At 50.7% G+C, this 57,671-nt stretch carries 47 protein-coding genes (2 of these 47 cut by a window edge); 20 read left to right on the forward strand and 27 right to left on the reverse strand.

Features of this window, described 5'->3' with window-relative positions; translation table 11 throughout:
• Positions 1 to 1,674, reverse strand: partial view of a DUF1553 domain-containing protein gene (locus CRP01_RS30005; RefSeq protein ID WP_099153761.1) — the 5' portion only. Its footprint begins 1,584 nt before the window's first position; the window shows 1,674 of its 3,258 coding nt (coding positions 1-1,674); its start codon is at positions 1,672 to 1,674; its stop codon lies off the left edge, out of view.
• A 149-nt stretch (positions 1,675 to 1,823) separates the two neighbouring features.
• On the opposite strand from CRP01_RS30005, the gene CRP01_RS30010 reads away from it, so the two are divergent.
• Positions 1,824 to 3,167 carry a hypothetical protein gene (locus CRP01_RS30010; protein ID WP_099153762.1) on the forward strand — a complete coding sequence of 448 codons (1,344 nt, stop codon included), beginning with the start codon at positions 1,824 to 1,826 and terminating at the stop codon, positions 3,165 to 3,167.
• A 20-nt stretch (positions 3,168 to 3,187) separates the two neighbouring features.
• Here the strand turns inward: CRP01_RS30010 and CRP01_RS30015 are convergent, their stop codons facing one another.
• The gene (locus tag CRP01_RS30015; protein WP_099153763.1) at positions 3,188 to 4,420 is read right to left on the reverse strand and encodes an alginate lyase family protein; all 1,233 of its coding nucleotides are present in this window, start codon (positions 4,418 to 4,420) and stop codon (positions 3,188 to 3,190) included.
• A 25-nt stretch (positions 4,421 to 4,445) separates the two neighbouring features.
• Positions 4,446 to 5,324 carry an NAD(P)-dependent oxidoreductase gene (locus CRP01_RS30020; RefSeq protein ID WP_099153764.1) on the reverse strand — a complete coding sequence of 293 codons (879 nt, stop codon included), beginning with the start codon at positions 5,322 to 5,324 and terminating at the stop codon, positions 4,446 to 4,448.
• 384 nt (positions 5,325 to 5,708) lie between these two features.
• Between CRP01_RS30020 and CRP01_RS30025 the strand changes: the two genes are divergently transcribed.
• Together CRP01_RS30025 and CRP01_RS30030 are read left to right on the forward strand one after the other, a co-directional pair.
• Positions 5,709 to 7,478: a sulfatase-like hydrolase/transferase gene (locus CRP01_RS30025; RefSeq protein ID WP_099153765.1), complete on the forward strand. Its 1,770-nt coding sequence runs from the start codon at positions 5,709 to 5,711 to the stop codon at positions 7,476 to 7,478.
• An 81-nt stretch (positions 7,479 to 7,559) separates the two neighbouring features.
• A complete protein-coding gene (locus CRP01_RS30030; RefSeq protein ID WP_099153766.1) occupies positions 7,560 to 8,438 on the forward strand; it encodes a helix-turn-helix transcriptional regulator in 879 nt (292 codons plus the stop codon).
• Between the two features lie 16 nt (positions 8,439 to 8,454).
• Here the strand turns inward: CRP01_RS30030 and recQ are convergent, their stop codons facing one another.
• Both recQ and CRP01_RS30040 read right to left on the reverse strand, forming a co-directional pair.
• Positions 8,455 to 10,578: a DNA helicase RecQ gene (recQ, locus tag CRP01_RS30035; protein WP_099153767.1), complete on the reverse strand. Its 2,124-nt coding sequence runs from the start codon at positions 10,576 to 10,578 to the stop codon at positions 8,455 to 8,457.
• 481 nt (positions 10,579 to 11,059) lie between these two features.
• Positions 11,060 to 11,641, reverse strand: coding sequence for a hypothetical protein (locus CRP01_RS30040; protein ID WP_099153768.1), 582 nt, complete (start codon positions 11,639 to 11,641; stop codon positions 11,060 to 11,062).
• Positions 11,642 to 11,829: 188 nt separating this feature from the next.
• Between CRP01_RS30040 and CRP01_RS30045 the strand changes: the two genes are divergently transcribed.
• From CRP01_RS30045 to CRP01_RS30065, 5 genes are all read left to right on the forward strand, one after another.
• Positions 11,830 to 14,268: a penicillin acylase family protein gene (locus tag CRP01_RS30045; protein WP_099153769.1), complete on the forward strand. Its 2,439-nt coding sequence runs from the start codon at positions 11,830 to 11,832 to the stop codon at positions 14,266 to 14,268.
• Positions 14,269 to 14,331: 63 nt separating this feature from the next.
• Complete coding sequence (locus CRP01_RS30050) at positions 14,332 to 14,691, forward strand: hypothetical protein (RefSeq protein WP_099153770.1); 360 nt, start codon at positions 14,332 to 14,334, stop codon at positions 14,689 to 14,691.
• Between the two features lie 332 nt (positions 14,692 to 15,023).
• Positions 15,024 to 15,431, forward strand: a complete 408-nt coding sequence (locus tag CRP01_RS30055) for a 2TM domain-containing protein (protein WP_099153771.1) — start codon at positions 15,024 to 15,026, stop codon at positions 15,429 to 15,431.
• A 94-nt stretch (positions 15,432 to 15,525) separates the two neighbouring features.
• Positions 15,526 to 15,888: a hypothetical protein gene (locus CRP01_RS30060; RefSeq protein ID WP_143473590.1), complete on the forward strand. Its 363-nt coding sequence runs from the start codon at positions 15,526 to 15,528 to the stop codon at positions 15,886 to 15,888.
• Between the two features lie 43 nt (positions 15,889 to 15,931).
• Complete coding sequence (locus CRP01_RS30065; protein WP_099153773.1) at positions 15,932 to 17,629, forward strand: coiled-coil domain-containing protein; 1,698 nt, start codon at positions 15,932 to 15,934, stop codon at positions 17,627 to 17,629.
• A 382-nt stretch (positions 17,630 to 18,011) separates the two neighbouring features.
• Here the strand turns inward: CRP01_RS30065 and CRP01_RS30075 are convergent, their stop codons facing one another.
• From CRP01_RS30075 to msrA, 5 genes are all read right to left on the reverse strand, one after another.
• The gene (locus CRP01_RS30075) at positions 18,012 to 19,415 is read right to left on the reverse strand and encodes an NAD(P)(+) transhydrogenase (Re/Si-specific) subunit beta (RefSeq protein WP_099153775.1); all 1,404 of its coding nucleotides are present in this window, start codon (positions 19,413 to 19,415) and stop codon (positions 18,012 to 18,014) included.
• A gap of 14 nt (positions 19,416 to 19,429) precedes the next feature.
• Entirely contained in the window at positions 19,430 to 19,738 is a 309-nt protein-coding gene (locus CRP01_RS30080) for an NAD(P) transhydrogenase subunit alpha (RefSeq protein ID WP_099153776.1), read from the reverse strand.
• Between the two features lie 112 nt (positions 19,739 to 19,850).
• The gene (locus CRP01_RS30085; protein ID WP_099153777.1) at positions 19,851 to 20,951 is read right to left on the reverse strand and encodes a Re/Si-specific NAD(P)(+) transhydrogenase subunit alpha; all 1,101 of its coding nucleotides are present in this window, start codon (positions 20,949 to 20,951) and stop codon (positions 19,851 to 19,853) included.
• Between the two features lie 331 nt (positions 20,952 to 21,282).
• Positions 21,283 to 24,198, reverse strand: coding sequence for a T9SS type A sorting domain-containing protein (locus CRP01_RS30090; protein ID WP_099153778.1), 2,916 nt, complete (start codon positions 24,196 to 24,198; stop codon positions 21,283 to 21,285).
• A 68-nt stretch (positions 24,199 to 24,266) separates the two neighbouring features.
• Complete coding sequence (gene msrA / locus CRP01_RS30095) at positions 24,267 to 24,830, reverse strand: peptide-methionine (S)-S-oxide reductase MsrA (protein ID WP_099153779.1); 564 nt, start codon at positions 24,828 to 24,830, stop codon at positions 24,267 to 24,269.
• Between the two features lie 620 nt (positions 24,831 to 25,450).
• Here msrA and CRP01_RS30100 point away from each other — a divergent pair.
• Positions 25,451 to 25,804, forward strand: a complete 354-nt coding sequence (locus tag CRP01_RS30100; RefSeq protein WP_099153780.1) for a VOC family protein — start codon at positions 25,451 to 25,453, stop codon at positions 25,802 to 25,804.
• An 8-nt stretch (positions 25,805 to 25,812) separates the two neighbouring features.
• On the opposite strand, the gene CRP01_RS30105 is transcribed toward CRP01_RS30100, so the two are convergent.
• The 5 genes from CRP01_RS30105 to CRP01_RS30120 all read right to left on the reverse strand — a co-directional run bounded on the left by CRP01_RS30105 (position 25,813) and on the right by CRP01_RS30120 (position 31,734).
• Complete coding sequence (locus CRP01_RS30105; protein WP_099153781.1) at positions 25,813 to 26,970, reverse strand: alginate O-acetyltransferase AlgX-related protein; 1,158 nt, start codon at positions 26,968 to 26,970, stop codon at positions 25,813 to 25,815.
• A gap of 50 nt (positions 26,971 to 27,020) precedes the next feature.
• Positions 27,021 to 28,448 (reverse strand): MBOAT family O-acyltransferase, encoded by a 1,428-nt coding sequence (locus CRP01_RS30110; protein ID WP_099153782.1) that lies wholly within the window; start codon positions 28,446 to 28,448, stop codon positions 27,021 to 27,023.
• A 42-nt stretch (positions 28,449 to 28,490) separates the two neighbouring features.
• Positions 28,491 to 30,407 carry a tetratricopeptide repeat protein gene (locus CRP01_RS30115; RefSeq protein ID WP_099153783.1) on the reverse strand — a complete coding sequence of 639 codons (1,917 nt, stop codon included), beginning with the start codon at positions 30,405 to 30,407 and terminating at the stop codon, positions 28,491 to 28,493.
• Between the two features lie 70 nt (positions 30,408 to 30,477).
• Positions 30,478 to 30,624: a hypothetical protein gene (locus CRP01_RS42520; protein WP_170110604.1), complete on the reverse strand. Its 147-nt coding sequence runs from the start codon at positions 30,622 to 30,624 to the stop codon at positions 30,478 to 30,480.
• A gap of 348 nt (positions 30,625 to 30,972) precedes the next feature.
• Positions 30,973 to 31,734, reverse strand: coding sequence for a LytR/AlgR family response regulator transcription factor (locus CRP01_RS30120; protein ID WP_099153784.1), 762 nt, complete (start codon positions 31,732 to 31,734; stop codon positions 30,973 to 30,975).
• A gap of 95 nt (positions 31,735 to 31,829) precedes the next feature.
• Between CRP01_RS30120 and CRP01_RS30125 the strand changes: the two genes are divergently transcribed.
• Positions 31,830 to 32,678: an ion transporter gene (locus tag CRP01_RS30125; protein ID WP_099153785.1), complete on the forward strand. Its 849-nt coding sequence runs from the start codon at positions 31,830 to 31,832 to the stop codon at positions 32,676 to 32,678.
• Positions 32,679 to 32,744: 66 nt separating this feature from the next.
• Here CRP01_RS30125 and lepB read toward each other — a convergent pair whose 3' ends face one another.
• The 5 genes from lepB to CRP01_RS30150 all read right to left on the reverse strand — a co-directional run bounded on the left by lepB (position 32,745) and on the right by CRP01_RS30150 (position 38,240).
• Positions 32,745 to 34,532 (reverse strand): signal peptidase I, encoded by a 1,788-nt coding sequence (gene lepB / locus CRP01_RS30130; RefSeq protein ID WP_233752794.1) that lies wholly within the window; start codon positions 34,530 to 34,532, stop codon positions 32,745 to 32,747.
• Between the two features lie 209 nt (positions 34,533 to 34,741).
• The gene (locus CRP01_RS30135; RefSeq protein WP_099153786.1) at positions 34,742 to 35,107 is read right to left on the reverse strand and encodes a DUF1573 domain-containing protein; all 366 of its coding nucleotides are present in this window, start codon (positions 35,105 to 35,107) and stop codon (positions 34,742 to 34,744) included.
• A 177-nt stretch (positions 35,108 to 35,284) separates the two neighbouring features.
• On the reverse strand, positions 35,285 to 36,265 hold the full coding sequence (locus CRP01_RS30140) for an MBL fold metallo-hydrolase (protein WP_099153787.1): 981 nt from the start codon (positions 36,263 to 36,265) through the stop codon (positions 35,285 to 35,287).
• 111 nt (positions 36,266 to 36,376) lie between these two features.
• Positions 36,377 to 37,054: a sterol desaturase family protein gene (locus CRP01_RS30145; RefSeq protein WP_233752795.1), complete on the reverse strand. Its 678-nt coding sequence runs from the start codon at positions 37,052 to 37,054 to the stop codon at positions 36,377 to 36,379.
• Between the two features lie 91 nt (positions 37,055 to 37,145).
• Positions 37,146 to 38,240: a PLP-dependent cysteine synthase family protein gene (locus CRP01_RS30150; RefSeq protein ID WP_099153788.1), complete on the reverse strand. Its 1,095-nt coding sequence runs from the start codon at positions 38,238 to 38,240 to the stop codon at positions 37,146 to 37,148.
• A gap of 341 nt (positions 38,241 to 38,581) precedes the next feature.
• Between CRP01_RS30150 and CRP01_RS30155 the strand changes: the two genes are divergently transcribed.
• A complete protein-coding gene (locus tag CRP01_RS30155) occupies positions 38,582 to 39,010 on the forward strand; it encodes an NUDIX domain-containing protein (RefSeq protein WP_099153789.1) in 429 nt (142 codons plus the stop codon).
• 28 nt (positions 39,011 to 39,038) lie between these two features.
• Here CRP01_RS30155 and CRP01_RS30160 read toward each other — a convergent pair whose 3' ends face one another.
• The 3 genes from CRP01_RS30160 to CRP01_RS30170 all read right to left on the reverse strand — a co-directional run bounded on the left by CRP01_RS30160 (position 39,039) and on the right by CRP01_RS30170 (position 43,726).
• A complete protein-coding gene (locus CRP01_RS30160; RefSeq protein WP_099153790.1) occupies positions 39,039 to 39,527 on the reverse strand; it encodes a hypothetical protein in 489 nt (162 codons plus the stop codon).
• Positions 39,528 to 40,619: 1,092 nt separating this feature from the next.
• A complete protein-coding gene (locus CRP01_RS30165; RefSeq protein ID WP_099153791.1) occupies positions 40,620 to 41,174 on the reverse strand; it encodes an RNA 2'-phosphotransferase in 555 nt (184 codons plus the stop codon).
• Between the two features lie 119 nt (positions 41,175 to 41,293).
• The gene (locus CRP01_RS30170; protein WP_099153792.1) at positions 41,294 to 43,726 is read right to left on the reverse strand and encodes a zinc-dependent metalloprotease; all 2,433 of its coding nucleotides are present in this window, start codon (positions 43,724 to 43,726) and stop codon (positions 41,294 to 41,296) included.
• A gap of 261 nt (positions 43,727 to 43,987) precedes the next feature.
• Here CRP01_RS30170 and CRP01_RS30175 point away from each other — a divergent pair, with 261 nt between their 5' ends.
• Positions 43,988 to 44,983: a VPGUxxT family thioredoxin-like (seleno)protein, type 2 gene (locus tag CRP01_RS30175; protein WP_099153793.1), complete on the forward strand. Its 996-nt coding sequence runs from the start codon at positions 43,988 to 43,990 to the stop codon at positions 44,981 to 44,983.
• 656 nt (positions 44,984 to 45,639) lie between these two features.
• Positions 45,640 to 45,870 (forward strand): group I intron-associated PD-(D/E)XK endonuclease, encoded by a 231-nt coding sequence (locus tag CRP01_RS30185; protein WP_222845834.1) that lies wholly within the window; start codon positions 45,640 to 45,642, stop codon positions 45,868 to 45,870.
• Positions 45,871 to 46,087: 217 nt separating this feature from the next.
• On the opposite strand, the gene CRP01_RS30190 is transcribed toward CRP01_RS30185, so the two are convergent.
• Positions 46,088 to 47,110, reverse strand: coding sequence for a pentapeptide repeat-containing protein (locus CRP01_RS30190; RefSeq protein ID WP_099153795.1), 1,023 nt, complete (start codon positions 47,108 to 47,110; stop codon positions 46,088 to 46,090).
• Positions 47,111 to 47,274: 164 nt separating this feature from the next.
• Here CRP01_RS30190 and CRP01_RS30195 point away from each other — a divergent pair, with 164 nt between their 5' ends.
• A complete protein-coding gene (locus CRP01_RS30195; protein WP_099153796.1) occupies positions 47,275 to 47,523 on the forward strand; it encodes a hypothetical protein in 249 nt (82 codons plus the stop codon).
• 614 nt (positions 47,524 to 48,137) lie between these two features.
• A complete protein-coding gene (locus tag CRP01_RS30200) occupies positions 48,138 to 49,571 on the forward strand; it encodes a hypothetical protein (protein ID WP_099153797.1) in 1,434 nt (477 codons plus the stop codon).
• 22 nt (positions 49,572 to 49,593) lie between these two features.
• On the opposite strand, the gene CRP01_RS30205 is transcribed toward CRP01_RS30200, so the two are convergent.
• Positions 49,594 to 50,922, reverse strand: a complete 1,329-nt coding sequence (locus CRP01_RS30205) for a PcfJ domain-containing protein (protein ID WP_099153798.1) — start codon at positions 50,920 to 50,922, stop codon at positions 49,594 to 49,596.
• A 406-nt stretch (positions 50,923 to 51,328) separates the two neighbouring features.
• On the opposite strand from CRP01_RS30205, the gene CRP01_RS30210 reads away from it, so the two are divergent.
• Together CRP01_RS30210 and CRP01_RS30215 are read left to right on the forward strand one after the other, a co-directional pair.
• A complete protein-coding gene (locus CRP01_RS30210) occupies positions 51,329 to 52,201 on the forward strand; it encodes a mechanosensitive ion channel family protein (RefSeq protein ID WP_099153799.1) in 873 nt (290 codons plus the stop codon).
• Between the two features lie 106 nt (positions 52,202 to 52,307).
• On the forward strand, positions 52,308 to 52,901 hold the full coding sequence (locus tag CRP01_RS30215; protein WP_099153800.1) for a hypothetical protein: 594 nt from the start codon (positions 52,308 to 52,310) through the stop codon (positions 52,899 to 52,901).
• 107 nt (positions 52,902 to 53,008) lie between these two features.
• Here CRP01_RS30215 and rseP read toward each other — a convergent pair whose 3' ends face one another.
• Positions 53,009 to 54,343, reverse strand: a complete 1,335-nt coding sequence (gene rseP, locus CRP01_RS30220; RefSeq protein WP_099153801.1) for an RIP metalloprotease RseP — start codon at positions 54,341 to 54,343, stop codon at positions 53,009 to 53,011.
• Positions 54,344 to 54,626: 283 nt separating this feature from the next.
• On the opposite strand from rseP, the gene CRP01_RS30225 reads away from it, so the two are divergent.
• Positions 54,627 to 55,331 (forward strand): 16S rRNA (uracil(1498)-N(3))-methyltransferase, encoded by a 705-nt coding sequence (locus CRP01_RS30225; protein WP_099153802.1) that lies wholly within the window; start codon positions 54,627 to 54,629, stop codon positions 55,329 to 55,331.
• Between the two features lie 5 nt (positions 55,332 to 55,336).
• Here the strand turns inward: CRP01_RS30225 and CRP01_RS30230 are convergent, their stop codons facing one another.
• The gene (locus tag CRP01_RS30230; protein WP_099153831.1) at positions 55,337 to 56,335 is read right to left on the reverse strand and encodes an SDR family oxidoreductase; all 999 of its coding nucleotides are present in this window, start codon (positions 56,333 to 56,335) and stop codon (positions 55,337 to 55,339) included.
• Positions 56,336 to 56,371: 36 nt separating this feature from the next.
• On the opposite strand from CRP01_RS30230, the gene CRP01_RS30235 reads away from it, so the two are divergent.
• Together CRP01_RS30235 and CRP01_RS30240 are read left to right on the forward strand one after the other, a co-directional pair.
• Positions 56,372 to 57,037 carry a DUF4159 domain-containing protein gene (locus CRP01_RS30235; protein ID WP_099153803.1) on the forward strand — a complete coding sequence of 222 codons (666 nt, stop codon included), beginning with the start codon at positions 56,372 to 56,374 and terminating at the stop codon, positions 57,035 to 57,037.
• 84 nt (positions 57,038 to 57,121) lie between these two features.
• A protein-coding gene (locus CRP01_RS30240; protein WP_099153804.1) for an HAD family hydrolase crosses the window boundary here: on the forward strand, positions 57,122 to 57,671 show its 5' portion. It continues 95 nt past the right edge of the window; only the first 550 of its 645 coding nucleotides appear in the window; its start codon is at positions 57,122 to 57,124; its stop codon lies beyond the right edge, outside the window.

A 57,671-nucleotide genomic window follows, 5' to 3' on the forward strand; every position in this document is an offset into this window, starting at 1 on the left:
CTCCAGGTGCATCGAATAACCTTTGAAGCCCAGGCGGATATCCTCACAGTGGTAAAATACCCCCACTTCCGGATAAATGGTATCCGGATAGATCCCGAAACTGACGGAAAAGGCATCGGTCCGGTCGAACCAGCCGATCTTGTCCGGGATCTTCAGACTGGTGTAATTATTGAAGAACAGCGCCTGGCCTTTCATACCCGGTTTTGATACCCCTTCCTTCACCTTTACTTTGTCGGTATTCCGAACGGTATTATCCGTCAGGAAGAACTTTGGTTCTACGGGCTGCAGCCGGTCGAAGGGCAAATGGGCGACCAGGTCCTGCTGCTCCAGTCGGGCCAGTTCGGCGGAAAGCTTATCGGTCCGGCCGACCCAGGCGATGAAATCCGGATCTTTCCCCACCTCGTGCTCCGCCAGGGCTGTGGCTTCCCGCCGGATGCTGCGCTCCAGAAAATCCAGAATAGAATCCTGTTTTTCCGTGGTCAGTAGCATGGCCGGTCCGGGAGTCTGCCCCGGGCCGTAAACGGCCGTTCCCATTTCGTGCGTACTATTGAAGAATGCAAAAGTCTGATAGTAATCTTCCTGGCTGATGGGATCGTATTTATGATCGTGGCAACGGGCACATTCCATAGTCAGTCCCAGAAAAGCCTTACCGAGGGTATTAGTCCGGTCGGCCACGTATTCCTGCCGGAATTCTTCGAATACGATCCCGGCTTCAGAATTTTTACGATGGAGCCGGTTAAAGGCCGTGGCGAGGATAGCCTCTTTCGGCGCATCTTCCAGCAGGTCACCGGCCAGTTGCCAGGTAACAAACTGTTCGTAGGACATATTCTGGTTAAAGGCCCGGATCACCCAGTCGCGCCAGGGAGCAAATTCCCGGTGTTTATCATCGAGGTAACCGTCGCTGTCGGCGTAGCGGGCGACATCCATCCAGTCCATCGCCATCCGTTCGCCGTAGGCGGGTGATTCCAAAAATCGGTCAACCAGTCGCTCGTAGGCCTCCGGGGCGGTATCGGCCAGAAAGGCATCGATCTCTTCCAGGGAAGGCGGCAACCCGCGCAGATCAAAACTCAATCGACGGATGAGGGTGCGCTTATCCGCTGCATCGTTGGGTTGTAGGTCTTCCTGTTCCAGGCGCGCCAGCACAAAGTGGTCAATTTCATTGCGCACCCAGTCGGAGTTCTTAATTCGGGGGAGCGAGCGTTTTTCGGGTTTAAGGAAAGACCAGTGCGCTTCGTAGGGGGCTCCCTGGCGGATCCATTTACTCAGTGTGGCGATCTCCGTTTCGGATAGCGCGAGATTGGATTCCGGCGGGGGCATCAACAGGGCCGTATCGGTTGCCGTGATCCGGTGGTAGACTTCACTCCGGGAGAGCTTGTAGGGGACGATGGCAAAACGATCGGGCTGCTCCTTTAGCGCCGCGTAGGCTCCATCGGGAGTATCCAGTCGCAGGTCCGCTTTTTGGTTGGCCGCATCCGGGCCGTGGCAGGCAAAACATTTGTCCGACAGAATGGGTTTGACGTGGAAGTTAAAATTGATGGTTTCCGGTAGCTGATCGTAGGCAGCGGTGATTTCCGGGGGCAGGGGTTCTCCACAACCCATCCAGGTCAGGAGGGCGAGCAGGCAGGTGAGCAGCGGCAGATGATCTCGTTTGGATTGGGTGTGCTGGTTTTTCATCGATTGGTTTCGGAATGTTTGAAACAATGCCTATTAAATATCGCAAGAAAGTTGCGGATGAACAACTTCCCGGTCTATAATGGTAGGAGTTGGATCGTACGTCCTCAGTTGGTAACCTATTCGATCAATCTTCAAAGCCAATGCGATCCATGAAGCGAAGAACCTTTTTGAAAAACACCTCCCTGGCGGCGGGGATGCTAACTGCGGGTATTCCTTACAGTTGTAAAGACGCAAAAGCGGGCGCTTCCACCGACACGGCGGAACTCCAAATCCAACCCATTACCACCGGGCCTCAGCAGCATTGGTTCGGGTATTACGATAAGCAGCAGATAGATACCAGTGGTCGCTACGCATTGGGGGCAGAAGTAGAAAAATTCTTCCGTTCACCCACCCAGCAGGACGTGCTGCGGGTAGGTCTGATCGATCTGGAACAGGGCAATACCTGGCGGGAGATCGGTACTTCCCACTCCTGGGGCTGGCAGCAGGGCTGTATGCTGCAGTGGATACCGGGTTCGGATCGCGAAGTGATCTGGAATGACTACGGAACGGACGGTTTCATCAGCAAAGTGTACGATATAAAAACCGGAGAAACCAGAACCCTGCCCCGGGCGGTATATACGCTCAGCCCGGATGGGAAATTCGCTTTGAGTCTCGACTTCGACCGCCTGCAATTTTTCCGGCCGGGATACGGCTATCCGACCAAAACGCCGGTTACCAATTGGGAAAAAGCACCCGATCAGGCCGGCATCTATAAAATGGATCTGCAAAGTGGCGCTTCCGAACTGATCCTCACCTACGCCCAACTGGCCGGCCTCGACCGGGAGGCAGGCTCCGTGGCGGATTATTACCACTGGTTCAACCACATTCTGGTCAATCCGAGCGGAACGCGTTTTATCTTCCTCAATCGTTCGCGCCCGGTACCATCGTCCTCCGATATGAGTGCCTACCGCAAGGAAAACCCGGAATGGAATCAGTCGGGCAAAGGCCACTGGCTGACGCGTGCCATTACGGCCAATACCGACGGCAGCGATCTGTACGCGCTGAACGACAGCGGCGTCTTTTCCCACTTCATCTGGAAAGGAGACGATACGATCTGTGCCTGGGCGATGCCCGACGGTGGTGGGGACGCCGGCTTTTACGAGTTTCCGGATAAGACGAAAAACGCCCGTCAGGTCGGGAAAGGTATCATGACTGTCGACGGCCACAACACCTACGTACCGAACACCAATTACAAATGGATGCTGAATGATTGCTATCCGCAGGGAGAAGAACGCTTACAGGAATTGTATCTGTTCCACGTGCCGACCGAAAAGAAGATCTCTATCGGTAAGTTCCACGAGCCGAAGCATTTCACCGGAGAATGGCGCTGCGATCTGCATCCCCGCTGCGACCAGCAGGGAAAAAGGGTGTTTTTTGATTCTACCCACAAAGGAGACCAGCGGCAGATCTACGCGGTGGATATTTCCGGGATCATCGCCGCCGGGCCCCGTTAGGCTATTGTATAATCAGTCCCTTACATCGGCCAGTGTAAGGCACTACCAGCTTTTTCCGGGTATTGCTTCAGTAATTGTTGTGCCGTTGCCGCGTAGGCGGGATCGTACACCTTCGAAGCGATACCGAGATGGGGGATCAGTTCCTCCGGTTTGATGGGTTTGATCTGTTTGTGGGGCCATTCACTCTGCCCCAGCGCGGCGGGCAGCAGGTAATCCAACGCTTTTTTCAGGTTGGCCCCGTTGGGAGTATCGTAGTGCCAGAGATCTACCCCCACCATCTCTCCGATCCTGGCCAAAGTAAACATACCAAACAGGTTCATCGTACTGTAATTGAATGATAAGGTCCGGGCCAGTTCCTTCGGTTGGGCACCGTTCGCTTCCAGATCCTCGTCCATGCGGCTTTCTTTGGCGTTTTCGAGCATGCTGCGGGCCAGACTGTCCTGCCCGGTGAAGAGGGCGAGGGTGGCCGCCTGCACGTCGTACCAGGTACCGTGGTTGTTGGGGTGAACGGATTCGTTTTTCCCTTTTTCGCTGGTCAGTAGCCAATTCAGGTAGTCACCCATCCACTCTTGCATTCCGGACTCCAGTTCCGGGTTCCAGGCATCCGACGCGCGGATCAGGGCTACGGCGTCCGTGATCTTTCCGAGGTAGCGGGTCTCAATAATACCGATACCCCGGCCTTCCGTTCGACCGGGAATGGCCTGTCCGAATTCCAGGTGGGGATTCATGCGGGTACTATCCGCCAGGAACCAGATCTCCAGTAATTCAGCGGCCTTTTGGGCGTACTTTTCTTGTCCGGTATAGTAGTAAGCATGACTGAGCGTTTCACTGGCATTCATGAGTTCACCCATTTCGCGGTGATCCGTGAGGGTGGCGCGCTCCGGGTTTACCTCTCCATCTCTGCGAATGTAGGGCAGGCCGTTGGATTTGGTGGTGTCCGGCCACCAGTAGGGACCCTGACTCATGTAATCGTGCTTATCTCCGCTCGGTGGGGTTTGCGCTTTGTGCACCACGGAGTAGGGGGCGGCGTTCAGTAGTTGGTCGGCTTCTGCTTCCAGTTGTTCCACCAGGGAGACGACTGCGGCATCGCCCGCTGTAAATTTTGCTCGTTGTTGTTCCAGGTGTGCTCCGTCGGAAAAAACCAGCCCAGAAAGGGCGGCTTCGTCTGCCGTTGCGGAGCGGCAGGCACTACCCAGCAGTACCGCCAGGAGCAGTGAGAGGTAAGCGGCCGGAGAAAAGTACGATCTGTTCATTTGCTCTTTTCTCCGGAGACGTAAATCAGCCGGCTCTTCCCTGCAAAAATGCGTGAATAGCGGCAAAGTCTTTTCGGCCCAATCCTTCCGCGCTGGCCGAGGCAAACAATTCTTTGGTCAGATTGACCAGATAAAGGGGCTGTCCGTTCTCGTATGCCGAGAGGCTGGCCAGGTGCAGGTCTTTGTGCATCAGTTCCAGCGGGAACATCACCTCGTAGTTTTGCGAACGGATCATTTCCGCTTTGGCCTGCAGGAAGGGAGCCCCTACCGGGAGGCTAGGCAGGGTACGCAGCAGGAATTCGCGGTCCAGTCCCATTTTTTCGCCGAGCAGAACCGTTTCGGAAAAAGCGACCATCGACTGCGCCAGCAGGGCATTGACCAGCATTTTGAAAGCACTGCCCTGGCCAACTGCTCCGATATGCAGGACCTTCTTTCCCATGAATTGCAGTAACGGCTCCACGGCCAGGAATTCCTCCCGGGGCGCGCCGACAAAAAAGACCAGTTCCGCGTTTTCGGCCTGGGGCAGGGTACCGGCTACCGGAGCGTCGATGAAATCCACCGCTCTCGCTTCGGCTGACTGTGCCGCTTCGGCCGTGAAGGAAGGATTAACGGTGGAGCAGTCGATCCAGAGCGCCCCTTTTTTCATACGGTTGATACCATTTTCCAGCATCACTTCCCGGACAGCTTCCGGTCGGGCCAGCATGGTGATCACTATATCCGCTTCACTGAGGGCATCTTCGTAGCTGTCGGCCGGTCGGGCACCCAAAGCGGCTAAAGGTGCTATCGGCTCGGGCGATCGATTGAAAACGGTAAGTTGCACACCGTGTTTCAGCAGGTTTTTAGCCATCCGGCTGCCCATGATTCCCAATCCGATGAGGCTTACTTTTAGATTTTGATCAAACATATTCAGACGTTTTATTTTAGTGTCAAATTTTCTACTGGTACAAAGTTGGCAGATCGTACGGGGAAAAACTATTCGAAATCCGGCAGAAATACCAGAAACCCGTCATTTCGAATTCTCATACACTTTTTGTCTTGGAACTGGTTTAAACTTATTCATCTGGACTGTGGCCTAAAGTCTTGAATCTCCTGGACTTCAGCTTTTTCTCGTTCCGTACTTTCCCCCGGTACGGGCCCTTATGGGCAAGTACGAAACTCAAAAAGCGCTTCGCCAGTAAATCCAATACTTTGCCCTCATCGGCAGACAATAAGTTTAAACCAGTTCTTGGTGTAATGGCAAATAAGTTTAATTTCGTTTTACTATTACACACCAAGACCAACTTTATTCATGAGATCTACCACCTTCAATTCCAGTCTATTAGTTTTTCTTTTTTCCTTGATCCTATTCAGCTTTTCCTGCCGGCAGGTGCCCCGCGAAGAAGAGGCCGTATCCGGCGACGCTGCTGATTGGGAAGAGCTGATCTCCGGCCGGCCGAATATATTGTGGCTAGTGACGGAAGACATGAGCGCCTATATCGCCCCCTTCGGCGATTCTACCATCGAAACGCCAAACCTCAGTCGGCTGGCTGCCGAAGGTATTGTGTACCCGCATCTGTATTCGCCTTCGGGCGTTTGTGCGCCCAGCCGGGCCGCCATCGCTACGGGCATGTATCCCTCCAGCATCGGCGCGAATCACATGCGTACCGGTTCGTACACGGAAGTGACGGGATTGCCCGCCTACGAGGCAGTTCCCCCTTCTGAGGTGCACATGATGAGTGAATATCTGCGCAAGGCCGGATACTACTGTTCGAATAATTCCAAGAAGGACTACCAGTTTAATGATCCGGTAACAGCCTGGGATGAGAGTGGCAACTTTGCCCACTGGCGCAACCGGGAGGACGGACAGCCTTTCTTTTCGATCTTCAACTTTACGGTGACCCACGAATCGGGCTTGTTCGAACCTTATGGCTATCGCAAAAATGAGTTTCGACATTATCAGTCCGGAGATACCAGTTTTGTGGCCGGAGCCTGGAACGAAAAAGTTTCTGCGGCAGAAACGGATCCTCACGTATCCAAAGATCTTGATTTTTCCATCCCGCCCTATTTACCGCAAACCGACTCTGTACGCCGGGATATGTGGAAAGTGTACAACAATATTGCCGAAATGGATGCGCAACTGGGCGCCATTCTGGATCAACTGGAAGCGGACGGCCTGCTCGACAGCACCATTATTTTCTTTTATGCCGATCACGGCGGCCCTTTGCCCCGCCAAAAGCGGCTGATCTACGATTCCGGGCTGAATTCCCCGATGATCATTCGCTTTCCGGGCAAATGGCGGGCCGGTAGCCGGGACGAGCAACTGCTGAGTTTCATCGATTTCGCGCCTACCGTCATGTCTTTGGTCGGTATTGAACCGCCGGCCTATCTGCAGGGGCAGGCGTTTCTCGGCGAATACCAGGCGGCCGAACCCCGCCAGTACATTCACGCCGCCGCCGATCGTTTTGACGGTTTTACCGACGCCATCCGGGCGGTGCGGGGCCCGCGGTTCAAGTACATCCGGAATTACCGGCCGGAACAGGGCTATTACCTGCCGGTGGTTTACCGGGAGCAGATCCCAACCATGCGGGAACTACTGCGGATGCGGGATGCCGGTACCCTAAACGAATACCAGGCCCAGTGGTTCCGGGAAACCAAACCGCGGGAAGAATTATTCGATTGTGAAAATGATCCCCATGAACTGCACAATCTGGCGGAAGATCCCGAATATGCCGATAAGCTGGCGGAATTGAGCGCCGAAATGGATCGCTGGCTGGCGGCCATCGGCGATCAACCCAATCTGCCGGAAGCGGAATTAGTCGATCAGCTCTGGGACGGCAGTAAAACCCAACCGGAAACCGCCGATCCCGAAGTAACTATTTCCGATGATCAGGTGACTATCAGCAGCGCAACGCCGGGCGCCTCCATCGGCTACAAAGTGATCGGAGCGGGAGAGTCGGCGCCAAAATCCTGGTCGGTATACGCCGGCCCCTTCACCGTGGCGGCCGGTAGTGAGCTGTGGGTTCAGGCCCACCGGATCGGGTACGTGCCGAGCGAAACGATCGTCCGGGAAGTGGAATAGATCGAAACGCGGTGGCGATTTCCTGGTACTTTTGATCAATCTGGGATATTTTTTCCCACTGAGAAGTACGAACTTTGGGGTATGATCATTATACCGCAACGCTTATTCAGTGATCCGCAGGTACAGGTCATCCTGCGGGATGGTAATGTCTGCATCCTGCAAAAAAAACTTACCGAACCTATCCGGGAACGGGAAGGCTATATCTCCAATCATGTCATCTCCCTGCTGCTGGCCGGCGAGCAACACCTGCGCACCTTTGATGACGAGACCATCCGGGTGCAGGCCGGGGAGATATTGTTTATTCCCCGCGGACTGTATTACATTTCCGATCTCCTGCCCGAAGCAGGAGCCTTTGGAAGTCTGCTTTTTTATTTCGACGATCGGATCATCCAGGAGTTCTTATCCGTTTCGCGGGTCGATGAGTTTAATCGGGATCGGATCCCGACCCATCTGAAATGCAAGGCGCCGCCCGCCATTTCCCTTTTTGCCCGGTCGCTACTCGGCATTTATCAACAGAACGGGATCCGGCAAAAGCAGTTTCTTGACCTGAAGATACTCGAGCTGCTCCATCTGCTCAACGGACAGGTTCCCAGCCGGCAGTTTGCCGATTTCCTGTTCCGACTTACGTTGCCGAAAAAGCGGAATATCCGCCATTTCATGCAGCAAAACTTCGATAAACCGTTGAAGATCGAAGACTATGCCTATCTCACCGGCCGCAGCCCGAGCAGCTTTCGGCGGGACTTTAAACAGTTTTTTGCCACCACGCCGCAAAAGTGGATCAAACAAAAAAGGCTGGAAAAGGCCCGTAGCCTGTTGGAGGAACAATCCTCCAGCGTTGCCGATCTGGCTTTTGCCGTGGGTTACGAAAATGTGTCCTATTTTATTAAGGAATTTAAAGACGCATTCGGCATTTCCCCGAAACAGCTGCAATTGTCACAGGAAGAAAAAAAAGAAAAGTAAGCGGATGAGTTATTGATTATTTGGAATACGCCAGTGCCAGACGGATCTTTTCGTAGGGGATTTCCCGGTTCATTAGTTCGTAAAGATCCTTTAGCCGGGCCGGTTGCTCCACGTATTTCCGGGATTTCCAGACCCGTTCGGCCTCTTCCTTGGAGATGTAGCGATAAATATCGACTTCGTATCCGTTCTTGATCAACTCCTCCAGATGACTGTAAACGGTAGCCGGGGAAAGATTGCGCTCGCGGGCGATCTCTTCGATCGATAGGTTTTCCTTGTAAAAATCGTAGGTGACCAGTACTGTACTGCCGGAAATGTGATTGCTGTTCCGGCGAACGTAATCCCGGATGGCTTCCTGGAATTCGTCTCCGTACAACTGCAGTTTCCGCTGACCGACCCCCGATACCCGTTGCATATCCAGATCGTTCATCGCACGGGTAGCGGACATTTCCTCCAGTGTGGCATCGGAAAACACCAGATAGGGCGGTATTCCGCGCTCCTGGGCGAGGCGTTTGCGCAACTGGCGGAGCTCTTCGAACAATTCGTCCCGGGTACGCTGACGCGTGCTCTTGGGCGCACTGGCCTTGGCTTTGGCCTTTTCCGCTTTGAGCCGCTCCTTTACGGTGGTCATCTTCACGAGCTGGACCGCTTCCTGATCAAATAGGGCCCGTTTACTGGCGGGCGTAAGCTTCAGCACATTGTGTTGATCGTGGGCAACTTCGAGATAACCCAGGTTGATCAACTGGTGCATATAATCCCGCCATTCCACAAAGGGAATATCCCGGCCGGCACCGTACGTTTTAATTTTATCGTATCCTCTTTCCATGATCTCGCGTCGGCCCGAAGCTCTCAGCACATTGATCAGCATGTTGACGCCGACCTGTTCCTTGAGGCGGTAGACGGCGGAAAGGGCTTTCTGGGCGATAACGGTACCATCGATATACTCCGGCGGGTTTTTACAGATGTCGCAGTTGCCACAGTTCTCATTGAGATCTTCGCCGAAATAATTCAGCAGTATCCGGCGGCGGCAGGCCAGGGATTCGGCGTACTGCTGCATGCGTTCGAGTTTGGCGAGCTGGACCTCCGTGTTTTCGCTTTCGTTCTTCTGGATGATATCCTGCATCAGGCTTACATCCGCAAAGCTGTAGAATAGGAGGGTAGCGGCTTTGGCGCCGTCCCGCCCGGCCCGTCCGATCTCCTGGTAGTAGCCTTCGATATTTTTGGGCAGGTTATAGTGGATGATCCAGCGGACATTAGATTTGTCGATACCCATTCCGAAGGCAATCGTAGCGCAGATGATCGGGATGTTATCATTGATAAAATCCTCCTGCACCTGATCGCGGTCGGCGGGAGACATACCGGCGTGGTAGTGCGCTGCCCGGAACCCGCGGTCATTCAGTTTTGCGGCCATTTCCTCGGTGCGCTTGCGGCTCAGGCAGTAGATGATCCCACTGTCTTTGGGCCGCTGGGCGATAAAGGCCAGGATCTGTTCCAGGCGCTTCTGACCGGGGCGAACTTCCAGGCTCAGATTGGGCCGGTCAAACGAAGCGATGAACAGCTGGGGATCCTCCAGTTGGAGTTTATCCATGATATCCCTGCGGGTGATCTTATCGGCCGTAGCCGTCAGTGCAACTACCGGGATATCGGGAAATTGCCGTTTGAGAAATCCCAGTTGCGTGTATTCCGGACGGAAATCATGGCCCCAGGAGGAAATACAGTGCGCTTCGTCGATGGCGAATAAATTCACATTGGCGCGTTTCAGCAAGGGAAAGAATTCCTGGGAGAGCAGCTTTTCCGGCGACACGTACAGCAGATCGATCTGGGACTGAAAGAATTCTTCCTCCACGAGTCTTTGTTCACTGCTGTTGAGCGAACTGTTGAGAAAGGAGGCCTTAATACCGTTGGACCGCAATCCCTCAACCTGGTCTTTCATCAGGGAGATGAGCGGGGAGACCACCACACTGCAGCCGGGTAAAATGACCGATGGGATCTGATAACAAATGGATTTGCCGCCTCCGGTGGGCATCAGCACTACACAGTCCTGCTTTTGAAGAATATTTTCAATAATGTCCGCCTGCATCGGGCGGAAATTATCGTAACCAAAATACTTCTTCAGGGCAGCCTTCGCGGAGGAAATATCCATATTTTGTAAATGTATTGTTACAAAGATAGGTAATATTCAAAAGTCCTCCAAAATTAGGGATAATATATCGTCCGGGTGGGCAGGAGCAATAAAAAAACCCTTGCTTTAGTAAGCAAGGGTCTCTAACCCAAACAAATAAACACAAAAACTACTTTTTAAGATTAGTACAATAATAAAGGGTTTTTATTATATAAGCAACATTTTGGGAGGTTAAAAATCATAGAAAAATTGAGTTAAATTCGTATATATCTGTAAATCAGTAATTTAACTGCATGTATTTTTTTATCATTTAACAATTACTTCATATTGAGTGATTATTTCCATGTTATACAATTATAATTATTAATTATTGTCGAATTATTAATAAAATGTAACATGGTAATTGATTGAAAATTGGTTTTTTTTAGTTTTTTATGCAGGTTTTAAAGGATTTTGGGTCGACAAAATGTGACATATAAAACGCCTGATTTTTTACCATTTTTTAATAAAATTCGGTTAATCGGAGGTAATCCTGCATACTGATCAGGAAATGATTGCGCTCGGCAGCATCTCTAAACAGTGGCGCTCTCGCACCATCTGCAAAACTTACTTCCAGAGCATGCGACTTGCGAAGGGACTCATAAATCCCCAAACCGACCCGATACATATTGCCGGCATTCAGGGTATCCAGGTGATAGCTCCCGGAATCCTGCCGGGACTGCCAGTAAACCACGGCCGGGATCTCCGGAGAGATATTTTCTCCGCTCCGCAAAATGACCTGGGCCTGGTCTTCCATCCAGATATCGGCGATCACGGGATAAAGTTGAGGTTTTGGACTCTGGTTAGCGATCTTACGTAGCAGATAGTAGTCGGTTCGGGTGTCCCGGTCCTGCTCCCACTCATAAGCCGTACTGCGGATATTTTTAAAATAGATGCGGGAGGGTGGGGTAGTGCGGAATTTTTTCTCAACGACCGGCATGGTTTCCGGAGGTCCTTCCCCGCAGGCGCTGAAAAAAAGGAAAAAAAAGGAAAGCCAAAAAATAGTATTTTTAGGCCAGGCAGGCCCCGGTTTGATCATCTTCATAAGTTTTTAATTTGAACGTGTTTAATTTTCCGTATTCCGCTGGAATGGTTTCTTTTTTCGATGGCGTATGGTACCGGTGAGAACCGGAGGTGGAAATTCTCCGGCGAAGCCCGGGCCCATCGGAGCGGATCGCTTTCCGGCTAAAAAACGGGTTTTAGACAGGTTCCAGGCTGACAATACTCAACAACATGCGATATATTAAGTTCGTCATAGCCCTTGTGCTGACCGTGCTGCTTCTGTTTACTCTGGGTCTGAATCACCCTTATGGGAGTTCACTTCCACCCATTGGCAGCTTCTTTAATCCCTTTTCGGGTATCTGGCAAAATGCGGTCGGGCACGAACTGGCGTCCGAAGAAATGTCTCTGGAGGGATTAAAGGAACCCGTCCAGGTGGTTTTCGATGAACGGCAGATCCCCCATATTTTTGCCGGTAATACCGAGGATGCGTTTTACGCGCAGGGATACATCACGGCTAAGTTCCGGCTGTGGCAGATGGATGTTTCCGCCCGCGCCGCCGGTGGCCGACTTTCCGAGATCATGGGGGAAAATATGCTGGAGCGAGACCGGCTGCAGCGGCGAAAGGGAATGCTCTGGGCGGCCGAAAAAGCCTGGGAAGCCTGGCAGCAGTCGCCCGAAGAAAAAGCCTGGGTGGAAGCCTACACCCAGGGCGTCAACGATTACATCGAACAGCTGTCGCCGGCCGAATACCCGATGGAATTCAAATTGTTGAACTATACGCCCGAACCCTGGACCCCGATCAAGTCCGCCTTGTTCTTTAAAAATATGGCGGAAATGCTCTGCGCCCGAAATGAGGATCTGGGCGCTAGTAATACCATGGCTGCCCTGGGCCGGAATATGTTCGATTTCCTTTTCCCGGAAAACAATCCCCGGCAATCCCCGATCATTCCGACTACGAAAACCTGGGATTTTACACCTATTGCCATTGCGCCCGATACGGTCAGCGACCGGGAGATGTTGTCTTACTCCCACCGGGGCATTCCCCAGCCGCCTCCTTTTATCGGCAGTAATAACTGGGCGGTAGCGGGCAGTAAAACGGCGGACGGACATCCGATCCTCAGCAATGATCCCCACCTGAGCCTGACTCTGCCGTCGATCTGGTTCGAAGTTCAGATCCATACACCGGAGTTTAATGCCTACGGCGTTGCTTTGCCGGGCATCCCGGGGATCGCCATTGGGTTTAACGAACATATTGCCTGGGGAGAGACGAATGTCGGGCAGGATGTACTGGACTGGTACCGCATTCTCTGGGCGGATGACGATCGTACGGAATACCTGCTGGACGGCGAACGGCAGCCGGTGGTCACGCGCACCGAAAAGATCGATGTGCTGGGGCGCAACCAACCCGTACTGGAAGCGGTCAAGTATACCGTGTGGGGCCCGATCGTTTACGAATCGGACGACTCGCAATACCAGGATCTGGCCATGCGCTGGGTAGCCCACGACGCGGATGCCGGAGCACCCTCGCACGAACTGGGCACATTTGTCAATCTGATGCGGTCCAAAAACTACGAAGATTACAGCCGGGCGCTCACTACCTTCAGTACACCGCCCCAGAATTTCGTATTTGCGAGCCGGGAAGGAGATATCGCTATAAAGGTCAACGGCCAGTTCCCACTCAAGCGTAAGGAGCAGGGGCGTTTCGTTCAGGACGGCAGTTCCTCGGCGCAGGCCTGGCAGGGATTCATTCCCAAGGATCAGGTGCCGCAGATACTGAACCCGGAACGGGGTTTTGTTTCATCTGCAAACCAGCGTTCTACGGACACAACCTATCCCTACTACTATCTCGGCGGTTTTGATGATTACCGAGGCCGTCTGATCAACCGACTGCTGGGCAATATGGAAAAGATCCGGGTGGAGGACATGATGGCCATGCAGAATAATAATTACAGCCTCAAGGCGGAGGAAGGGGTACCGGCATTGCTCGGCCAGCTGGATCAGACCGGACTGGGAGAACTGGAACGGCAGATGATCACCGATCTGTCCGCCTGGGATTTTCGCTTTGAAGAAGACAGTAAACCGGCCTTTGTATTTACCAGTTGGTTGTCGGCTGCCTTCCGACTGACCTTTGACGAGATCTTCGCTCTGGCCGAAAACCAGGAGGTTACCTACCCGGAGACCTGGCGTTTTCTGGAATTGATCTACCAGGATCCCTACCACGATATCTTCGACCGGCAGGATACTCCCGAGCCGGAAAATGCGCGGGATGTGATCACCCAGGCATTTCTGGAAACGGCGGAATCCCTGCGCGAAAAGTACGAAGATGCGGATTACAGCTGGGGCGAGTTCAAGGGAACGGAGATCCCCCACATGGCCCGCATTCCGGGACTGGGCACCGGCTACCTTTCCGTCGGCGGTTATGCCGACGCGATCAATGCGATCAAAGGTACGCACGGTCCTTCCTGGCGGATGATCGTGAAACTGGGGTCGGAGATCGAGGCCTGGGGTGTTTTCCCCGGAGGCCAGTCCGGGCATCCCGGTAGTCCTTTCTACGACAATGCGGTGGAAAAATGGCGTAAAGGAGAATATTACAAGCTGAACTTTTACCATAGTCCCGATGAGAGCGAAGCGGCCGGAGCCGTAAGCTGGAAAATGGCGGGCGGAGGTTAATGCCTCCGGTGGAGAGAATTGATCATTAAAAAGTTTTTTGCTACAGATTTAAAGTGCACAGTTATGGTAAAGTTTTTGCTCTTTTTTGCCGGCCTCCTGGTTCTGGGATTCATCTTTCAGTTATTTCTACCCTGGTGGATCATTACCCCGATTGCAGCCATCCTGGCCTGGCTACTCCGGCTGAATCCGAGACAGGCATTTACCGCTTCGTTAATTGCGGGATTATTATTGTGGGGCGGATACGCCATTTATCTGGATAATGGCATCCTTAGTAATCGTTTAGGAGCTATGATGGGTGGACTCCCATCGGCCCTGATCTTCGTGCTTACCAGTCTGGTCGGCGGATTGCTGGCCGCAATGGGAGGCGTAACGGGTAGCCTGGGGCGTGAGATCATGCCGGCTTCCTCCGGAGAGAAGGTATAAGGGTGGATCCTTTTAAAGGAGATCCTTCGGTCTTCCGCTAGCGTAAATTCGATCAATGCGGGTTATCCCTTCCCGGAAAACGATATTTTAATCCCCGTCCTGCTGTCGTCCGTTCTCTGAGATAATGCAGCGGTAGCTTTGTCGGGGGGCCGCAGCGCCGTCAAATGAGCGCCAGATCGCTGAAATCGCCCGTGATGGATGACTAAAGTAGGTCTCAACCATTTGAAGTCAGTTCCCAAATTGTTAGTTTTGTAAATCCCCATTATATCTACTGGGAAGCGCTTTCCAACAAAAAACGGACTTGTCCGTTAAAAAATAAAAGACCAGTAACAATGAACAATCTCGAATCCGAAGCCTACAAAAAAGCTGCCAAGCGGGTAAAAGCGAAAAAAGAGTTTTACAACCATCTGGCCACCTTCGTCGTGATGGGTGTTTTTTTCTTTTTACTCAATGCAGTTACTGCCTGGGGAAGCTGGTGGTTTTACTGGCCCATGCTGGGGTGGGGGATCGGCATTCTGTTCCACTATATTGACGTCTTCGGTATTCCGGGGGTTGAACAGGTGAATGATTCGGATTGGGAAGAAAAAGCCATTCAGGAGGAATTGAGAAAAATGGGATATTCCGGTAAAGAAAAAAGCTTCGGCAAAAGTGAAGAGGAGGATTATCTCGATCTGAAAGAAATGAAAAAAGAAAAGGCAAGCAGAGGACGTACGCGTTGGGATGAGGATGAATTGGTGTAAATTTCAAACCGATCTAAATTAAAGAATAATGCCCGCCTCCCATTTTCCGCCGGAATTTTTACAGCCATGCCTTTTTTCCATTGAGCAGGCGGTAATGAATACCAAAAAAGAATTTCCCAAACTGAATGACCGGGACGTTGAATTGACCTATGATCAGTTAAAAGCTTTTTTTCAAAAGCTGGCCAAAGGAAAGGAATTGGACGAGCCTGAATCCACCAACCCTGCCCGACACGCTCTTATCGACGCTATTCTCGAAGTTCTGGATATGCGGGAAGAAATGGCAGCGGATGAGGCATACATTCTAAATGAGAATTATCGATTCGGGGGAAATCTCATTCCGAATATCGAAGTTTTCTACAGCTCCGGGTTCAATTATTTACGTCGTTCGGTCAGGTTTTGGCGGAAGGAGAGAGGGCAAAATGGTTATTTGAAGTTTTTGTCTGAACAAATGCCCTGAGAATAGGATATAATATTTCAATTGTAAATTAAAGAGTAATTAATTGGAGATAGAAAAGAGTGCCGAAGCGCTAAAAAAAGAAAAAAAAATAGCCGAGCTGGAAAGGCAGATCAAACGTACACAGACTACTCTAAAAAGTCTGAAGACCCGACTGAATAATAATCAGACCCGGATCGAAGAAATTCAACGTGAGGTTTTTAATAAAACCGAAGAGATCAGAGCGCGCTGGATCACTTTAAATCAGGACATCGAGCAATTGGTGAATAAGCTTTTTGACGATCGCCGAATCAATGATTTAGATAAATCCATTATAGAGGAATTATATGAGGGATTGGTAAAGGACCAACAGGTAGAAATGCCCCCCATTGATATGCCGGATTCAGAATATTCGGAAACTGAAGAAAAGGCCAGATTCCGGGAAATGTTCAGTTCCTTTAGAGTGGAACCGAATCCTACGGATCAACAGGAAATTCGCAAGGTATATTTAAGATTATCTAAGAAGTTTCATCCGGATAAGGCAAATAAAGAACAAGAAATTGAACAATACCACCATTTGCAACAAAAGATTAACGCTGCTTACAAAGCTCATGATATTCAGGAGTTATTGGATCTGGAAGCATTGTTTGATGAACCTGAACTAAATCTGAAAGAAGAATCGACCATTGATTCGCTGGACTCTCAAATCATTGCACTTGAGCATCAGTTAAAGATGTTGAAGAATCAACAGAAGCGGTTAAGTAAAGAAATTAAGCAGCTCCGCAATAGCGAGATGGGTAATATGCTGACTATGGTAAACGGCATGGAGCGCTACGGCGCTTCCCTGGATGAAGGATTGGGTCTGCCTATGATGGAGGATATGCTCGGTATTCTGGATAGGTTGAAGCTAGCGCTGGAGGAAACGGATAAATCGGGAAGGGTCTCGCCGGAATTGCACAAAATAAAAGGAGAAATAATGGAGGCATTTTCGCCTTTTGATCTTGATGATGAAATTTTTGATGACGAAGATTTAAGCGGGGACTTCTGGGATAATGGGATCTCCAATTTTGCACCAAACCCCCGTCCAAAGTTTCCAGTCGGCACTGCCGTTTGCATCCGGCGGAGTATGGAAATTTACTCCTTTGATGACAAAACCGATGCGGAATATACTTTTGACGGGAAAGGTTTATCCGGAGTCATCAGTGAAGCTCTTTTGGACGAAGAAGGAGTTCCCTTTTACTATCTTACTTTGGATATCGCCTCCATGAAACGTATGCCGGCCGATTACGTTCGCTTGCGTACTGACCTGTTCAACCAGTTAGAAATAGAAGATGAAAATGATCTTGCAACTATCAAGCCCAATAAGCAAGAAGATCCTAAAAAAACTTATGCGGCCTTTAGAAAAATTCTTTACAGCCATTTATTCAGTTCTCTTCCCAAAGATCAGCAAAAACGCTTAGAAAACATATTATTAGCCTTTCCCGGCGAAACGGATGAAGCGAACTGGCTGGCCTATTTTGAAGATAATTTACCATTACCATTTCCGGCAAAATCCAAAGATTTCTCTCAACATATAAAACCCGGTCAAAAAGTAGAAGTACTGCAATACGGAGGGTATTCAGAAGAATTCTACCTTATGGTTATCGTTCAGACTGGTCGGGGTGGGGCTAATATATTGCCGCTTTATGAATTGAAAGGAATAAAGTCCGGTCCGGTAGCTCAACTATTGGAAGATTATTCGGAATGGTATGAAGTAATGTTATAAAAGGAAAAAGTGGTAGTTTAGAAAGGTCCTAAAAAAAGAATGGGACTTGCTGTGGAGCCATAGCAAGTCCCGTCGTAAACACGCTTCTTGTTGATAGGTGAATAGGAAGGATAAATATTTTCTAACTGAGGTATCAACTAATTACACAACAAATATACAGCGCATTCCAGGGGGGCAAAACCCCATTTTCATGGGGTAGGGGGTGGGGGCACCCCCCATACCGTCGCTTTTTTGGATATAGGCTGGGTCTTGATTATTTTTTAAGTATTTGATTATCAGTTGATTAAAAGCAAAAAGGGCAGCATTGGAGATCCAATACTGCCCTTTTTTATTTGTCAAGGGGTAGGAGAATTTTTTTTAAAAAAATCTCAAAAACCCACTTTTAGAGGTTTTTCAGTTCCTGAACCAGCTTATTCAGAGAGTCTTTGGCGTCTCCGAAAAGCATTCTGTTTTTTGCATGGAAGAACAATGGGTTCTGAATACCGGCGTAACCCGTACTCATACTTCGCTTCAGTACGATCACGTTTTTCGCCTCCCATACGTTCAGCACGGGCATACCGTAGATCGGGCTGCCCGGATCATCGTAGGCGGCCGGGTTGACCACGTCATTCGCTCCCACGATCACCACCATATCCGTATTGGGCAGGGCGCTGTTGGCATCGTCCAGGTCGAGCAGTTTGGGATAAGGCACATCCGCTTCGGCGAGCAGTACGTTCATGTGGCCGGGCATCCGCCCCGCTACCGGGTGGATGGCGTATTTCACGTCCACACCGTTCGCTTCCAGCAGATCATCCACTTCCTTACAGACTTTCTGGGCCTGCGCCACGGCCAGACCGTATCCCGGCACAAACATCACCGAATTGGAATAGTATAGCTGGATAGCTGCATCGTTGATGCTCACTTCTTTGGCAACCTGGTCGCCGTCCGCACCTTTAGCGGAGCCGCCCCCGCCACCGAAACCGCCGATGAGTACGTTGAGCAGCGAGCGGTTCATGGCCTCACACATGAGAACCGTCAGGATGGTACCGGAAGCACCCACCAGAATACCGCCGACGAGCATGAAGTTATTTTCGTAGATCAGGCCCGCTGCCGCCGCCGAAAGTCCCGTGAAGGAGTTCAGCAGAGAGATCACTACGGGCATATCCGCGCCCCCGATGGGGATCACAAAGGAAAAACCGTAGATCAGGGCCAGTACGGTAAAGATCATGGCCATCGTCAGGCCGGCTTCCTGTCCCTGAATGACCAGCATAACGCCCATTACGATCAGGACCAGCAGCATGATCTGGTTGATGATATTGTGTTTGGGCAGGGTAAGGGTATTATCCCGGACCAGGCCCTGCAGTTTACCGAAAGCCAGCAAACTACCCGTAAAGGCCACACCGCCAATCAGCAGGGTAGACAATACGATGACCAGTTGACCGGAGTCCAGCGTGCGTTCGCCGCCGTAGAACTGGAAGACCTCGACCAGTGCCAGTACGACTGCACAGGCACCACCCAGACCGTTGAACATGGATACCATCTGCGGCATAGCCGTCATCTGGATCCGGCGGGCGGAAACCCAGCCGATACCGGCACCGACGGCCATGCCGCCCAGGATCCATCCGTAATTATTACTGGTATTTTCCAGGGGAGCCAGCATAGCGGCAATGATCGCCAGCCCCATTCCGATACTCGCCAGGATGTTACCGCGGCGGGCCGTATCGGGAGTACTTAGCAGGCGCAGGCCCCAAACAAAGGCGATTGCACCCAGTAAATATGCGAGATTTATGTAAAAAGTAACTGCCATGTTGGTTCTCGTTATTATTTTTTACGCTTAAACATTTCCAGCATACGGTCCGTCACCGCAAAGCCACCGATCACGTTGATCATTCCGAGGATCACCCCGAGAAAGCCCAAACCGAGCCCGAGGTAATCATTGGGGTCCGACTGACGGATCAACAAAATGGCACCGATGATCACCACGCCACTGATGGCGTTGGCACCCGACATCAGAGGGGTGTGCAATACGGTCGGTACTTTGGAAATGACCTCGAAACCGAGGATGATGGTAAAGATCAGGAGGTAAATCAGAAAAAGATTCTGATTAAAAAACTCGTATACGCTTTCCATATGTCGTTTATTGAATGCTTATCGACTGGTTGACAGCGGTGGGGTAGTGCGGCGCAATGGTTTTTGAAAGTGACCATGTGCGTGCCTACGGATCACCCGCTACCGCCAGCTTTTATTCGCTAATAGTAGTTTCCGGTGCGGTGGTGATCAGTGCCCCGCTGACGATCTCATTGTTCATATCCAGCGACAGCTCACCGTCCTTCACCAGTATTTTGAAGAAGTTGAACAGGTTGTTGCTGTACAATACACTGGCATCCTGCGGCATAAGGGCCGCCAGGTTGGAGTCGCCGATAATGGTCACGCCGTTGTGGTTGACTACCTGATTATCCTCCGTCAGTTCACAGTTACCACCCGTAGAAGCGGCCAGGTCGACGATCACCGAACCGGGACGCATATTGTCCACCGTCGATTTCGGGACCAGGATCGGCGCTTTGCGTCCGCGTACCTGAGCGGTCGTGATGATGATATCCGACTTAGAAGCGCGGTTCTGCACCTCTTCCCGTTGTCTTTTCAGGAATTCTTCGGATTGCTCCACGGCGTAGCCGCCGGCTCCGGTATCTTCCTTGGCACCTTCGATCTCGATGAATTTGGCGCCGAGACTCTTTACTTCCTCCCGGGCGGCCGAGCGGGTATCAAAGGCTTCCACCTGGGCCCCCAGTCGTTTCGCCGTAGCGATCGCCTGGAGCCCGGCTACACCCGCACCCAGTACGAGGATCTTGGCGGGACGGATACTACCGGCCGCAGTGATCATCATCGGGAAATAACGGGGCAGATAACGGGACGCCTCCAGCACCGCCTTGTATCCGGCAATGGAAGCCATGGAAGACAGTACGTCCATGGATTGCGCCAGCGTGGTCCGCGGGATCATATCCAGACTAAATGCCCGCAATCCGAGACCGTTCAGCCGATCCGCTACATCGTGATCGAAAAAAGGCTGGAATTGGGAAATGAGCATTTTGCCTTTGTCCAGGCTTTTCAGTTCCGGTTCCTCCAGGGGATTGATACTGATCAGCACGTCGGCTTTTTGCAGGATGTCTTGGTGGGAAGCGATGGCCGCGCCGGCCTCTTCGTATTCGGAGTCGGGAAAGTAGGCGTCGACCCCAGCTTGCGTTTCGATAAGAATGTCCAGATTGAGCTCCTTGAGCTTTTTGACCGTATCCGGAACAACGGCCACGCGTTTGTCCGCGGCCTCTTTGAGTACTCCTATTGTCATGCCTCTTGTTTGTTTCGGCCATTTCCCGGAGGAAACGGCAGTCGACAGTAGTCAGAAGGCAGGCACCTTAACTCCAAGCTTAAGCTTGTGGCTATCAGGTCTTGTTCGAGCTCAGGTGTATGCCGTTGGTTTTTACGTATCCGGCTGGTTAAACAACCGGCTGCGGCTACAAAGGAATAAAAATTAAGGGAGAAGTAGATAAAAAAAGCGGCTTGATTTTACGATACGTACAAAATCAGGCCGCTTTGGTTGATACTATGATAATTAATCGGCAGCATGATCCGTAAAAGAGATAAAAGACTTACGGAATTCATTTGAAAGCCTTCTATTATTAAAAAACAGAGATCGGTCGGTTAATTACTCCCAGGGAAGTTCGCAAATTAAGAAGGTATTTGCCCACGGGTAGCAAGCCGCCATCAAGTGTAGTTGTATGCCATCCTTCCTCAATGGGGCCATTATATAGCCGGAGAAGTCGTATGCCCCGAAAGTCGTATACGTAAAGGCCTGCATGGCCCGGGGTAGGGATAAAGAAATGGATAGTAGTAGTTTGTGAGAAAGGATTCGGGAAGACTTCTACTTCCAAGTTTTTAGAAAAGAGGTTTTGGGGTGCAGGATCTTCTTTTTTATCCAGTGTGCTATGCTCGCTTACAATTGTTGGAGCATTATCTGAACAATTTTGTATTGAAGCCCTGAATTCGCTATTTGCCTTCACCTGGAATCCGGGACGAAGTACGATTCGCTCACCCGCCCGGTAAAGAACTTTTGTTTCCGGTCCAAGTTCCGCACTAGATACAAGAATCTTTCCTGCATCAAAAACCTGACTGTATAAATGAGCATCTTTTAATTGGATCGTATTCGGACAAGGCAAACTTTCAAGAGGGCAACTATCTGGACTTCTATTACCTTCCCGTTGCAGATCCATTGTTGCCTTTTCATCCCATTGCCCGGCGAATTGATTGGGGGGCGTGCAAGATAAATGCAAGTCAAACCTCGTACCATATCCGGTTGCAGAAGTGCTCACGGCAATAAGGTATTTCTTATCTTTTTCTGCTAAAAAGTTCAACCGGCCTTCTTCATCAATAATCGGATCGACTTTAGGAAGACTGCAACAGTTGCCTTCGTAAATTTCTATACCAAAAATGTGTTCGTAACCAGGCGCTGACAGAGAAAGGTTAACCAACTCACCCTGACCGATCATTTCGTACCATATCCTTCTTTCTTCTTTTTGCAGGCAGGGATCTGCATAATCGCAAGGGGCAACATGGTCTAGGGTAGCGCGTACGGTATCGCCACAGGAGACCAACTGGGCATTATGACACAAGGCATTGGCCGCGGGGCCGAGGTCCTCAAAATAAAAACGAAATATGCGGTTCCTGAAGGAGTTTTTTCGATCCTGTACTTTGAGAAAATAGCTCACGTCCTGCTCCAAGAAAACCCGCTTGCTGGTAGTTGGTTCATCCAAGGGATTGAACCAATGTGTGATACACTCCAGAGATCCACAGCTGCCCCGGAAAAGTCCAAAAACCAGATCGCTGTTGATGTTTTCAAAAACGAGATCTTTTAGTTGTCCGTCTCCATTAAATTGGTACCATACGTCCGGCCGGGTACCATAGCTGGAACAACTATCAAAGGTTTCTTCGAGTGTGACCCACATCCTGCCGGATATGGTATCGGCAACACTTACCGGAATGGCACCTGAACAAACGTCATGCTCATCCACGGGGTGAACATTTAAAAAGATCTCAAAATCATTGACCCAGCTGTCGTAGTTACCGGTAATATTAAGGTAATAAATACTGTCTTTTTTCAGATAAGAATAAGTGTGATCTATGTGAGGAGCTACAAGCAGGGTACCGTTCTTTTCGGTATAGAAAATTTTTTCAAATGATTGTAAATAGGCTTTGGTGGTGACCGAATAAAACGCTCCGGTACCTTTTACCCGGTACCATACACTCCGCACTTCAAGCAAATTATTGATCTCCTGGTCTTCCAGCGCATAGGCAAGCGTCCCAGAAAGAGTATCCCCCGGCTGTAACGGAGTCGCACCAGTATACTCGTCATTTGTTAGGGGAGCGGTGATGGTCGCAGTGACTTTTACTGGTGTGTCGTGTTCATAGCTAAAACTGTTGTGGATATTGACCAAGTAGCGTTTCCCGGCTACGGTCGGTACCGAGATCTGATTTCTGGCCCGGGTTGTGGTTTCACACACCAGACTGTCGCAGGTCCCGGTGAGTATTTTTACGTTCGTACCTGTGAAACTTGAATAGGGATTCCAGGTGAAGGTGAAAATGCTGTCATTGCCGGTAAAATAGTACCATCGATCGTAAGTACCTTCATCGTTGGTACAGGCCTTGATACTTGCAATAGTGCTCTTAAAAGAAAGCGTCAAAGTATCCTGCAGTAAAAATGGTTCGGCATTGCTGCAAATATCGTTACCGGCCTTTTCAAAGCTCCTTAATCGAAACGATTGTGGTTCGGGATCAGGACTGACAAGCTGTAAATAATAAGTTACTCCCTCCTTCGTCAGATAGGCAAAATCACCGGAGACCAGCTCCTTATTGACAAAATCCGTACCGGAACAGTCTTCTTTGATCAGGCAGGATCTTAGGTTATAACCGGAAAATTTGTCTAATTGAACATAGCCTCCATTGCCGGTAAAAGAATACCATCCATCGGCAAAATTCTGATAATAGCTATTGAGGCAGGTAGGGTGATAGCTGGGAGTGCCGAAACGATGATCGTAAGTGTACGTACTATCCAGAATAATCAGCTTGGCCCGGGTACAAACATCGTTAGATAAGGGAGCGTAGCAACTGATCTGTAAGCGGCCAAAAGTGAGCACGGTATTGCTCCGACAGTAGATATAATAAGTTTTGCCCGCTTCGGACAGAAATGCCGCCTCCGTTTGATCTTCGATATCGCATTGGTAGGTCGGAAATTGTATAATGGGCTGTACGCAATTCAACGAATCACAGTTCCCTTCATATACCGTGATATTCAGGCTATATTCATAACAGGAGGAGACCAGAATATAATCGCCGTTTCCCACTATCTTATACCAGACGCCCACCTCATCGGGGCCACAATCATCAAAGTATTCGGAGGTAGCCCTATTTGCTCCATCCAGATTCACCCAGAGCACATCACCACAAAAAAGCTCGATCGCCTGGTGACAACTGTCATTGATGATCTGAGCATTAGCAAAGATGGGGATAAGGCAATAGGAAAAGAACAAGAAGAGACGCATCAGAAAAGCATTAGTTGGGAGGTCTAAAAGAGTAAAATTAATATACCGCCCAACTAATCCATCATTGTTTAATTCTTTACTTTATTCTTCAACCGGTGCGCGAACTGCTTCCGGAACTTACTCACCTTCGGGGTGATCACGAAACTACAGTAGGGATTGCGATCGCCGGTCGCTTCGTAATAGCCCTGGTGGTAATCCTCGGCGCTGAAAAAGGATTCGAACGCACTGATCTCCGTTACGATAGGATCGTCCCAGAGGGTAGGGGCGAAATCCTGCTTTTTACTTTCAGCTGTGGCCCGCTGCTCCTCGTTGTGGTAAAAGATCACGGAACGGTACTGAGGCCCCCGGTCGTTGCCCTGGCGGTTGAGCGTAGTGGGATCGTGGGTAGCAAAGAAAATCTCCAGGATCTCCCCGTAGTTGATCTCATTGGGATCAAAGTGGACCTGTACGACTTCTGCGTGTTGGGTCGTACCGGAGCAAACGGTTTTGTAATCCGCCGTTTCCTGCGTACCCCCGGAATAACCGGAAACCACGGAATCCACCCCCTGCACCTGTTCGAAAATGGCTTCTACACACCAGAAGCAGCCCCCTCCAAGCGTGGCTGTCTGTAGATGATCTTGCTTGTTTGGCATATTCAGCTAGTTGTTTTTTTAAAAATAAAAAGAATGATCAATGGGAATAAAGATCCGGCCATGCAATCCTGCTACTGAAAATATCCAAGCACCAAGTCCCCCCGTCCCCCTATCTCCCCCTCTCCAAATCTCCCCCTCTCCAAATCTCCCCCTCTCCAAATCTCCCCGTCACCAAATCCCCTCGCATTCAGTTACTAAACAAGCCTGGGCGGGAAAAGATTACTCATAAATGGGGATTATTCAGGAGTTTATTGCCCGGAGTGTTTAATACCTCAGACCTACTGAGAAAATCTCCTGCAGGAGATATCTTGCCGGTCAAGCGCTCCGAAACCGGCCCCCCTTTAATATGCGCAACTTATCCCAGACAAACGTTAGTCAGGGATCTTAGGGACAGTTTTTCGCTTTTTTACAATGTCCGAGCTTTTCCGCTTAATAATTTTGCACCAGAAACGGATAATTATGGAATACAGCCCTATTCAGAATTTTCAGATCCCTGTGGGCGAATACTGGTCGACAAAACGGCTCCGGGGCCGGATATCGGTTATTTTGCTATTTTCATGGACACGGAAGGGAATAAAGTCGGCCTTTATTCCCGACATTAGAAAAGCATCTGTTGGCCTATGCAATTGATCAATATCACCCTCGCCGTACACCGCATGGAAGCGATGTGTACTTTTTACACCCAACTCCTGGGCCTCACTTTCCAACAACAGGAACTGTACGGAACGATCCTCTACCGAGCCGACTGGAATGGCATGGAACTGCTATTCTGCCCGGCTGAACTGGCCGGAAATACGGCCACCCAAAACCGGCATCAACTGGAGATCTCAGTCCCGGATATCAAACAGGCCGTAGCCCTGGCCCTGGCCCACGGCGGGCAAAGTATGGGCCCCATCACTACCAACGACAAGGGAAAAAGTGCCGGCGTAAAAGATCCGGACCAAAATTCGCTGGTACTGACCCAGCCTGGGTAATTCCCGTTTTACCAACCCGCTTCCCGGGGAGGATGGGGCAACAGGTTGAAGAGCATACCTTCCCAGATCATCTGAATATAAATATCGGGAGCTTCCTGCTCGATGATCTCCGGGTGCAGCTCGTGCTTCCAGTTGTCGAACAGAAAGACGCTTTCCCGAAAGTGGTCGCCGAGGAGTTTGATCAACGGAGTGGCGAAAGATTCCCGTACCATTAGCAGCTTAGGCAGATCGGCCTGTGGTAAAATGCGGACCATGCAGTATTCTTCCGGAAAAGGAAACTTGGCCGGGATGGGGTAGGAGCGGCTGCCGTCCAACGCCCGGAATTGCATCGCACCGTCATATACCGGCGGATTTTCGGTCATTTCCTGGTCCAGACCCAGCATGTGGGCCAGCGACAAACCGTTGTAGTGAGCCGTATTGAATTTAATGATAGAGGTATCGATGCCGGTAATTTGGGGAAAATCCTGCCGAAGATGATCCAGAATGACCTTTGCGGCCAGCATGCCGGCGTAGTCCGTCCAGTGGTGATCGGTTTTTAAATACAGCAATGGGCTGCCCCTTTGCTTCAGCTCCTGCAGAGGAGTGAACAGATCAATATAACTGATATCGGAATGGCGGTTCAGGTGGTCGACCAGTTGCAGCGCACAGTCCTGCGGGTTCAGTTTGCGAACGTTATCGGGCAGGAATTCGGGATATATGCGGGGTTTCATCGGCGCCAGACAGAGGTAATATTTTCCGCCGCCGGCTTCCACTACCTGTTTGCGGTATTCCAGTTCTTCCCGGATAATCTCCAGATCCTGCGGGCTGAAGCGGTATTTCCCTTGGTACATTTTCATCTGGAAGCCGGCCTTATAGAGCCATCCATCCTTACCGATGATCACCTTGGCGGGAAGTGCCGACTGCCGGAAGGCATGGTAATTCAGATAAGCTCCGGCCCGGATGTAGTAGTTGCGCCAGTTGAAATGATCATTGTAATAACGCTCGTAATCCCCGGGAAAAGGATCGAGGAAACTGAGATCGAGTTCCGGTTTTTCCACGAGGGCCCGCTTTTCCTGCAGATCCGGTTCCGGTAGCCACTGGAAAATACTATCCAGTCCGTGGGCCACCATCAGTCCGACGAATAAAATGGGAAGGAGATAGACCTTTAGCTTTTGCCTTTTGATCATCAGTTTGAATATAAAGCTTTTAAAATCAACATCCTAGCTGTTTTTACGCATCAAAATCGAAAATAGATGAATGGATTATAAGATTCCGTCGCCAGTTCGAGTGTCGCGTACAGGAACATGAGCATCAGGCCCAGGGTGGTGATCAACTGGAAAACGACGTCGACTGGTTTTCCCCGGAATGACTTTTCCATTATTTTCGTTAAAACCCGAAAGACCGGCGTACAGGCCAGTAAGCCGATACCGAGGGCCAGCCAAAATTCCGGACCCAGGTAAAAGGCAAGGTCAAAAGGTGTATCGGAAGGCGCTCCCCGCCCGAATAAAGCTCTGTAGTAATGCCAGGCATGATCCAGATTGGGGGCGCGAAACAGTACCCAGGCCAGCATTACCACCAATAACGTATAGATATGCCCGCTCCAGCGCCCGGTCCGTTCCAGCCATTTTTCCAGGCCAAGCCGTTCCAGGATCAGGAACAAGCCGTGGAACAGTCCCCAAAGCAGAAAGTTCCAGGCAGCTCCGTGCCAGAGGCCGGTAAGCAAAAAGACCACAAAGAGATTAAAATAGGTGCGTCCGTTCCCCTTTCGGTTACCGCCGAGCGGGATGTAAAGGTAATCCCGAAACCATTGCGAAAGGGAAATATGCCAGCGTCGCCAAAATTCCCGGATAGAACGGGCGATGTAGGGGAAATTGAAATTTTCCGGGATGCGAAAGCCGAACATCCGGCCCAGTCCAATCGCCATATCCGAATAACCCGAAAAGTCGAAATAGATCTGTAAGGTATACATCAGGACGCCCATCCAGGCGCTCAGTGGATCCAGATCCGTGGGAGCTACCGCAAAAATATCGTCCGCCAGCGGGGCAAAATTATTGGCCAGCAGTACTTTTTTAGCCAGTCCGAGGATAAACCGTTCTACGCCGGAAGCAAACAACGGCCAGCTCATCCTGCGGGCGCGGATCTGGTGGGCAATGTCGTGGTAACGCACGATGGGCCCGGCGATCAACTGGGGAAAAAAGGCAATATACAGCGCCAGATGGGGCAATTTACGCTGAACGGGTGTTCGGTGCTGGTAAACATCAACGATATAGGAAATGGCCTGGAAGGTGAAAAAAGAGATGCCGAGCGGCAGTACAATGGGTTTAAAATCGATCCTTTGGGCGGCCGGCAGGTACAGGTTGAGGTTGTCCAGAAAGAAATTGGTGTATTTGAATATGACCAGTAGCCCGATATTGACGATCAGACCGGTGATGAGCCAGTTTCGTTTGCGCATGGGCGTGCCCGCGCGATCAATGGCCAGTCCAATGGCGTAATTGAGGAGGATAGAGCCGAGCAGGAGCAGACTGTAACTTACACCGCCCCAGGCGTAGAAGAACAGACTGGCGAACAGCAGCAGTCCATTGTGCCATCTACGGGGACTCAGCAGTATCAGGATCAATACTGCGGGCAGAAAGACATACAGAAAAAGAAGGGAGCTGAATAACATTTATCTGTTACTGAGAAATGGCAATTGCGGTAGAGCCCGGTATCACTTCACCTGGATCTCCATGATCGGGATCTTGATCTCAACCCGGGTGCCCAGGCTTTCCCCGGCTTTGTCCTTCAGGTCGATGGTCGTCACCAGACCATTTTTGCCCTTGCTGTTGTTCAGGATCTGAAGGCGTTGCTCCGTGATCCGGGTACCTTTGGAGCGGTGGTTTTGATAGCGGCTATCCTGAAGCCGGATCTGGCGGGCCCGTTCGCGGCCCACACCATTATCCTCAACTACACAGAGGATGGTATCTTCGTCCAGCAGGGAATAGTGGACACTCACCTTACCGTTCTTCTTACTGCGCAGTCCGTGTTCAATGGCGTTTTCTACGTAGGGTTGAACGATCATGGTCGGCACGCCCAGGATATCCTCTTCTATTTCGTCGTCGAGGAAGATCTCGTAGGTCATCCGGTCTTCAAAACGCAATTTCTGGTTGATCAGCAGGTAGTCTTCGAGAAACTGTACCTCCTTTTCCAGGGAGATGATTTCCAGGTCCGAATATTCCAGGCTCTGCCGCATCAGCAAGGCAAATTTAGCCAGATACTTGGCTGCGGACGATACATCGTGGGAAGTAATGAAGTTCTGAATGGAATTGAGCGCATTGTACATGAAGTGCGGGTTCATCTGCGCCCGCAGTGCCTTCAGTTGCAGGCGGGTAGCCTGTAATTGCAATAATTCCGCTTCCTGTTTCTTCTTGCTGGCTTCGTATTTGACGTCCAGTTCCACCTGCTTCCGTTTGTTGACCTGCTCGGTGTACTGTTCACTGAAGCGATTATACAGGAGCTGGTATTCGTAGGCGCTTTTATAATCTTCCTGATCGGCGTAAAAGTTGGCGATATCCTTGCTGATATTCGACAGCTGCCGGTAGTCTTCGGCGGCGCTGGCGTAGCTGTAAGCCAGTGCGAAGTGTTCCAGCGTCTCCTCCTTTTTTCCCAGTTCGGAATACAGGCGCCCCCGCCAGGCCTCGATAATGGAGAGGTTGTAGTAATCATCCGCCGTTATGGACTGGTAGATGGACTCGGCCCGCTCAAAGTACTCCAGGGCTTCTTCGTAGCGCTCTTCCTCGTAGTAGCAAAAGCCGAGGTTGGCGTAGGCGGAAGCTTTGGCCCGTTCGCTGGTATCGTCGCCGATATTGATGGCCTTGTGGAAATATTCGCGGGCGCTCTCCAGGTCGCTCATGGCCAGATAGCCATTCCCTACGTTGAGGTAGTGCCAGGCGAGGCGCGTGCGCATTTGCATGGATTCGCACATGCGGACCACTTTGCGGTAGGCCTCCACACTTTTTTCGTGCTCATCGTTGCGCTCGTAGATCTTACCGAGACCACTGTGGATCAGCGTGAGGAAATAGTAATCCTTGAGTTCCAGGGGGCGATCCAGGGTATTGATCAGTTTGTCTGCTTCCAGCAGCAATTCGATCGCACCCGAATAATTGGCGTAGTGCAGGTAGACGAAACCTTCCCGGCAGACGATACGGGCGGCGAGCCCGCGTTCCGGAAAGTGTTTCAGCAGCCGGTTGGCCTTTTCCAGCATTTCCGTCGCCTCATCCATCCGTTCCATGTTGATGAGGGTACCGGTATAGTCGATCACCGCCTCGGCCTGCTGCTTGATGGTGCCGCGTTCTTCCAGCAGCTCTATAGCTTGCGTGAAATGCTCTTCGGCCGAGTGGTAGTGATAGAGCTGGTTCTCAATATTAGCCACGTTGAGGTGGTAATTGAGGAGGAAGTCCGGGAAATCACAGTTCCGGAGGATACGTTCCTGTTCCTGGAGCAATACTTCGGCCCGCTGAATATTGGTAAAGGCATACCTGGCGGTCAACTGGTCGATCAGCAGGAGCCGCTGCAGGGGATCCTGCTGCTGTTGCAGTTTGAGCTCCAGTTGCTGAAAATCATCTGTATAAGAAATGGTCCCGAACATACGCTAATAAACAATGAAGGACTACATTCATGCGAGAATGTAGTCCTTCATTTATATTTAAAATTCAAGATTATTGCGGTACAATACCGCCGCAACCGTTGTTGAATTTCTTTTTGTTTTTGTCGTTCTTACCTCCGACGATCTTCTTCATATCATTCTTACGGAGGGTTTTCAGATCTTTTTTCAGATCTTCCAGACTCTTTTTAGACTTTCCCATAGTATCGTTTTTATGATCCCGGGAAGAAATTGTTTCAATAGTGTGGTGAAAATACAAAATTAATCGCGGGACTTGATCAATAAAGTTTGATTTAACCAAATTTTTTTCTTTTGTGCCCCCCCAGGCCAAAAAATCTGGCAGTAGTGTGTAAACGTGTTCCTGTAGCTATAATTGCACCCCAAGATAGGAAATAATTTTAATTCCGTACTAGCCATTCAAAAACATTTTGCGGCGGGGAGCACGAAATTCGGCACAATTTTCCACAAAAACCAATGATATTATTAATACTCCTAATGCCGTGGGGTGCATGGGCCGCAAAAGGGTGGCCGTCAGGGGCCGGGAGCTGGTTTACAGCCCTTCCTGCAAACGGCGCATTTGTTCCATAAAGGCCGGTCGACGCCGCCGGGAAACTTCGATCTTGATATCGTCGTCCATAACGAGGTATCCGCCGTCACCCTTCACAAACTTTCGCATGTAGTTGAGGTTGATAACGTGACGTTTGTGCACGCGGTAGAAGTTGAACGGCAACAACATATCCTCGTAGGCCTTAATGGTTTTGGAGGCAGTGATCCGCTCGCCACTGTTGAGGTAGATGTGGGTGTAGTTATCTTCCGCTTCGAAGCGAACGATATCTTTGATATTGACAAAATAAATGCCGTCCAGAGCGGAGATGCTCATCTTGGTAAAGGCATTCGGATTGTTGTAGTAGTTGTTGAAAATATCCAGCCGGCCATCGGTCTGGTTGGACTGCCGGGGTTTGATGCGCGAAACGGCTTCCCGCAGCATATCCGGGTCGATGGGTTTTACAATATAACCAATTGAGCTATATTCGCAGGCCTTGATGGCGTATTCCTGGTAGGCCGTGACAAAAATGATGTCAAAATCGATCGGCCGGATCTGGTTCAGAAGCTGAAAGATCAGACCATCCGGTAAACTAATGTCCAAAAAAGCTACATCTGGTTTGATATTCGGATCGGAAAAAAGGCTGACGCCCTGCGCTACGGAACCGGCCTCACCGATGATATCTACGTCATCACAATGTTCATTCAGGAGATTTTTGAGGTTATTGAGCCCGTTAATTTCATCTTCAATTATTACTGCTGTAATCACAATATCTATTATTTTAAGGGATGAATGTACAAAAATAGGCTAAAGCCATCTTAATATAAAAGAAAATCATCAAATAGGATAAAGAAAACTCACTCATGCCGAAAAATCCTCAGGGAAATAAGTTCAAAAGATCCCCGACCCGAGAAAAGATCCATGAAATAATTTTTGAAGCGGATACTCCTTACGGAAAGTTATTCGATGTGGTATTGCTCATCCTGATCGCGGCCAGTGTACTGATCGTTATGCTGGAGAGTGTTGATTACATCAACATCAAATACCGGGAAATATTCTTTGCGTTGGAATGGGTATTCACCGTCATTTTTACACTGGAATATCTGTTGCGGCTATACAGTGTTTACCGACCGATGCGGTACGCCACCAGTTTTTTCGGAATTGTCGACCTGCTGGCGATCCTGCCGGCCTATATCAGTCTGTTTATTACGGCCAGCGCCCAGTCGCTACTGGTGATCCGGGCCTTCCGGCTGATCCGGGTGTTCCGGATCTTCAAACTCGGGCACTTCCTGAACGAGGGCAACACACTGCTGCGGGCGCTGCGGGCGAGCCAGGTCAAGATCAGCGTTTTTCTCATGTTCGTTACCTTGCTGGTAATCATTATCGGATCGGTCATGTATCTGGTAGAAGGAGGGGAGGGCTCGGCTTTTTCCAGTATTCCCCGCAGTATTTACTGGGCCATCGTGACGCTGACAACGGTCGGTTACGGAGATATTACGCCGGCAACGGAACTCGGACAGTTCCTTTCCGCCGTGGTGATGATCCTGGGTTACGCCATTATTGCGGTGCCCACGGGTATTGTTTCCGCCGAGATGGTGCGGGACTCTCGCATGGAAGTGAGTACGCAGGCCTGCCGGTTTTGCGGCGCGGAAGGGCACGCTTCCGATGCGGATTATTGCCGAAAGTGCGGGGAATTATTGAATGAACCCTGAGGTGATTATTCTGATGATCTAATGATCAGATAATTCGATGATCTGATCATTAGATCGCTCAATTACTTACTTCTTGTCGGCGCTCGTAAAGATCCGGTCCCAGTTGACACCGTTACCAATATTACCCTCCCGGGTAGAGAACCAGATAAAGAGCGGTTTACCTACGATATGGTCTTCCGGCACGTAGCCCCAGACGCGGGCATCCTCCGAATTGTGGCGGTTATCGCCCATCATCCAGTAGTAATCCTGTTGGAAGGTATATTCCGTGGTTTCCTGTCCGTTGATCACGATCTTACCGTTGGTCTCCTGCAGATCATTGTCCTCATAAACATTGATCGCCCGGCGGTACATCGCCATATTTTTGGGTGTCAGCTGAACGGTCTGCCCTTTTTTCGGTACATGGACCGGACCGTAATCATCTACCGTCCAGTTCGGGAACAGGCGTACATTGTGCGGGAATAAGCGCTCGGAATCGGCGGTATAGGCACCGATGTTGACCAGGGAATCCTGCTCGATAACGGTGGCCTGATCGTCAGTCAGTTGCATGATCATACTGCGCTGATCCACGTAGAGCAGATTGGCGTTGTCGATACCCAGACCGGTCAATTGCTGGGGATCATAATTTTCCGGCATGGTCAGCATATAGCGTTTCGTCGGAGCGGCAATGATCCCCGGATCGAGCGCCCGGAGTTTCTGCGCCTGCTCTTCGTTCAGGATCACGAGCATGGAGCCGGTTTGCGGATCCACTTTGGGATTGGCACCGCCGTGGGGTCGCAGGTCCTCGTAGGAAATACCCCATTCCGCAAAATCCTTGGTATTGATCGCACCGTTAGGGGATTTCACGTGGTAGATAAACTGGATATTGGTCGGATTTTCCGCCGGTTGCCCGTTGATGTACAACTGGCGATTGCGCACCTCAATGGTATCTCCCGGCAGGCCTACACATCGCTTGATGTAGTGGTCCATTTTATCCATGGGCCGGGTAACGAGTTTCGCCTGTCCCGTGCTGATGGCGCGCTGGGCCGCCTGGCTGATACTGCCCCGGCGGTAGTCATAGACACTCCAGGTCCTTTCCGGGAATACATAGACACTGTCTCCCTCCGGGTAGTTGAATACCACGGGATCGTTGTGATCAATACTTTCCAGCGCCGGCAGGCGGCGGTATTTGAGCTTGGGCTTTTCCAGGTAGGATTCCACCCCGAGTACGGGAATGCGGTTGTGCAGCAGCGGCACCATGGCGATCGTCTGCGGCATCCGGATACCGTAGTGCGCCTTACTGACGAACAGGAAGTCACCCACCAGCAGCGAACCTTCCATCGAGGAAGTCGGGATCACGTAGGCTTCGATCAGGAACATCCGGATAAAGGCGGCCGCAAAAACGGCGAATACCACCGCTTCCACCCACTCGCGGGTCGGCGATTTCTTATAGGGGTTTTCTCTTTGTAATTTCTGGAGCTGACGGCGATTGTTGGCCTCTTTGGCCGCTTCGATCTGGGCGGCGTAGTCTTTTTCGAGATCGAGGGTTTTTCCGATGTATTTTTCATCCTTGGCAAACCCCAGGTAGAAGAAAGTAATGGGCGCAAAGACGACAGCCGCCGCACTTTGCCAGAATTTGTACCAGCCGAAAGAACGCACCATATCCACAGCCATGCCGGCGTAGATAAAAATGTTGACGATGGGGATCAACAACAATGCTGCCCACCAGTCCGGTCTACCGATCAGACGGCACCAGATCACGAAGTTTAAACCCGGTACCAGAGCTTTCCAACCCGCTACGCCGGCTTTCTCAAAAACTTTGTACAAACTGACGCTTAGCAGCAGGTAGAAGACCAATACAAATCCCAAAAAGCCCATGAAATTATAAATTTAAAAGTCGTAATTCACATTTAGTCAGCGGTTGCCGGATGGCCACCGGAACGACAACAATGAAAGGAGACTAATTAAGTATGCCTTGCTTTTCCTTTTCATTCCTGCGTATCTTCGGCGCAAAGATAAACGAATTTGGCAGGATGCCTACCTCCCGGCTCCGTTAAGAATAATCTAAAATCGATGAATGGTAATATTTACTCGATGACATAGCCTTCCAGCCATAGTTTTTCGGCCTTTCGCTGGCCGTGAAAATAGACTTTCATGCTCTTGCGGAAGTAACCTTTGAGGTGGGCGTCGTAGCTGGCGTTGATCAGGCCGGTAGAATCGGGTTCAATGACGGTCTCCTCCCAGTCTACCGCCGTACAGCCGCAACTCGGGCGGATGTTGTCGATCACTATAGGCGCGTCACTGACATTTTTAAAGCGAAAGGTGTGGTGTACCGGTTCTTTGAAGACGATGTCCCCGAAATCGTGCTCGGTAGGGGAGAGCCAGTCAACGACCCGGTCTTCCGACCCGGATAGGAAAAGAAAGGGAATAAACAGATAAAAAATGATTTTCATTCCTAATGGTTTGGTCCAGGGTATGGATAACGTATTTTCGGCGGAGATTATTAGCCTATGATGACGGTTCGCTCGCTTGGTGGCTGTTTCCTTCACGAAAAGCCGTCACCACGATCATGCGTTTTCCCACCGCTGACCATGCCAGATTGCCGTCCCTCCAAAATTATCCTAACGCCCTCAAATATACAAGACCTCATTTACCCCCAAAACCCGGAGTCGTTCGTCCTGTCCCTGAAATTCTTCCCGGATCAGCCGATGCGGTTCACTAATGGGCTCGTCGGATAGATCGTAGGTGCCGTAGTGCATGGGGATCATCCGGTCGGCATTCAGTTCGCGAAAAGCCCGGAAGGCCTCCGCCGGATTGGTATGGATCTCCTGCATCATATAGTCCGGACGGTAGGCACCGATACCCAACAGGGCGTAATCAATACCCGAAAAAAGCTGGCCGATATCCGCAAAGTGGCCGGCATAGCCGCTGTCGGAACCAAAGTAGACGGTATTCTCCCGGCCCCGGATCAAAAAGCTGCCCCAGAGCACGCGATTGAAATCCGCAAGTCCCCGCCGGCTCCAGTGCCGGGACGGCAGAAAAATAAGTTCCGGCCCGTCCTCCGTCGTTCGGAACTGCTGGAACCAGGCGGCTTCCTCCACGGGCGTATCGCCGATCCAGGGCCGGATCACTTTACCGAGTCGGAGCGGGGCCAGTATTTTTTGGGGTTGATTATGGGCGAGGATGGTGGTAAGGCTGTCCCGGTCGCAATGATCGCGATGGTCGTGCGACAGCAGGATATAGTCAATACCGCGAAGTTGTTCCAGGGGAAAGGGCAAATTGACCAGGCGCGGTACAAAAGGCAGATCGGAAAATACGGGGTCGGTGATCATCCGCACGCCATCAATCTGGATCAGAAAACTGGCGTGCCCGAGCCAGCTGATGAAATCATGATCCTTATCCAGGTACTCGGTGGATTCGAAAACGGGTGGCCGCCAGTTATCCGCTTTTTTCTCCGCCTTCAGCGGGTTGGCGGAAAATTGCCACTTGAGGAGTTTGCGGAAGGAAGGGTAGAAGGGACGATCCGGATAGCGGAACATTTTCCCGTCGTGGGGGTTGCCGGGCCAGTCCGGTTTAATCAGCGGCAGCTCCGGGTTGAGTAAAAATTCCATATGGGTTGTTCTTGTAATAGATGAGAACAAGCTGGCCTAAAATAAGTTGGCCCGATTCCGTTAAGAACCGGGCCAGCTTATGCAGGTTTTCCAAATGGGCTTTTACTCCGATCAGGAAACCTTCTGACGTACTTCCACGCCTTTCATACTTTTCTTCTTGGGAACAGTGCCGAATACGTAGTCCCAAAGCGGAGAAGAAACACCGTAGAGTACTTCATCATCATCCGCATAATGGTGGATAGAGTGATTGATCCACAGGGCCTTCAGAAAATTATTGGGCATCTTGAACATATGCACGGAGTAGTGCACCAGCAGATACATGGCGTAACCCACCATAAACCCGGCCAGGAAGGCAAATGAATACTGATCCAGGATCAGTTTGAGGGAAACCAGCAGAACGGTACCGATCGCGAAAGCCAGCAGGGGCGGCATCGCCAGTCGTTGCTTATCCTTCGGGTAAGCGTGGTGATGACCGTGGATGGTATAGGTAAACTCCTGGTATTTTTCGGAAGCATCTTCGGGTGGATGGTACAGCCAGCGGTGCATGGCGTACTCCACAAAGGTGAAGACAAAGGTCCCGGCAAAGAAAAGGCCGATAATAGCCAGATTACTCAGGTCCGTTGCGATTTTCGCATAGTACAGCAGGCCGGCTGCGTAAATAAAGAACATACTCACCGGGATGGCAATGTGGGTGCGGGTCAACCGGTTGAGCCATTCGTTTTCGAAGAGATTGGATGGGCCACTCTCGTTGGATACAAATTTAGTTTGCTTAGCTCTTTTCATATTCATAAGTGGCAATTTTTCAATAGTAAATGGATTGTTGTTTTCAAAGGTGTTGTGCTAAAGATGAGAATAGGGACAGAAGCCCCTATTCCTATCCTTAAATTTTTAGGGTTTGCCGCAGGTAGCGGGAGTATTTGCGCTTGTACACCTTATAGATCCGCTTGAAATTGCGGTAACGGTAAGAATAGCTGGAATGGTCGTAGACTTCATCCTTGAGGAAGCCCTGTTCCTGCATCCATTCGTCGCTGAAGATCTTGCCGAGGTAACGGCTGCCGTGGTCGGCGAAGAGGGCTACCACGACGTCGGTAGGTTTGAGCTGGTCGCGGAGTTTGAATACCGCTTCCATGGCTGATCCGCTGGAATACCCCACCATCAGACCTTCGTTCTTGGCCAGATCACGAGCTCTCAGGGCACTGTTGCGGTCGGTTACTTTGATGAATTCGTCGATCAGGTCGAAACCGACGTTATCCGGAATAATCGTTTTACCCAGCCCTTCCACTTTGTAGGGGTGGATCTCGCTTTTATCCAGGATACCGGTAGACCAGTATTTTTTCAGTACGGATCCGTAAGCGTCAACACCGATGATCTTGACGTTAGGATTCTTTTCCTTCAGGTATCTGGCCGTTCCGGACAGCGTACCGCCGGTACCGCAACAACACACGTAGTGCGTGATCTTACCACCGGTCTGACGCCAGATCTCCGGGCCAGTCGTATAGTAATGAGCCGCCTGGTTGTTCAGGTTAAAGTTTTGCGCCAGATAGTAGGAGTTCGGGATCTCGCGGGCCAGGCTTTCCGCCTGAGCGTAGTAGGACCGAGGGTCTTCCGGCTCTGCATCCGAAGGGCAGATCACCACTTCGGCCCCCATCGAGCGCAGCATCGCCAGTTTTTCGGGTGAGGATTTGCTGGTCACGGTGAGTACACAGCGGTATCCTTTAAGAGCGCAGATCATGGCAAGACTGAATCCGGTATTACCGGAAGTCGCTTCAATGATCGTAGCGCCGGGTTTGATCCGCCCCTCTTTTTCGGCTTGTTCTACCATGTAGAGGGCGATCCTGTCCTTGGCTGACTGTCCGGGGTTGAAACTTTCCACCTTACCGAAAACGGTGGCTGGAATTACCCCGGCGGTAATATTGCTAAGTTTGATGAGCGGCGTATCACCGATTGTTGCCAGAACATTTTCAAAATACTGCATAATTTAGATATTTCGTTGCTACTTGCTTGGCCTAAGTTTATAAAAGCTCCAGGACTCATTGGAGTGCAGCATCAAAACCGGAAAAGAATATGGGCGATCAGTGGGAATTGTATAAAGGACTTTTACCGTTTTTGGGGAAGAAAAATTAAATTCAGCATAATCGATGCAAAGTAACAGAAAACTTTATTTTTGCTTGCCAGTTTTGTTAATGAAAGCCCTTTTTCCAGCTGCAATATTACTAACGAAAAGCCGAAAATAAAAGATTTAGGCTCGTAAAGAAGTTTAACGAAATAGTAAATTGCTGATAATCAAATAATTATTCTTTAAATACCGGACAGTGTATGGCAAAGCACAAGTTGCGAATAAAAGCGAGGTTGATTTTATACGAAAAAGGCAAGATTCTACTGCTCAAACAGACCAAACCCAACGGCGGCAACTACACACTGGTAGGCGGAAATATCGAAAAAGACGAATACGCAAAATCCTCCCTGATCCGCGAAAGTTTTGAAGAAGCGGGGATCACCCTGAAAAGTAAAGACCTGCAACTGGTGCACGTACTGCAGAAGAACACCACCAAAGAACAACGGATCGTCTTTTACTTTAAGGCGTATCGCTGGGAAGGGAAGGTCCGTTCGAAAGAAAGGGATAAGTTCAAGGCAGCTGAATGGTTCCCGCTGGATAAACTGCCGAAAAACCTCACCGCAACGGTGCGGCACGTCATGAAGGAATACCGCAAGGGTAATTTATATTCCGAGATCAGAGATTACTAACTGATTGAAAAGGCAGGGACGGCCGGTACTAATTTTCCACCGTATAGCTGGCCAGTTTCACCGTGGCGCTGGGGCGTAATTTTTTAGGCGCCAGCTCCTCCTCCTTACTCGGGCACTGCTTTTTCTTCAGGCTTTCCCGGCAGGCGGTGAGTTTTTTCTGTTCTTCCTTTAGCTGGGAAGAACAGGGTTTCTTTGCGGTTGCACTGCTGCCGGAAGTAAGACCGGGATAAGAATTGATGAAGGTCTCTCCCAGCTGATCGATCGTTACGTTGTTGTAATAACCGCTGCTTCCGACTTTGGTGTCCTGCGGGCTCTGGTTGATCCGCTTCTCTTCTTTATCACAGGGCTTTTTGGCGGCGGACCGGGCTTCGGCCACCTTCACCGGGGCCATATTCAGGGCCAGTAAGGTGCTGGAACATTTGCCCGCCTTACTCTGGCTGAACAGATGAAACCCATTGGTTCCGGATAACAATAAGAAGGTGAAAAGACCCGCGATAAAAAAAGTGTGCTTATTCATGACAAAGAAGTTGTCTTAGAACATGTTTAAGTTTTGGTCTTTGAGGCGAGAATTGTTCATTTTTTGCTGAAACGAGGCGGGAAAAGTGGATGATAGCCTCAGCTATCAAGCCGCTTTTTCTAACGAAGTGTCAGCAGGAAAGGGATATTCACAGCCCAATTACTAAAATTTAAACACGTTCTTATATTTCGGTCCGGCTAAGATAGTGAACATTATCACCATTTCTGTTATGGAAAGCTTAATATTCTCTTAAAGGGAAAAGGCATCCGGCCTCGCAGGACCGGATGCAGTTCTCGATGGCCGCAACAGCCATCTTTTCACGAAAAATTAGCTCTTTACATTTACTTTTTATCAGTTGCCGGAACAACCTAAAAGGCATTAGGTAAAGACGATACATTCAGTGGGATGTGGATCTTTAGAGCGCTCAGGGGAAAATGATCGGATGCGTAGTGGCCCGGGCCTCGGGCAATTCGCATAATATTGTCTGCCCGTCTTCGGGCGGCCAAATCGGTTTTTCCTTGTCAATCCCCTTATGTATAGGTATAAAAGTTGGCGATGCTGAAGCCATTACCGAAAATGGGGTGACCACCGATAGTAAAAAGAAGCAAAACAGGATATTGGCGAGTCGTCGGGGCTGTTCTGGCGTGGAGGAACGTAAATTCATTTCGTAAAATTTCCAGGGTTAATAATTAAGGTTGAGCATACCGGAACTATCCGGATGACCGGTTCGGGCATTCGTCCGGGACCAGGCGAAGCGCGCTCCGCAGTATCGGACCCGTGATTTCCAGTATGTATTCGGTGGTGTTGCTAAAGTGTTTGAAGCAGTTGGTTGGCCTAAGGTCTGTTGCCGATCAACCGACCGTGGATCTGGGACAGCGGATAGACTGGCGCTCCAAGGCAGAGCTTGCCCAAAGGTCTTTGAACCAGATCAATACGTCGGAAGGTGACTGATCCTCAGCGTTTAGATCAAATCACTATTTTAAAATTACCGTATTTAATAATGTGATAAGGGCTTATTTGATAAGGTGGGATAAATGGGGAAATATTTTATATCTGAAAAACTAATGATCTTATGATCTGATAATTTGATGATTAAACTTCCTTTTCCACTTCAATATACCGCGCGGGCACGTGTTCGGTGAGCCAGACTCCGTTGGGCGTATGGAAGAACTCGAGTCCGTCGCGATGCATCTGGCCGGTATTGATCTCCAGGATGACCAGTTTCCCGTGTCGTCGGCCCACCTGACTGGCCGTTTCCCGGTCGCCGCTGAGATGAACGTGATGGCGTTGTTGTTTGAGCAGCCCTTTCTCCAGGATACTGTCCAGAAAGCGTTCGGCGGTACCGTGGTACAAGTGGGCGGGTGGCGTTTCCGGTGCATAATCCAGTAGAATAGGCACGGAATGCCCCTGGTTGGCCCGGATCTGCTTGCCGTCCTGGCTCAGGATGTAACGCTGTTTATTATTGGTAGCAATAATGGCCTGCAGGGTAGCTTCATCGATGGCTTTACCGTGGGCCAGGCACTGGGTGAGGAGGGTCTGCACATCGACCCAGCCGCGGGGATCGAGTTGGATACCGATCACTTCCGGTTTGTGGCGCAGGACGAGGCTGAGGAATTTTCCGAGGTGTTTTAGTTTGGGATCTTGCATGAGTTTTAGCAATAACAATTCCAATGCTTGGGAAAAAGTTCCGTACCGGAAAATAGGAGACAGCCGGGAAGACGTAATCGACCTTTGATCGTCTTCCCGGCTGCCGCCTGGTCAACTGCTTATTCGCCGCAACCGATCGGAGAACCGTCGGGCAGAGATGGCGCTTCCGGTACCTTAAATTCATCCGGAGCGTCCTTGAAGCGGCTGATCTGCTGGAGCAGATAGGTTACGTGGGCTTTCGAAGCGGCATCGCTTCTCTGGTCCATAAAGCCTTTCATATCCGCCTCGAGTTCGGTGATCTTGTACAGCGCCGCGGCGCTTACCTGTTGCATGATCGACTTATCCCCGGCCAGTTGCAGCAGATGATTGAGCGTACTTTTCTGGACGATCCGCTTGATCTCCATCGCCATAGCCGAATTGGCCGTCTGGCTGATCGTTGATTGCGTCAGTTCATTCAGCAGATCGTGCAGAGACATCCGCTGCGCGTCGCGGGCGTGGTGCTCCACTACGCGGGCCAGTCGCTGGGGTTCCAGGAGGAAGTTCAGCGTATGCTCGATGGAACTTTCCGCTGCTGCCAGCGGATCGAAAGTCAGTCCGGTGTGGATCTTGAAAAGTTCGCGGTCCCGGCTGTAGCCCATGGGCTGGGGCGGGATCAGATCGATCACTGATTGGGGGATGGCCAGGAATTCCGGATCCAGCGTTGCCAGCAAAGCATTCAGGGCTTTGCGTTGTTCGGCATCCGCCACCATTTCGTTGGTTGGCTGTCCGTCGCCGCGGACGGCGTAGGTATAGTTCACTCCGCCGATCACTTTGGAAACGCCTTCTACCTGGTAGCGGTGGGCCAGATAAAGCGGCACCAACACGTTTTCCAGGGTGGCCATGGGAGCGCCCGGAGCAATGTTCTTTTCGGAAAACTTGGAGAGCGCCTTTTTACGTACGGCCGTAAGGCGTTCCAGTTCGGCAACCGCCGAGCTGCCGTTGTCCCAGAGGTGGGCTACCGGGTGGGCTCCCCCCGCCGGGCGGGCATCGCGATCGGAAATGAATTTCAGTCCCAGGCGGATATTTTCGGCCAGGATCTCCTGCAGTTTCGCCGGTTCATCGGTGCCGTCCGGAAAATCCGAATAGCCGTAGATGATCATACGTTTATCCCAATCACCGATGCCGACATCGTAGGCCTGGGAGAAGTCGATCTCTCCTTTGTCATCCAGTGCAATATAGGGGTGAGGATAATCCATTACGCTGGCGCGGTCGTTGTAGCTGGCCGCAAAGTTGTGAGTCAGGCCGATGGTATGGCCGACCTCATGGGCCGACAACTGGCGCAGACGGGCCAGGGCCATTTCCAGCAGACGGGGATCCGCCTCCGCTCCGTCGGCATAAGCTTCCACGAGCCCCTGGGCGATCAGGAAGTCCTGACGTACCCGCAGAGAGCCGAGCAGTACGTGCCCTTTGATGATCTCACCGGTGCGGGGGTCCACAACGGAGCTACCGTAGCTCCAGCCCCGGGTAGAGCGGTGCACCCAGTTGATCATATTGTAGCGCACGTCCATCGGATCCGCACCATCGGGCAGTACTTTTACCTGGAAGGCATCTTTGTACCCGGCTGCTTCGTAGGCCTGATTCCACCAGCGGGCCCCTTCGAGCAGGGCGGAGCGAATGGGTTCCGGAGTACCGTTGTCGAGATAATAGACGATGGGTTCGACGGCTTCGCTCACCGCGGTATTCGGGTTCTTCTTTTCCAGTCGGTGGCGCAGAATGAACCGCTTTACCAGCGGCTGATCGATCGGGGTGGCATAATCGTAGTAACTCGTGGGAATGAAACCACTGCGCGGATCAAAGATGCGCGGTTGGTAATTATCGTCCGGCAGTTCCACGAAAGAATGATGCTGGCGAACGGTTACCGCATCCGCTGTCGGCGTGACCGAGCGAATATACCCCCCGGAGGCATCCCCGGTGAAAGTTGTGATGGCTTCAAATTCTGAGTTTTTCGGGAAGTTCTTGGTGCGTTCAAGGTAAATGGCCGAGCGGCTGGCGTCGATCTTGAAGGTGCCCTGTTTGTTGCGTTTCAGCCGATCGGCAACGCCGTGGGCATCACTCAGCAAGAGGGGCGTAATGTCGATGAGTACCTTGCCGTCGGTTTCGGCTTCCACTTTAAAGCCCCAGATCACGGAGCTGGCAAAGGCTTCGGCAACCGATTCGCGTTCGGCGGCCATTTCGCTCACCGCCCGGAATTTATAGTTGGGTTGCACCATAAGTACTTTCGGGCCACTGCGGGTGAATTTCACCACGCGGTCATTGCCCAACTGGTTTCGGTCCAGACCGATATCATTGGAGCCGATCCCGGCTGATAGCGAATTGATATACAAAAACTCGCTATCCCAGTTCTCCACTTCCAGCCAGATCTTTCCTCCTTTTTCGTCCCAGTAGTATTTGAAAAAGCCCTCGTAGGCTTGTAAGGATTCGGTCTTTTTGGCGATGGTCGGTGTTTCGGAATCTTTTTGTGCCGACAGGTTGATGGTCAGCAACAAAAAGAAAATTAGCGTTAACTGTCGCATACTAGTTCATTTAAATTTACAGGCATGATGGGAATGCCGGACAAGATAAGAAGTTTTGAAAGGGTTTGGGTGCGGACAAACCACGGTTTTGCAAAAAAGATAGCCGAAGGGCCGGGAAACATAGCGGCCGGATTTTTCGTATTTTAGGTAGCGGAAATGATGGCTTCGGGCGATGGTTTTTTCCAAACTACAGCTATCAGACTTTCCTGCAAGTCCCTTACCCCGATATGGGGACAAATTTGACAAGTAAAAAAATCGATCATGAAATACTTAACGTATATATTCCTGGCCTTCCTGATCCCGAATCTGTCTGTTAGCCAAAATCCCGTTGAACTCGGCAAGGTCAAGTGGCTGCGCAATTACGATCAGGCGCTGCAGGAAAGCCAGGAACAGCAGAAACCTGTCTTTATTCTCTTTCAGGAAGTACCGGGCTGTGCCACCTGCCGGACGTACGGCCAGAATGTGCTGAGTCATCCATTGATCGTAGAGGCGATCGAAACGTCCTTCATTCCCCTGGCGATCTACAACAATAAAGGTGGCGCCGATAAAAAGGTACTGGACCGGTACCACGAACCCGCCTGGAACAATCCCGTGGTGCGCATGGTCAATCAGCGCGGGGAGGACCTGATGCCCCGGATCAGCGGAGATTATTCCGCACTGGGTGTAGCCGAAAGAATGGTCTACGCGCTGCAACGCGCCAACCGGGAAGTACCTTTGTATCTGCAATTACTCCGGGATGAACTGCGCGCCCGCCGGGAAGGCACCAGTAAAGCTACCTTTGCCATGTATTGCTTCTGGACGGGAGAAAAACAATACGGTCAACTGGAGGGCGTAGTCAGCACCCGCGCCGGCTTTATGGACGGCCACGAAGTGGTAGAGGTAGAATACAATCCGGAGGTGATTAGCCTGGATCAACTGATCAAAGCGGGTAAGAACAGCCGTTGCGCCGACCGCCTCTACACCCACGATCAGGAACAGACTGCGGCCGGTAGCCGACTGCTGGGCACCAACAAGGTCGCCTCCACCCAAACCTTCCGTTCGGACCGGCAACCTAAATATTACCTGTTTCGCTCGCATTACCGGGCCGTACCGATGACGGACTTGCAGGCCGCGCGGGCCAACGCCCTGATGGGGCAGGGTAAGTCGCCGGACGCCGTGCTGTCGCCCCGGCAGATCGCTTACGCGAATAGCCTGGCCGTGCAGGGAAGAAGTAATTTCGAGAACCTGATCGGTACCCCGATCGAAGAAGTCTGGTAGGGGAGCGGTGGCAGTGCACGTTTCCCGTCGCTCGATTTTTTTGAAATTTATTTTTACTAATAATAGCCTGATATTGAATGCTCTATATTTTTGCCGGGCAATCGGCTGAAAAATATTTCACGATACAGCTTGCAAAGTATTCATATTGTACTTAAATTTGCATTCCATTCGCAAGAAGCCTGAACGCAGGCAATCATTTTTTCGAATGGATTTAACATCGCGGAGTGGAGCAGTTGGTAGCTCGTCGGGCTCGAAAGCAGCGATTTGTTGACATTATATTTTACTTTCCACAAAAGTGAAATAGTGTACGAAAGTACTATCGACAAATTCGTTCCGGGCTGCCGGTTTAGTAATAAGCCGGTGAATTTCGTCAAATTCGGGGAAGCCTGTAGTGTGGTAATCCCGAGCCAAGTCCTGAGCATTCAGGAAAGGTGTAGAGACTTTATGGCGAACACCCTAACTTTTCAAGAAGGGTGAAGAGAAAGTCCAGACTTGCAAATCTCATTCCAATTCGGTCTGAGAGCAGCGAAAGCTGTAGCGGTACGCATAACCCGAAGGTCGCAGGTTCAAGTCCTGCCTCCGCTACTAGAAAAAAAAGACTCATCGTTTTTCGATGGGTCTTTTTTGTTTTAGCACCATAACAGTATATTTACAAAATGGAGATAGACACTAAACTGAAAGGTGATATAGCGGAACAGGCGGTGGTGCTGACGGCCCTGGAAAAAGGCTGGGGCGTTTTGCAGCCGGTTGGAGATCGATTGCCCTACGATTTGGTGTTGGATATAGCGGGAAGATTATTACGCATCCAGGTAAAAGCCGCCTGGTGGGATGAAAAGAAAGAAAATTATGTCGTAGATAATCGCCGGACCAGAAATTATCAATCCTAAATTAGACAGTTAGGTGCAGCGCACCGTACTATTTTCAGACCAAAGGGATGAAAATACCTAGAGCTACAGCGTAGCGACCTGATTGATCGATGTCGAAAATCTTCAGTACAGTGCGCTGCACCTATCACTGAGAATGATTTGTGCAATTCGACCTCTATACACATCAGAATCAATCGCCGGCAGATACTGCGGGCAAATTATCTTGCGTCGTGTATTATTAAACAAACAAGTCCGGCCTCTTTTGCTTCAATTGCTGAAGAACATCCTCCGGGAGTCCTTTTACATCTTTCAAGGACTTCGAATTTTCCAGGTCTACTCCCGAAAGTTGGGTGGCTTCCAGATCAGCTCCCGTGAGATCAGCATTGTTTAGTTCAGCCGTTCTCAGGTCGGCACCTCTCAGATCAGCGCCGCTCAGATCGGCCCCGGTGAGGTCGGCCCCAAAGAGATCGGCTCCGCTCAGGTCAACCCCTATGAGGTAAGCACCGACCATAATGGCACCCCGGAGGTAGGCTCCTCTCAAATTGGCACCACTCAAATTGACTTCAATCAGGTCAGTCAAGTAGTGGATTTTGCGTTCCAGATAGGCACTCAGATGATCTAATACTCTTGGGTCGGATATAAGCTTTTTTTCCTCTTGTGGAAACGAGATCTCGACAATATTAAGTTCTGCTAATGCTCCTGTTTGAAACAACGCTTCTAATACTTTCGCTTTCTCGTACTGCAGAATGAGGAATAAGATCACACTGCCTTCTATACGGGTGATCTCTCGTATTTCTTTCTCCGTTATATTCAATGCCTTTTCAATGGCTTCCAGCAAAAGGCGTTGATCTTCATCTAGGTAGGTTTCAAAATCCTCGTTTAAATTCAAGGTGATGACGACCTCTCCTGGCCGTAGCAATAGACCAATGCTATTATCAAAATTTGACGTATAAAACGGCGGTTTATCATCAGTAATCTCATCTTGCAATTGATCATTAACGCGAATAACAGCGGCACACAATTTGCTGACTTTGACATTGTGTTCTTCCTGCGAGATAAGGCTAAGTTCGTAGTTGGAATTTGCTCTCGAGAATTGATTTTGAATCAATAGTAAAGTGTCATATACCGATCGGTAATAACTAGGTACTCCTTCGTGCAGACGATATTCCGTGATAAAATTTAAGAGGATTTCAATGGCAGGTTCTAAGCGGCCATTTTTTATATGATTTTCGGCAGCTTTGCAGATCGAACTGAGGTCCATGAATGTTAGTGTTGCGGTTGATTGGGCCAAAATACGACAAATCAAAGAGTTTCGGAAGAGTGAAAAACTTAGATACGGAACTATTTCTCTCCCCCCACAGTTATCACCCATACATCCGGCCCCGGCCGGTACAGATCAATTACTAAACCCTAAACCCCAAAACCGTGAAAATCCTTTCCAAAATCAAATCCAGACAACAACTGATCATGATCATGGTGATCGAGATCGTGGTACTGACCATCATTTACCTGATCATTGACGGAACGGTCGGCGCTACCCGGCTGGTGAATGCGCTTTTCTTTTGCATTCTTTTTTTCACTTCCTTAATCCTGAGCCTGATCTGGAAGATCGTACAGTACCGCCGGAAAAAGCGGATCGATATTTCCATCGACTTATTTGACCTGGAAGAATGATCCTTACTATGCTGACGTAAAATTTGGTTTGGGAAACCTAATCCAATTTAAGTAGAGCAAATACTGACGCGAAGTGGTTGGAAAAACCCAAACCACTTCGCGTCCTGTATATGTAAGGATACAATTTTTGTGTAGAGCCCGGCTGGAAGAAGGCCGCTGCGATACGGAAAAATAATGCCCGGCAGGAGTAGTGTGAAGCCCAAAAAGGCCGAATAGTATTACTACCAAAATACCTCTTACGACCAAGAGAGGGACAACTTGGCGAAGAGGTATTTTTAAAAATGCAAATTGATGCGTAACTTGTGCGTGCAATTATAGTTTTAAGTAAGGGGGTGTTGCATCAATTATATGTTGGTGTTGGCATCCCTTTTTTTTCAGTACTCCTGAAGATCCTCCACAAGAATCTCGCAGATCAGCGTGATTAGAGACACCATAACACAGTATTTTAATGAACAAATCGTTGTCCAAAATTATCCTGGGGCACGGCCATTCTTGTTGACAGTTAGCAAGAGTAGAAAGCGTTTGAAATTCTGGGTATTTGTTGTATTTTTGGCTATAAGTAGTTGTTATACAGAGGTTTTTTGTTTTTGTAACGTCGATAATAGCGCAATACAATGAAGGCCATTTTAGACTTGATAGACCTGGTTGACCTCCGCAAACTGAGTGTAATCGGAGTAAACGGTGACAAAACGGATGAATTGTTCGGGTTGGTAAAAGCAGGAGAGATCAGGCAGACCGAAGACGGAATAGCTCACTTTTACGCCGGGCAGGAGAGCGGTGCCACGGGTAATTTCAATCGTTTAAAAAGGAACCTCCAGAAGCGGCTTATCAATACGTTTTTCAGTTCTGACTTCCACCGGGATACTTATCTGACGGCCTATTTTTCCAGTTTTAAAAAAGATATTGTCTGTGAGGCCCTGATGAAATCGGGCAAATCCGGTACTGCCGCAGCGCTGGCGCAGGAAGCCCTGCCCCTGGCCATAAAATTTCACTTTCCGGAATTGGCCGCTTCCCTGGCGCGCAAGCTGGCCCATCACTACTCGGTCATTGCCGTGAATCGCCGGAAGTACGAAAAGTTCAGGGCGATCCGCGATCAGTACCACGAATGCGCCTACTGGGAGAACAAGGCCGTAGATTACTACAATGACCTGGCCATCGATCTGCGTCTGGCAAAGACCGTCAAATCAGATTTAATCGAAAAAGCTAAAAAGTATAAGTCTAAACTGGATGCGGTAGCTCATGAAGTTCCGGTGCTGAACTTTCATCTATTCCGCCTCAACATTCACCTATTTCTCTTCAAGATACTCAATAATGGCGAGGGGATCGAAAAAACCTGCCGGGAAGGCATCGATTTCATCAGTCGTCTGGAGTTTACGCCACCGCCCCGCGCCCAGCGTACTTTTCATTTTAATCTGATCCCGGCCTATCTGCAAACCGGGAATTTTGAAGCGGCCTACCAGACGATCCGTCAGCTCAAGCAAATGGTGGAGAAGGGCTCGCACAACTGGATCATCATCAATGCCTACCAGTGTATTTTGGGTTTTCACTGGCAGCGGGACGAGATCACCGGAGAGGGGATCACCGCTATTTACGACAGTAAACTATACCGGATCGTAGAGGAAGAGCTACGGATCTACGAAACCTACCGCGCTATCCTGAGTGATTCGGATGCCATCAAGCTGGGCAAATTCCTCAACGAAACCCCGCATTATTCCGCGGATAAAAAAGGCATGAACATTAATATCCTGGTGTTGCAATTCCTGGTATTCCTGCGGCGCAACGACCGTTCGGCGATCATTGATCGCATGGAAGCCCTGCAGGCCTACGCCTACCGTTACTTGGCGAAAGATCCCACCACCCGTAGGAGTGAGCTCTTTTTCCGGATGTTGTTCTTACTGGCTAAGTCCGCATTCGATCTGGAGGAGGTGGAGCGCCGTTCGCCGGGGATCACCGCCGAACTGCACAACACCCCGCGCCAGATATCCGCCATTGATATCGAAGTAGTACCCTACGAGATCCTGTGGGAGAAGGTAAAGACCTGGTGCTAAACAGTCTCAAAGCCTGGGACTGCTAAAAATTGACCTTAAGTTCCGACCAATGGGCCCATTGCCGGATCAATACCATGGCCTCCTCCCGCGGATGGGCATTGTAGGCGGCGCTGGCCTGTACGATCTCCCGCTCACTGGTGACCTCCAGGGTGACCAGCCGCTCGAACTGATCGTCCGCATGGTAACGCCGCAGGGACCAGATCGAGCTTTCTCCCCGGACACAATATCCCGCGTAGCTGGCCACGCAGTGGTGCATGGCCAGACCTTCTTCGTACAGCTCTATCTGGGTACATAGTTGCTCCATGACCAGTCTGTTTTTCCCGCGTTCCCATTCGCAGCCGTCGATCGGCATCTTGGGCCATTCCAGCGCATTTTGGGCTAGGATCGCCAATTGGGCCTGCCGCCGGCGTTCCGCTTCCCAGTCCTCGGCCAGGCGCAGTAGCGATGATAGCGTACGGCCTTTCAGACGGAACGACAATCCTTCCTGCTGCCGGTGGGCCAAAAAAGTCATCACCGTATTGAATTCGCGGCTAGTGAGCGTCGTGCAGGCCCGATGGCGCGCCAGGAAAGTACTGAGCTTGCGCAGATAATCCCAATCCGGACGTACCTGATAAAATTCGTATAAACGCCGGAATAAATAATCGCTTCCGCCTCTGGCTTTAACAATACCATAGAAAAATGCCCCGCGAAAAGTTACCGGCAGGGAGGTACGGACTACCCAATGGGCTTCCCGCTTGCTGAGTGCCAGCGGCAAGGCAGGGGCTTTCCGGATGTTATTCCCCCGAATGATCCACCGGATCCAGAGGATTTGGGTGGGGCTTTCGGACATCATCGCCAGCCGGAGCAATACGAAGGGCGGTGCATATTGTATGAACTGCCCAAACGGGATATCCAGCAGTCCGGAGTATTTCTCCCCGAAATAAGGATGCAGCACCAGGCGCGCCAGATGCGGGTATTCCCGGGTAATCCAGATGCCGAAAACCGCCTGCAGGTGCCGGAGAATCACCGGTATTACGGGACCTCTGGCAAAATTAGGACAGCGGTCTTTGATGACTGTGTACGCCTCAGTGTCGGCAAAGGTCTCCAGCAGTCGTTTGAACAGGGAAAGCAGTTCCGGAACCTCCAGAACCCGCTGGCTGCCAAACCGGTCGTTGCACACCCCGGCAATCGCCCGAATGGGCATGGCGTACTTACCGCGCAGTGGTGGCAGCAAATCCAGCTCCCGTTCGAAAGCCGCCCAGCCCGCTCGCTGGCGGCGTTCCGGAAGCGACCGGAAGATCTCGTATATTTTGTGCCGGGACTCCGCATGAAGCGTGGCGAGCGATCCCCGGCTGTTGCTTAGCTTTTCCATGATCGTAATGTTTTTCGAACTTTGCCGGTGGGGTAGGAGCAGACCACATCCATTTGGGTACTGGACATAGCATTCCCATTGCCCGGCGGGTACGGCCGGGAGCTGCGGTTACGCATCGCTCCGGGCGGTCCGGTGAGGTCCATAGACATACCGGCTGGGTTAAGACCAGTGGTGAACCCAGGTCAGTAGCAGGCTACGGACAATTGATATTTAAATTGAAAAAGGATAAGAAAAGTCGACGCTCACATGACGGTAGAGTTTTGCAGAGTTAACCCAATCAACTGTCAATTCAAAAACAGAGTTCCGGCCGCGGGGATTTTTTTCAAAAAAATTAATCGGCCGGTTTAGGGACTATTTTGTGCGGGATACCGTAGCAAATTTGCCCTAAAATTCGGATTTTCGCAGCATGAACGACTGGCGTTATCAACTCATTATCTCCGTAGTTTTAGTTGTGCTGACCCTCACCATCCGCTGGGGCCTTACCAGCATTCTGGTGGGCTATATCAAGAAGGCAAAGTTGCGCTACGTGTACAAGAAGACGGTGTCCTACATTGCCTATCTTGTCATCTTTCTGGGGCTGATCACGATCTGGATCGACGAGTTCGCATCCGCCGCTACTTTTCTGGGGCTGGTATCCGCCGGTCTGGCCATCGCCCTGAAGGACCCGATCGCCAATTTTTTCGGCTGGATCTATATCCTGTTTACCCGCCCCTTCGAAATGGGGGATCGCATCGAACTGGACAAGCAGCGGGGCGATGTACTCGACATTAACTTTTTTGAATTTACCATCCTGGAGATCGGCGCATCCATCGACGCCAACCAAAGCACCGGTCGCATCGTCCATATCCCAAACGGCAAGGTGTTTATCCACCCCATTATCAACTCTACCCAGGGGTTCCAGTACATCTGGAATGAGATGCCGATCACCATCACTTTTGACAGCGATTGGAAAAAGGCGAAAGCCATGCTGTTGGAGATTGAGAACGAACGGGTGAAAGACTTTGCCAGCAGTGCAAAAAAAGAGATCGACCGCAGCGAGCGGAAATACAATATCCAGTACAATAAGGTAACTCCGACCGTATACACCAGCGTGAAAACCAACGGGATCTGCCTGACCCTGCGCTATCTCACCCATCCCCGTACCGAGCGTACTTCGGAACAGATCATCTGGGAAGAAGTCCTTACCCGCTTTGCCGATGAGCCGCAGATCAATTTTGCCTATCCGTCCCAGAGCGTTTACCTCCGGGACCGGCGGGAGCCCGAACCGGATGCGGAATAAGGCCCGAATCCCTTTTTGCCTGGATAAAACAGTTTCTTAACCGGACCTTAAGAGTATTTAACACCGGGCTGCCATACCTTCGGGATAGTGAAATAAACATCGGATCATGAAGATATTAACTACCCTCATTTTTAGTCTCTCCCTGGGACTGATGGCTTCGGCCGCTACTGCTCCCCACGCCATTAACGGATACTGGAAAAATGATAAATTTCAGGTTGTGATCGAATTGCAGGTCACCGATTATGGATTCAAGACCATGCGTACGGACCGGGATCGCTGGTACCATTACGACTGGTCTTTCGAGAATGTGTATTCGGATCAGGACGGCAATCGTTACATTGTATACGACGAACAAACCCTGGTATGGGAGGCAAACGACGGCCGGCGTTTACAGTTTCGTAAACTGGAGCAGCGGGGAATAGGAGATTACCGGCCGGAGCCCGCGGTGGCTACCACCGCGCTGGGCGGACACTGGACCGATTTCCACTACGATGCCCAGTTACGGGTCATTCCCGAAAGGGGAGGATTTAAGGCCCGGATCTGGAACGGGGCCTGGCGATTTTACGATCGTCTGGATCACAATACCTTTCAGGATCGCTACGGCAATACGTTCACGCTGCAGCAAAACGGCAAACTAAAGTATCAGGATAGCCGTTCCCGCCGGGTATACTTTTTTGAACACACCTCCGACCGGCTTTAATGCTCGATGTTGATATTCCCAAAAAAGCCAGGGGCCGCTAAGATCATCTTAGCGGCCCCTGGCTGTATCGGTAGATACCGGTCACTCGGCTTTACAGCCGGACCAGTCTATTTAAAGATCCTCAATATATCCAGCCCGTTGGCGAAAAGCACGAGCCCGATCACGATAATGAAACCGATCATCGTGGCGTATTCCATAAATTTATCGCTGGGTTTGCGACCGGAAACGACCTCGTAGAGCAGGAACATTACGTGCCCGCCGTCCAGTGCCGGGATCGGCAGCAGGTTCATAAAGGCCAGGATGAGCGACAGGATCGCCGTCATGGTCCAGAAGCGCTCCCAGTTCCAGACATCACCGAACATCTGGCCGATGGAGGCAAAACCACCGAGGCTGTCGGAAGCTTTGATCCGGCCGGAAAACATCTGGCCGAAGGCTTTCACCTGGTCACTCAGAAAACTCCAGCCCTTGGCCACACCCGCCGGCAGAGCTTCGGCCAGGGTATAATCCTGGCGTTCGAAATCGAAGTAACGGTCCGGCCCGAAGCGCAACACCCCGATCTTGCCTTCTTCCGTCGTGGTCAGAGAAACCTGTTTCTCCTGTCCGTCGCGGATGAGCGAGATATCCATTGGGGTATTTGGGTTGGGTTTAACCTTATCGAGAAACTCGTCGTAGAAGCGCACCGGCGCTCCGTTGACGGCCGTAATACTGTCATTGGCCATGATCCCCGCTTTTTCCGCCGGAGATTCTTTGGCAACCTGCGCTACGACAAAGGGTGTACGCGGCAGGAACAGCAATTGACCTTTGTTATCGTGGCTGGACAAGATGCCGATGAACTTGGGGGGAATATCGATGGTTTCCTCCCGTCCGTCGCGCCGAACGGTAATGGTATTCGCGTCGTTGATGATGATCTCCCGGAAGAGGGTACGATCGTTGAATTTCTCAAATGGCTTTCCGCCGATGGAGAGAATATGGTCTCCGGTCTGCAGCCCCATCTCGATACCCAGAGAATCAGCGTGGATCCCGTAGACGGCATTTTCCGTGGGAAGGTATTCTTCACCCCACACAAACAGTACCATACCGTAGAGGAGAAAGCCGAGAATGAAGTTGACGGTCACCCCGCCCAGCATGATGATCAGGCGCTGCCAGGCTGGTTTCGACCGGAATTCCCATTCCTGGGGTTCCTGGGCCATTTGTTCGGTATCAAAGCTCTCATCGATCATCCCGGAGATCTTCACGTAGCCACCCAGCGGCAGCCAGCCAATACCGTATTCCGTTTCGCCAATTTTTTTCTTAAACAGGGAGAACCAGGGGTCGAAGAACAAGTAGAACTTTTCTACCCGGGTGCCGAAAAAACGGGCGGGTAAGAAGTGCCCCATTTCGTGTAAAACTATTAGAATGGACAAGCTCAGCATCAACTGACCTGCCATAACTACATAACCCATATTCTATTTTTTTTCGTTAGCCGCTACCTGGCATCCGGTAAACGGTACGATTCTTTTAGTGATCAAATCGATAAAAAAAACATACCCGCCATTTATTTGTTGCATGGCAGCCGCCAAAGGTACTATGATTTAACCAATTTTTAAGTAAGCTACGACGGTGAATAGCTTACATCGGTCTAAATTTGAAAGAAGATCCCCGGCCTTACCAATCATACCTAACGGCAGTTCTCAAAAACCTGGTATCCGATATGGCATTGCCGTTATCGGATTTTTATCTTTGAGCATGAATTTATTTTACGCTCCCGATTCGGCCGATAATCTGGTAGAATTTCCCGCCGAGGAAGCCCGCCACTGTGTGCAGGTGCTCCGGCATCAGGTAGGGGACACCATCAACTGGGTGGATGGCAAAGGTACCCTCCTGTCCGGTTCCCTGATTGAAGCCAATAAGCGATCCTGTAAACTGGAAGTTACCCAGCGCCGGGAAACTTACAGAAAGCGCCCCTTCCGCCTGCATCTGGCGGTAGCTCCCACCAAACAGATCGACCGGGTGGAATGGTTGCTGGAAAAAGCCACCGAAATCGGTGTGGATGAGATCACCCTGCTCCGCTGTGCCCATTCCGAGCGGCGCCAGGTACGGCCGGACCGACTGGAAAAGATCCTGATCTCGGCGATGAAACAATCGCTGAAAGCCTACTTGCCCGTGCTGCATGGTATGACCCCCTTTCCGGAATTTATGGATACCGTTACGGATAAAACGGACAACTTTATCGCTTACGTGGATACGGATCAGACCCAACACCTGCAGGACTACTGCCGTCCGGGAGAGGATATCTGCATTCTGATCGGACCGGAAGGTGATTTCCATCCCGATGAAGTAGCGCTGGCGCTCGATAAGGGATTCCGCCAGGTGAGCCTGGGCCCCAGCCGCTTGCGTACCGAAACTGCCGGCATGGTTGCCTGTACGATCGCCAACCTGGCCAATCAGTAAGTTGCCTACAGGCCTCCGATACTGGCGTAGGCCGCCAGCAGGCGATCTACCCATGCCTCAGTCGCCGGATCCCGCATCTGCCGGGAAGGGTCGGCTTCAAACCAGTCAATGGTTTCCCGGATCCCCTGTTTAAAAGGGATCACGGCTTTGAATTCGGGTACGAAAGTCTTGATCTTGGTATTATCAAAGATCACGCTCACACTTTTGTCTCCCACCAGACTACCGAGCCGGGAAGGCTCGAATTTGGCGATCAGATCCGACGCAATATGAACGATCCGGGGTGCTTCTCCCACCGCCATACCGACGGCCTGGTAGATCTGATCCCAGGTGAGGATCTCGTCCGAAGTTATATGAAAAGCGTGGCCGATTGCCTGCTGGAGTCCGAGCAGACCGACGAAACCGACGGCAAAATCGCGGGAGTGCGTAATGGTCCAGAGGCTGGTGCCGTCGCCGTGTACAATAACGGGCTCCCGCTTCCGGATACGATCTACGATATTGTAATGTTTCCAACCGCCGATCGGCACGGGGATCACGTATTCGTAGGTCAGAGAAGGCCGCACGATGGTGATGGGGAACTGGAAGTCGCGGTAGGCCTGCATCAGCGCGTCCTCACAGGCGATCTTGTCGCGGGAGTATTGCCAGACCGGATTGGCGAGCGGGGTGGATTCGGTAACCACCGGATGGCTGAGCGGTTTTTGGTAGGCCGATGCCGAACTGATAAATACGTATTGGTCCGTCCGGTCGCGAAATAGGCGGATATCCCGGGCAATATCTGCGGCTTCAAAAGCGATAAAATTAACGACAGCATCGAAGTGGTGCCCATCCATTAATTCCTTTACCCTGTTTTCATCCTGAATATCGGCCTGTAGCTGACGGATACCGTCGGGAACCGGCAAACTGGTTTTGGAGCGATTCAATACCCAGACCTCATGGCCCTTTTGAGCGGCCAGCCGGCTACAGGCGGTGGAGATATTTCCGGTACCGCCGATGAACAAAAATTTCATAATAAAATAGTAAGTTGCGAGCAAATGATAAGAAGCATGAAAAGTATACAATTTTTAGTCATTCTGGCCCTTTTTGCGGGTTTTGGTTTTGTAAATCTCCCCGAAGCGCCTTCTTTGAAAATGGCTTTGTTAAAATATAACGGTGGAGGCGACTGGTACGCCAACCCAACCGCCCTGCCCAATCTGGCCAACTTCTGCAACAGTCAGCTGGGTACCAATTTCGAACGCGATAATGCCGTTGTCGAAGTAGGCAGCGCCGAATTGTTCAATTACGCATTTGTGCACATGACCGGCCACGGTAATGTCGTTTTCTCGGATGCGGAAGCCGAAAACCTGCGCAACTATCTGATCGCCGGAGGATTTCTGCACATCGATGATAACTACGGGATGGACCCCTATATCCGCACGGCTATGGCTAAGGTATTTCCCGATCAGGAATTTGTCGAGTTGCCGTTCGAACACCCGATCTACAGTCAGAAGTTCCGGTTTCAGGAGGGTCTGCCCAAGATCCACAAACACGATGACCAAAATCCCCAGGGTTTTGGCCTGTTCTTTGAAAACCGCCTCGTGGTTTTCTATTCCTTCGAGTGTGACCTCGGTGATGGTTGGGAAGATCAGGACGTGCATAAAGACCCGGAAGAGGTACGCCGGCAGGCACTGCAAATGGGCGCAAATATCGTTCAGTTTGCCTTTGAACAATAATTGAAAATACTACTGCCAGCGTTGGCACCACAAAGCTGCCGCAGGCACTGGATTTATATAAAGAAATACCGAAAACCTTAATCGATGAATTATCAGGGGATAATTTTTGACCTGGATGGTACCCTGGTCGATACGGAACCCATCCACCGGGATGCGTGGTTCAAAGTAATGGCCGAATACGACCTGGAATTTGGCAACGAATGGTTCGAACAGTGGATCGGAAAATCCGATCGGGTACTGGCGGAATCTTTGGAGCGCTATTACAAGGTACCGGCCTCCGCCGATCTGCTGCAGGAAAAAAAGCGTAAGACCTATCACCTCATGGCGGCCGAGTTCGCCGCTCCTTTCACGGGGGTAGAAGTGCTGTTAGGACTATTGAAAGACAATTTTCGCATGGGGATCGCTACCAACAGCTCGGATAAAGATGCCGCTTCCGTCTTTCAGAAAACCAAACTGGATACTTTTTTCCAGACGATCGTGACCGCCGATATGGTGGATAAGCTCAAACCGGCGCCCGATATGTATCTGCTGGCCAGCAAACGCCTGGGATTGTTCACGGATGTATGCCTGGTAGTGGAAGATTCTCCCTCCGGTGTCAAAGCCGCCAAGGAGGCCGGCATGTACGTACTGGCGG

Origin of the sequence: Flavilitoribacter nigricans DSM 23189 = NBRC 102662 (genome assembly GCF_002646595.1) — a bacterium.
Lineage (GTDB): Bacteria > Bacteroidota > Bacteroidia > Chitinophagales > Saprospiraceae > Flavilitoribacter > Flavilitoribacter nigricans.

What these genes read in the sequence shown, in the direction of transcription:
- CRP01_RS30135 (WP_099153786.1), bottom strand. Translation starts at nt 35,107, where the DNA reads ATGAAAATCATTTTTTATCTGTTTATTCCCTTTCTTTTCCTATCCGGG.
- CRP01_RS30105 (WP_099153781.1), bottom strand. Translation starts at nt 26,970, where the DNA reads ATGATCAAAAGGCAAAAGCTAAAGGTCTATCTCCTTCCCATTTTATTC.
- CRP01_RS30055 (WP_099153771.1), top strand. Translation starts at nt 15,024, where the DNA reads ATGAACAATCTCGAATCCGAAGCCTACAAAAAAGCTGCCAAGCGGGTA.
- msrA (WP_099153779.1), bottom strand. Translation starts at nt 24,830, where the DNA reads ATGCCAAACAAGCAAGATCATCTACAGACAGCCACGCTTGGAGGGGGC.
- CRP01_RS30225 (WP_099153802.1), top strand. Translation starts at nt 54,627, where the DNA reads ATGAATTTATTTTACGCTCCCGATTCGGCCGATAATCTGGTAGAATTT.
- CRP01_RS30025 (WP_099153765.1), top strand. Translation starts at nt 5,709, where the DNA reads ATGAGATCTACCACCTTCAATTCCAGTCTATTAGTTTTTCTTTTTTCC.
- CRP01_RS30140 (WP_099153787.1), bottom strand. Translation starts at nt 36,265, where the DNA reads ATGGAATTTTTACTCAACCCGGAGCTGCCGCTGATTAAACCGGACTGG.
- CRP01_RS30040 (WP_099153768.1), bottom strand. Translation starts at nt 11,641, where the DNA reads ATGAAGATGATCAAACCGGGGCCTGCCTGGCCTAAAAATACTATTTTT.
- CRP01_RS30085 (WP_099153777.1), bottom strand. Translation starts at nt 20,951, where the DNA reads ATGACAATAGGAGTACTCAAAGAGGCCGCGGACAAACGCGTGGCCGTT.
- lepB (WP_233752794.1), bottom strand. Translation starts at nt 34,532, where the DNA reads ATGGGCTTTTTGGGATTTGTATTGGTCTTCTACCTGCTGCTAAGCGTC.
- CRP01_RS30080 (WP_099153776.1), bottom strand. Translation starts at nt 19,738, where the DNA reads ATGGAAAGCGTATACGAGTTTTTTAATCAGAATCTTTTTCTGATTTAC.
- CRP01_RS30020 (WP_099153764.1), bottom strand. Translation starts at nt 5,324, where the DNA reads ATGTTTGATCAAAATCTAAAAGTAAGCCTCATCGGATTGGGAATCATG.
- CRP01_RS30115 (WP_099153783.1), bottom strand. Translation starts at nt 30,407, where the DNA reads ATGTTCGGGACCATTTCTTATACAGATGATTTTCAGCAACTGGAGCTC.
- CRP01_RS30185 (WP_222845834.1), top strand. Translation starts at nt 45,640, where the DNA reads ATGGAGATAGACACTAAACTGAAAGGTGATATAGCGGAACAGGCGGTG.
- CRP01_RS30205 (WP_099153798.1), bottom strand. Translation starts at nt 50,922, where the DNA reads ATGGAAAAGCTAAGCAACAGCCGGGGATCGCTCGCCACGCTTCATGCG.
- CRP01_RS30170 (WP_099153792.1), bottom strand. Translation starts at nt 43,726, where the DNA reads ATGCGACAGTTAACGCTAATTTTCTTTTTGTTGCTGACCATCAACCTG.
- rseP (WP_099153801.1), bottom strand. Translation starts at nt 54,343, where the DNA reads ATGGGTTATGTAGTTATGGCAGGTCAGTTGATGCTGAGCTTGTCCATT.
- CRP01_RS30210 (WP_099153799.1), top strand. Translation starts at nt 51,329, where the DNA reads ATGAACGACTGGCGTTATCAACTCATTATCTCCGTAGTTTTAGTTGTG.
- CRP01_RS30125 (WP_099153785.1), top strand. Translation starts at nt 31,830, where the DNA reads ATGCCGAAAAATCCTCAGGGAAATAAGTTCAAAAGATCCCCGACCCGA.
- CRP01_RS30155 (WP_099153789.1), top strand. Translation starts at nt 38,582, where the DNA reads ATGGCAAAGCACAAGTTGCGAATAAAAGCGAGGTTGATTTTATACGAA.
- CRP01_RS30110 (WP_099153782.1), bottom strand. Translation starts at nt 28,448, where the DNA reads ATGTTATTCAGCTCCCTTCTTTTTCTGTATGTCTTTCTGCCCGCAGTA.
- CRP01_RS42520 (WP_170110604.1), bottom strand. Translation starts at nt 30,624, where the DNA reads ATGGGAAAGTCTAAAAAGAGTCTGGAAGATCTGAAAAAAGATCTGAAA.
- CRP01_RS30010 (WP_099153762.1), top strand. Translation starts at nt 1,824, where the DNA reads ATGAAGCGAAGAACCTTTTTGAAAAACACCTCCCTGGCGGCGGGGATG.
- CRP01_RS30190 (WP_099153795.1), bottom strand. Translation starts at nt 47,110, where the DNA reads ATGGACCTCAGTTCGATCTGCAAAGCTGCCGAAAATCATATAAAAAAT.
- CRP01_RS30100 (WP_099153780.1), top strand. Translation starts at nt 25,451, where the DNA reads ATGCAATTGATCAATATCACCCTCGCCGTACACCGCATGGAAGCGATG.
- CRP01_RS30215 (WP_099153800.1), top strand. Translation starts at nt 52,308, where the DNA reads ATGAAGATATTAACTACCCTCATTTTTAGTCTCTCCCTGGGACTGATG.
- CRP01_RS30165 (WP_099153791.1), bottom strand. Translation starts at nt 41,174, where the DNA reads ATGCAAGATCCCAAACTAAAACACCTCGGAAAATTCCTCAGCCTCGTC.
- CRP01_RS30150 (WP_099153788.1), bottom strand. Translation starts at nt 38,240, where the DNA reads ATGCAGTATTTTGAAAATGTTCTGGCAACAATCGGTGATACGCCGCTC.
- CRP01_RS30175 (WP_099153793.1), top strand. Translation starts at nt 43,988, where the DNA reads ATGAAATACTTAACGTATATATTCCTGGCCTTCCTGATCCCGAATCTG.
- CRP01_RS30045 (WP_099153769.1), top strand. Translation starts at nt 11,830, where the DNA reads ATGCGATATATTAAGTTCGTCATAGCCCTTGTGCTGACCGTGCTGCTT.
- CRP01_RS30145 (WP_233752795.1), bottom strand. Translation starts at nt 37,054, where the DNA reads ATGAATATGAAAAGAGCTAAGCAAACTAAATTTGTATCCAACGAGAGT.
- CRP01_RS30030 (WP_099153766.1), top strand. Translation starts at nt 7,560, where the DNA reads ATGATCATTATACCGCAACGCTTATTCAGTGATCCGCAGGTACAGGTC.
- CRP01_RS30160 (WP_099153790.1), bottom strand. Translation starts at nt 39,527, where the DNA reads ATGAATAAGCACACTTTTTTTATCGCGGGTCTTTTCACCTTCTTATTG.
- CRP01_RS30200 (WP_099153797.1), top strand. Translation starts at nt 48,138, where the DNA reads ATGAAGGCCATTTTAGACTTGATAGACCTGGTTGACCTCCGCAAACTG.
- CRP01_RS30050 (WP_099153770.1), top strand. Translation starts at nt 14,332, where the DNA reads ATGGTAAAGTTTTTGCTCTTTTTTGCCGGCCTCCTGGTTCTGGGATTC.
- CRP01_RS30060 (WP_143473590.1), top strand. Translation starts at nt 15,526, where the DNA reads ATGAATACCAAAAAAGAATTTCCCAAACTGAATGACCGGGACGTTGAA.
- recQ (WP_099153767.1), bottom strand. Translation starts at nt 10,578, where the DNA reads ATGGATATTTCCTCCGCGAAGGCTGCCCTGAAGAAGTATTTTGGTTAC.
- CRP01_RS30075 (WP_099153775.1), bottom strand. Translation starts at nt 19,415, where the DNA reads ATGGCAGTTACTTTTTACATAAATCTCGCATATTTACTGGGTGCAATC.
- CRP01_RS30230 (WP_099153831.1), bottom strand. Translation starts at nt 56,335, where the DNA reads ATGAAATTTTTGTTCATCGGCGGTACCGGAAATATCTCCACCGCCTGT.
- CRP01_RS30235 (WP_099153803.1), top strand. Translation starts at nt 56,372, where the DNA reads ATGAAAAGTATACAATTTTTAGTCATTCTGGCCCTTTTTGCGGGTTTT.
- CRP01_RS30015 (WP_099153763.1), bottom strand. Translation starts at nt 4,420, where the DNA reads ATGAACAGATCGTACTTTTCTCCGGCCGCTTACCTCTCACTGCTCCTG.
- CRP01_RS30090 (WP_099153778.1), bottom strand. Translation starts at nt 24,198, where the DNA reads ATGCGTCTCTTCTTGTTCTTTTCCTATTGCCTTATCCCCATCTTTGCT.